The organism is Embleya hyalina (genome assembly GCF_003967355.1).
In the GTDB taxonomy this organism is placed as follows: Bacteria; Actinomycetota; Actinomycetes; order Streptomycetales; family Streptomycetaceae; genus Embleya; species Embleya hyalina.
This window is the reverse complement of record NZ_BIFH01000034.1, coordinates 115,344-171,903: the sequence shown is the minus strand read 5'-3', so window position 1 is coordinate 171,903 and position 56,560 is coordinate 115,344. Positions and strand designations below refer to the sequence as shown.

The 56,560-nt window shown below is 71.0% G+C and carries 54 protein-coding genes and 5 CRISPR repeat arrays (1 of these 59 running past the window's edge); of the genes, 13 read left to right on the top strand and 41 right to left on the bottom strand.

Features of this window, described 5'->3' with window-relative positions:
* Positions 1-580: the 3' portion of a hypothetical protein gene (locus EMA17_RS36815; RefSeq protein ID WP_126641540.1), read on the top strand. 362 nt of this gene lie to the left of the window's left edge; the window shows 580 of its 942 coding nt (coding positions 363-942); the start codon falls outside the window, past its left edge; the stop codon is at positions 578-580.
* A gap of 21 nt (positions 581-601) precedes the next feature.
* Here EMA17_RS36815 and EMA17_RS36810 read toward each other — a convergent pair whose 3' ends face one another.
* Positions 602-886 (bottom strand): hypothetical protein, encoded by a 285-nt coding sequence (locus tag EMA17_RS36810; protein ID WP_126641539.1) that lies wholly within the window; start codon positions 884-886, stop codon positions 602-604.
* Positions 887-1,364: 478 nt separating this feature from the next.
* On the opposite strand from EMA17_RS36810, the gene EMA17_RS36805 reads away from it, so the two are divergent.
* The 3 genes from EMA17_RS36805 (at position 1,365) to EMA17_RS36795 (ending at position 4,493) form a co-directional block, all read left to right on the top strand.
* Entirely contained in the window at positions 1,365-2,117 is a 753-nt protein-coding gene (locus EMA17_RS36805; protein ID WP_281290575.1) for a ParA family protein, read from the top strand.
* 1 nt (position 2,118) lies between these two features.
* On the top strand, positions 2,119-3,165 hold the full coding sequence (locus tag EMA17_RS36800; RefSeq protein WP_126641537.1) for a ParB/RepB/Spo0J family partition protein: 1,047 nt from the start codon (positions 2,119-2,121) through the stop codon (positions 3,163-3,165).
* 575 nt (positions 3,166-3,740) lie between these two features.
* The gene (locus EMA17_RS36795) at positions 3,741-4,493 is read left to right on the top strand and encodes a hypothetical protein (RefSeq protein ID WP_126641536.1); all 753 of its coding nucleotides are present in this window, start codon (positions 3,741-3,743) and stop codon (positions 4,491-4,493) included.
* A gap of 736 nt (positions 4,494-5,229) precedes the next feature.
* Here the strand turns inward: EMA17_RS36795 and EMA17_RS36790 are convergent.
* The 34 genes from EMA17_RS36790 to EMA17_RS36630 all read right to left on the bottom strand — a co-directional run bounded on the left by EMA17_RS36790 (position 5,230) and on the right by EMA17_RS36630 (position 29,077).
* Positions 5,230-5,475 (bottom strand): hypothetical protein, encoded by a 246-nt coding sequence (locus tag EMA17_RS36790; RefSeq protein ID WP_246127135.1) that lies wholly within the window; start codon positions 5,473-5,475, stop codon positions 5,230-5,232.
* Positions 5,472-5,777, bottom strand: coding sequence for a hypothetical protein (locus EMA17_RS36785; protein WP_126641535.1), 306 nt, complete (start codon positions 5,775-5,777; stop codon positions 5,472-5,474). The genes EMA17_RS36790 and EMA17_RS36785 overlap by 4 nt, the downstream gene beginning before the upstream one ends.
* 467 nt (positions 5,778-6,244) lie before the next feature.
* Positions 6,245-6,721 carry a hypothetical protein gene (locus tag EMA17_RS36780; protein WP_126641534.1) on the bottom strand — a complete coding sequence of 159 codons (477 nt, stop codon included), beginning with the start codon at positions 6,719-6,721 and terminating at the stop codon, positions 6,245-6,247.
* Positions 6,718-6,909: a hypothetical protein gene (locus tag EMA17_RS36775; RefSeq protein WP_126641533.1), complete on the bottom strand. Its 192-nt coding sequence runs from the start codon at positions 6,907-6,909 to the stop codon at positions 6,718-6,720. The genes EMA17_RS36780 and EMA17_RS36775 overlap by 4 nt, the downstream gene beginning before the upstream one ends.
* Positions 6,906-7,445, bottom strand: coding sequence for a WDGH domain-containing protein (locus tag EMA17_RS36770; RefSeq protein ID WP_126641532.1), 540 nt, complete (start codon positions 7,443-7,445; stop codon positions 6,906-6,908). Before EMA17_RS36770 ends, EMA17_RS36775 begins: the two co-directional genes overlap by 4 nt.
* Positions 7,446-7,542: 97 nt before the next feature.
* On the bottom strand, positions 7,543-7,824 hold the full coding sequence (locus tag EMA17_RS36765) for a hypothetical protein (RefSeq protein ID WP_126641531.1): 282 nt from the start codon (positions 7,822-7,824) through the stop codon (positions 7,543-7,545).
* Entirely contained in the window at positions 7,821-8,873 is a 1,053-nt protein-coding gene (locus tag EMA17_RS36760; RefSeq protein WP_126641530.1) for a hypothetical protein, read from the bottom strand. The genes EMA17_RS36765 and EMA17_RS36760 overlap by 4 nt, the downstream gene beginning before the upstream one ends.
* A 103-nt stretch (positions 8,874-8,976) precedes the next feature.
* Complete coding sequence (locus tag EMA17_RS36755; RefSeq protein WP_126641529.1) at positions 8,977-9,780, bottom strand: hypothetical protein; 804 nt, start codon at positions 9,778-9,780, stop codon at positions 8,977-8,979.
* 336 nt (positions 9,781-10,116) lie between these two features.
* The gene (locus EMA17_RS36750) at positions 10,117-10,473 is read right to left on the bottom strand and encodes a hypothetical protein (protein ID WP_126641528.1); all 357 of its coding nucleotides are present in this window, start codon (positions 10,471-10,473) and stop codon (positions 10,117-10,119) included.
* Positions 10,474-10,680: 207 nt separating this feature from the next.
* The gene (locus tag EMA17_RS36745) at positions 10,681-10,908 is read right to left on the bottom strand and encodes a hypothetical protein (RefSeq protein ID WP_126641527.1); all 228 of its coding nucleotides are present in this window, start codon (positions 10,906-10,908) and stop codon (positions 10,681-10,683) included.
* Between the two features lie 99 nt (positions 10,909-11,007).
* Positions 11,008-11,481, bottom strand: a complete 474-nt coding sequence (locus EMA17_RS36740; RefSeq protein ID WP_126641526.1) for a Pycsar system effector family protein — start codon at positions 11,479-11,481, stop codon at positions 11,008-11,010.
* The gene (locus EMA17_RS36735) at positions 11,478-11,972 is read right to left on the bottom strand and encodes a hypothetical protein (protein ID WP_126641525.1); all 495 of its coding nucleotides are present in this window, start codon (positions 11,970-11,972) and stop codon (positions 11,478-11,480) included. The genes EMA17_RS36740 and EMA17_RS36735 overlap by 4 nt, the downstream gene beginning before the upstream one ends.
* Positions 11,973-12,110: 138 nt before the next feature.
* Entirely contained in the window at positions 12,111-12,575 is a 465-nt protein-coding gene (locus EMA17_RS36730; protein ID WP_126641524.1) for a hypothetical protein, read from the bottom strand.
* Complete coding sequence (locus EMA17_RS36725; protein WP_126641523.1) at positions 12,572-12,925, bottom strand: hypothetical protein; 354 nt, start codon at positions 12,923-12,925, stop codon at positions 12,572-12,574. Before EMA17_RS36725 ends, EMA17_RS36730 begins: the two co-directional genes overlap by 4 nt.
* A gap of 87 nt (positions 12,926-13,012) precedes the next feature.
* Positions 13,013-13,921: a RapZ C-terminal domain-containing protein gene (locus EMA17_RS36720; protein WP_246127134.1), complete on the bottom strand. Its 909-nt coding sequence runs from the start codon at positions 13,919-13,921 to the stop codon at positions 13,013-13,015.
* A gap of 183 nt (positions 13,922-14,104) precedes the next feature.
* Entirely contained in the window at positions 14,105-14,356 is a 252-nt protein-coding gene (locus EMA17_RS36715) for a hypothetical protein (protein WP_126641522.1), read from the bottom strand.
* Between the two features lie 32 nt (positions 14,357-14,388).
* Positions 14,389-15,081, bottom strand: a complete 693-nt coding sequence (locus EMA17_RS36710) for a GGDEF domain-containing protein (protein WP_126641521.1) — start codon at positions 15,079-15,081, stop codon at positions 14,389-14,391.
* A gap of 113 nt (positions 15,082-15,194) precedes the next feature.
* Positions 15,195-15,350, bottom strand: coding sequence for a hypothetical protein (locus tag EMA17_RS52160; protein ID WP_160161700.1), 156 nt, complete (start codon positions 15,348-15,350; stop codon positions 15,195-15,197).
* A 143-nt stretch (positions 15,351-15,493) separates the two neighbouring features.
* Positions 15,494-15,694 carry a hypothetical protein gene (locus EMA17_RS36705; protein WP_126641520.1) on the bottom strand — a complete coding sequence of 67 codons (201 nt, stop codon included), beginning with the start codon at positions 15,692-15,694 and terminating at the stop codon, positions 15,494-15,496.
* A 223-nt stretch (positions 15,695-15,917) separates the two neighbouring features.
* Positions 15,918-16,175 carry a hypothetical protein gene (locus EMA17_RS36700; RefSeq protein WP_126641519.1) on the bottom strand — a complete coding sequence of 86 codons (258 nt, stop codon included), beginning with the start codon at positions 16,173-16,175 and terminating at the stop codon, positions 15,918-15,920.
* Between the two features lie 120 nt (positions 16,176-16,295).
* Complete coding sequence (locus EMA17_RS36695; protein ID WP_126641518.1) at positions 16,296-16,640, bottom strand: hypothetical protein; 345 nt, start codon at positions 16,638-16,640, stop codon at positions 16,296-16,298.
* Between the two features lie 122 nt (positions 16,641-16,762).
* Positions 16,763-18,277, bottom strand: coding sequence for a transfer protein (locus tag EMA17_RS36690; protein ID WP_126641517.1), 1,515 nt, complete (start codon positions 18,275-18,277; stop codon positions 16,763-16,765).
* Positions 18,274-19,086, bottom strand: coding sequence for a hypothetical protein (locus EMA17_RS36685; RefSeq protein WP_126641516.1), 813 nt, complete (start codon positions 19,084-19,086; stop codon positions 18,274-18,276). Before EMA17_RS36685 ends, EMA17_RS36690 begins: the two co-directional genes overlap by 4 nt.
* 39 nt (positions 19,087-19,125) lie before the next feature.
* A complete protein-coding gene (locus EMA17_RS36680) occupies positions 19,126-19,545 on the bottom strand; it encodes a hypothetical protein (RefSeq protein WP_126641515.1) in 420 nt (139 codons plus the stop codon).
* 3 nt (positions 19,546-19,548) lie between these two features.
* Positions 19,549-22,170 (bottom strand): hypothetical protein, encoded by a 2,622-nt coding sequence (locus EMA17_RS36675; RefSeq protein ID WP_126641514.1) that lies wholly within the window; start codon positions 22,168-22,170, stop codon positions 19,549-19,551.
* 134 nt (positions 22,171-22,304) lie between these two features.
* The gene (locus EMA17_RS36670) at positions 22,305-22,514 is read right to left on the bottom strand and encodes a hypothetical protein (RefSeq protein ID WP_126641513.1); all 210 of its coding nucleotides are present in this window, start codon (positions 22,512-22,514) and stop codon (positions 22,305-22,307) included.
* Positions 22,511-22,975: a TraA-like protein gene (locus tag EMA17_RS36665; protein ID WP_126641512.1), complete on the bottom strand. Its 465-nt coding sequence runs from the start codon at positions 22,973-22,975 to the stop codon at positions 22,511-22,513. Before EMA17_RS36665 ends, EMA17_RS36670 begins: the two co-directional genes overlap by 4 nt.
* A 153-nt stretch (positions 22,976-23,128) precedes the next feature.
* Complete coding sequence (locus EMA17_RS36660) at positions 23,129-25,195, bottom strand: coiled-coil domain-containing protein (protein ID WP_126641511.1); 2,067 nt, start codon at positions 25,193-25,195, stop codon at positions 23,129-23,131.
* Between the two features lie 106 nt (positions 25,196-25,301).
* Positions 25,302-25,739 (bottom strand): NUDIX domain-containing protein, encoded by a 438-nt coding sequence (locus tag EMA17_RS36655; RefSeq protein WP_126641510.1) that lies wholly within the window; start codon positions 25,737-25,739, stop codon positions 25,302-25,304.
* 194 nt (positions 25,740-25,933) lie between these two features.
* Entirely contained in the window at positions 25,934-26,239 is a 306-nt protein-coding gene (locus tag EMA17_RS36650; RefSeq protein ID WP_126641509.1) for a hypothetical protein, read from the bottom strand.
* A 190-nt stretch (positions 26,240-26,429) separates the two neighbouring features.
* Positions 26,430-26,678: a WhiB family transcriptional regulator gene (locus tag EMA17_RS36645; RefSeq protein ID WP_126641508.1), complete on the bottom strand. Its 249-nt coding sequence runs from the start codon at positions 26,676-26,678 to the stop codon at positions 26,430-26,432.
* Between the two features lie 461 nt (positions 26,679-27,139).
* Complete coding sequence (locus EMA17_RS36640) at positions 27,140-27,367, bottom strand: hypothetical protein (RefSeq protein WP_126641507.1); 228 nt, start codon at positions 27,365-27,367, stop codon at positions 27,140-27,142.
* A 104-nt stretch (positions 27,368-27,471) separates the two neighbouring features.
* Positions 27,472-28,116, bottom strand: coding sequence for a hypothetical protein (locus EMA17_RS36635; RefSeq protein WP_126641506.1), 645 nt, complete (start codon positions 28,114-28,116; stop codon positions 27,472-27,474).
* A 229-nt stretch (positions 28,117-28,345) separates the two neighbouring features.
* Positions 28,346-29,077 (bottom strand): hypothetical protein, encoded by a 732-nt coding sequence (locus EMA17_RS36630; protein ID WP_126641505.1) that lies wholly within the window; start codon positions 29,075-29,077, stop codon positions 28,346-28,348.
* 428 nt (positions 29,078-29,505) lie between these two features.
* Between EMA17_RS36630 and EMA17_RS36625 the strand changes: the two genes are divergently transcribed.
* From EMA17_RS36625 to EMA17_RS36610, 4 genes are all read left to right on the top strand, one after another.
* Positions 29,506-30,834 carry a GNAT family N-acetyltransferase gene (locus EMA17_RS36625; protein ID WP_126641504.1) on the top strand — a complete coding sequence of 443 codons (1,329 nt, stop codon included), beginning with the start codon at positions 29,506-29,508 and terminating at the stop codon, positions 30,832-30,834.
* 1,209 nt (positions 30,835-32,043) lie between these two features.
* Positions 32,044-33,363 (top strand): helix-turn-helix domain-containing protein, encoded by a 1,320-nt coding sequence (locus EMA17_RS36620; protein ID WP_160161699.1) that lies wholly within the window; start codon positions 32,044-32,046, stop codon positions 33,361-33,363.
* A 300-nt stretch (positions 33,364-33,663) separates the two neighbouring features.
* Positions 33,664-34,057: direct repeats of the CRISPR family, unit length 28 nt.
* A gap of 1,188 nt (positions 34,058-35,245) precedes the next feature.
* Positions 35,246-35,884: direct repeats of the CRISPR family, unit length 28 nt; unit sequence ATCGGCCCCGCGAGCGCGGGGATGCTCC.
* Between the two features lie 786 nt (positions 35,885-36,670).
* Entirely contained in the window at positions 36,671-37,030 is a 360-nt protein-coding gene (locus EMA17_RS36615; RefSeq protein WP_126641502.1) for a hypothetical protein, read from the top strand.
* Positions 37,023-37,289, top strand: coding sequence for a hypothetical protein (locus EMA17_RS36610; RefSeq protein ID WP_126641501.1), 267 nt, complete (start codon positions 37,023-37,025; stop codon positions 37,287-37,289). The genes EMA17_RS36615 and EMA17_RS36610 overlap by 8 nt, the downstream gene beginning before the upstream one ends.
* 2,818 nt (positions 37,290-40,107) lie before the next feature.
* A CRISPR array of direct repeats spans positions 40,108-40,930; the repeat unit is 29 nt.
* A gap of 324 nt (positions 40,931-41,254) precedes the next feature.
* Here the strand turns inward: EMA17_RS36610 and EMA17_RS36605 are convergent.
* On the bottom strand, positions 41,255-42,622 hold the full coding sequence (locus tag EMA17_RS36605) for an NsdA family TPR-like regulatory protein (protein ID WP_126641500.1): 1,368 nt from the start codon (positions 42,620-42,622) through the stop codon (positions 41,255-41,257).
* A 207-nt stretch (positions 42,623-42,829) separates the two neighbouring features.
* Between EMA17_RS36605 and EMA17_RS36600 the strand changes: the two genes are divergently transcribed.
* The 4 genes from EMA17_RS36600 to EMA17_RS36585 all read left to right on the top strand — a co-directional run bounded on the left by EMA17_RS36600 (position 42,830) and on the right by EMA17_RS36585 (position 47,110).
* Positions 42,830-43,027 (top strand): hypothetical protein, encoded by a 198-nt coding sequence (locus EMA17_RS36600; RefSeq protein WP_126641499.1) that lies wholly within the window; start codon positions 42,830-42,832, stop codon positions 43,025-43,027.
* Positions 43,027-43,986, top strand: a complete 960-nt coding sequence (locus EMA17_RS36595) for an MvdC/MvdD family ATP grasp protein (protein WP_126641498.1) — start codon at positions 43,027-43,029, stop codon at positions 43,984-43,986. The genes EMA17_RS36600 and EMA17_RS36595 overlap by 1 nt, the downstream gene beginning before the upstream one ends.
* A gap of 3 nt (positions 43,987-43,989) precedes the next feature.
* Entirely contained in the window at positions 43,990-44,838 is an 849-nt protein-coding gene (locus tag EMA17_RS36590) for a protein kinase family protein (protein WP_126641497.1), read from the top strand.
* A 766-nt stretch (positions 44,839-45,604) separates the two neighbouring features.
* A CRISPR array of direct repeats spans positions 45,605-45,878; the repeat unit is 29 nt.
* A gap of 725 nt (positions 45,879-46,603) precedes the next feature.
* Positions 46,604-47,110 (top strand): peptidase inhibitor family I36 protein, encoded by a 507-nt coding sequence (locus EMA17_RS36585; RefSeq protein ID WP_126641496.1) that lies wholly within the window; start codon positions 46,604-46,606, stop codon positions 47,108-47,110.
* A 1,302-nt stretch (positions 47,111-48,412) separates the two neighbouring features.
* Here the strand turns inward: EMA17_RS36585 and EMA17_RS36575 are convergent.
* The 3 genes from EMA17_RS36575 to EMA17_RS36565 all read right to left on the bottom strand — a co-directional run bounded on the left by EMA17_RS36575 (position 48,413) and on the right by EMA17_RS36565 (position 50,902).
* Complete coding sequence (locus tag EMA17_RS36575; RefSeq protein WP_126641495.1) at positions 48,413-49,288, bottom strand: hypothetical protein; 876 nt, start codon at positions 49,286-49,288, stop codon at positions 48,413-48,415.
* A gap of 346 nt (positions 49,289-49,634) precedes the next feature.
* Positions 49,635-49,877 carry an NUDIX domain-containing protein gene (locus tag EMA17_RS54635; RefSeq protein WP_246127133.1) on the bottom strand — a complete coding sequence of 81 codons (243 nt, stop codon included), beginning with the start codon at positions 49,875-49,877 and terminating at the stop codon, positions 49,635-49,637.
* Positions 49,878-49,927: 50 nt separating this feature from the next.
* On the bottom strand, positions 49,928-50,902 hold the full coding sequence (locus EMA17_RS36565; RefSeq protein ID WP_126641494.1) for an FkbM family methyltransferase: 975 nt from the start codon (positions 50,900-50,902) through the stop codon (positions 49,928-49,930).
* A 102-nt stretch (positions 50,903-51,004) separates the two neighbouring features.
* On the opposite strand from EMA17_RS36565, the gene EMA17_RS36560 reads away from it, so the two are divergent.
* Positions 51,005-51,505, top strand: coding sequence for a P-loop nucleotide/nucleoside kinase family protein (locus EMA17_RS36560; protein ID WP_218043185.1), 501 nt, complete (start codon positions 51,005-51,007; stop codon positions 51,503-51,505).
* Here the strand turns inward: EMA17_RS36560 and EMA17_RS36555 are convergent.
* Together EMA17_RS36555 and EMA17_RS36550 are read right to left on the bottom strand one after the other, a co-directional pair.
* Positions 51,463-52,326, bottom strand: coding sequence for a glycosyltransferase family protein (locus EMA17_RS36555; protein WP_246127137.1), 864 nt, complete (start codon positions 52,324-52,326; stop codon positions 51,463-51,465). The two genes, EMA17_RS36560 and EMA17_RS36555, sit on opposite strands and share 43 nt — an antisense overlap.
* Before the next feature lie 469 nt (positions 52,327-52,795).
* Positions 52,796-53,860: a CRISPR direct-repeat array (repeat unit 28 nt; unit sequence GTCGGCCCCGCGCGAGCGGGGATGCTCC).
* Between the two features lie 293 nt (positions 53,861-54,153).
* Positions 54,154-55,746 carry an HNH endonuclease signature motif containing protein gene (locus EMA17_RS36550; protein ID WP_126641492.1) on the bottom strand — a complete coding sequence of 531 codons (1,593 nt, stop codon included), beginning with the start codon at positions 55,744-55,746 and terminating at the stop codon, positions 54,154-54,156.
* Between the last annotated feature and the right edge of the window lie 814 nt (positions 55,747-56,560).

Genomic DNA, 56,560 nt, shown 5'->3' with positions numbered 1-56,560 from the left:
TCACGTTCGTCTCACCCGCCCGGGAACCACCGCGTCGGTGCGTCTGACCGGTTTCAATCCACGCTGGTGGACCCGCGCGGTCGCCGCGGGTCGTCCTGGTGAGCTGTACGAGCCGCTGTTCGAGCTTCCGGACTGGAGCCGCGCCGAACGTATTGCGGCCCAGCTCCGGCTCCCGGTCACCGAAGAACAGGACCCAAGGGTCGGCTCCGCGATCCTGCGTCGTATCCGTGCCACCACCGGCCCCGGCACCGCCAACGGCACCGACGTGTGGGTCACCACGGTCGGCAACCGGGTCGATTGGTCTCTGGAGACCACGGACGGACCGTCGTGTAGGGATCTCTTGCGGTTGTTCACGCAGGCTCCCACCGGAGCGGGATGGCGGGTGGATTTCCAGGATTGCCATTGCGCGGACGTCGCTCGGAAAGGGAGTTGTCGCGCGAAGTTGCTCACCGACGATCCCAAACAGGTCGTGCACTACAGCAACTTGCGCTGGCAACGTCTGACCATGACTCCCGACAGCATCGACATGCGCGCCCGGTGCAACGCGATCGCGTTCAGGGCGTCGAAGGCCGAGGCGTGACGTCACAGGGTGGAGGGGTCGTCAACGAGTACCACGACCTGTGCTGACGACCGACAATGGACGCCCCGCCGCCACCGTTTTGAAGAGGGTGGCCACCGGCATGCGCACCACTGCGGCGATCTCTCGCCAACTGTGACCTGCCGCGCTGGCATCGAGTACGTCCTGGTGCAGAACGTCGCCAAGTTCGCGTTGCGCTGCGGCAGTCGTCGCCGCTCTCTGCAGTGGTCCCTCTGCTTCGTTCGAGGTGCTCTCGGGCTCCAGTGGGGCGTTGTTGAAGAGATGGGCGAGGGCGGCTTCGAGGTCCACGGGTCTCCCTCGCGTGCTTGCCACGCGAACCGTGGTCGCCGTCAACCTGCGAACCCCGTCGGGAGTCAGGCTCAATGTCACGGTGAATTCCGTCGTGCCGTTCGGCAGCATTCCAACGACGGGCGACCGGCCAAGGTCATCAACTGATCGTCCGAGTCGCAATCGCAACGGCAGCACACGGCGCAGAAGGGATGCGGTCTTCGAGCTCCGTTGCCGCGGTCCCACCGGTTCCCAGTCCCGCGTTTGCAGGCACTGCGACCGCCGTCGCCAAAGGCTCCCCTGAGCGCTATAGCTGGCCCCGGGCCAACGGAGTTCCGGACCACGCGCGATCTTTACCGGGTAAAGAAGGGCTGTCGTTCGTGTGACGTACGCCCGATCTGAGCGGTGATGGGTGTCAATCGACCGTCAAACGCGAGTGAAGGTGGCATAGTTCGTGCCGCTCCGCTCCTGCGGATGCACCGGGGAATTAAACCAACCGTTGGGAGTACCCGTGGCAAGGATCCACGTTGTCGCAAATCAGAAGGGCGGCGTCGGCAAGTCGACGGCCGCCGTCAATCTCGCGGCGGTCACCGCCGACGTGCACAAGCCTCGTAAGGATGGGAGCCGTTCCGTCCTGGTCGTCAGCTGTGACCCGCAGGGCTCAGCGCCCTGGTGGGCGGATCGGGTGGGCGACGAACTCCCGTTCCATTTCGCGGAAGCGTTCGACGCCGACGCCATTCTGGGCCTGCGGCACAGCACCGACTACGATGACATCTTCATCGACACCCCGGGCTGGTTTCCGCCGGCGAATCCGAAGCACCCCGAGCGCCCGTGGGGGACCACGGAGACGGCGGACATCCTCGAGGCGGTCTTCGAGGTCGCGGACCAGGTGATCGTGCCGATCGAGTGCGAACCCCTGTGCTACATCCCCACGACGAACACCGTCGAGTTCGCGATCGCCCCACGCGGTCTCCCGTACACCGTCTTCGTGAACAACTGGGAGGTCCGCGACGGCTTCGCGGACCGGGACGGCACGATCGAGTTCGTCGACGCCCAGGGTTGGAACCGGGCCGAGACCGTGGTGCGGCACTACAAGGTCCACGCCCGCGCGGCGGCCGACGGCGTCGTCGTCACCCAGTACCCGAAGAACCGGGTCTCCCTCGAAGCGGCCCAGGACTTCTACCGCCTGGCCATGGAACTCGGCCTGGGCGCCAAGCCCCGGGCCACGCACACGAAGACGAAGGCGGTCTGAGGTGGCCAGCAGGAACCGTGTCCAGTTGGGGGCCCTCGCGGGCACCGCGAAGGCGGACGCCGCCCGGGTCCGGGAGCTCGGTGCGCCCCCTGTCGACGGGGCGAGCCTCAAGGTCCCGCTGCACGAGATCGCGTACAACCCGCACAACCCGCGCGAGGAACTCGGCGACGTCACGGAACTGAAGTCGTCGCTCGACCAGATCGGTCAGGCATCGGTCGCCACGCTCGTCACGAAGGCGGCGTTCCTCGCCGTCTACCCGGACCAGGCGGCCCACCTGAGCATCCACGTCGACAGGTCGGCGACCCCGGAGGAGGCCGCCCGGATCCGGTTCGTCGTCATGGACGGCAACCGTCGCAGGCGCGCGTGTGAACTCCTCGCCCGCCCGCACCTGGCCTGCGTGGTCGACGACGAACGCGTCAAGGACGATGTCACGGCGCGCGTGAGTGTCCTCGTCACCAGCGTCCAGCACAAGGACTTCGCACCGCTGGAACAGGCACGCGCGATCGAGGATCTGATCGCGACCCTCGGGACGGCATCCGCCGTCGCCAAGGTCCTGGGCCGATCCGAGGGGTGGGTATCGCAGCGCCGTGTCCTGCTCAAGCTCGTGCCGGAGCTCCAGGAGCGGCTGGCGGCGAACGACGGCGTGTTCGGCGTGAAGCAGGCACGGTCCATCGGCGGCCTCCCGCCCAACGCACAGGTCGCGGCCGTGGAGGACCTTTACCGGGTAAAGAGCAAACCTGCGACCGCGCCCGAGAACGCCCCCGTTCCCGTGGCCGTCCCCACCGAATCCCCGCACGCGCCGTCGGTCACGACGAGAACTCCCGCGCAGCGGAGGCCTGCAACGAAGGTCGTTGACCACTCCCCCGCTCCGGAGGTCGCGGCGGCCGTGTCCACCCCAGTGTCCGCAGGCGTTGCGACGGCGCTCGAACCGGCCCCCGTGATCCGGGTGTCCAGCCCCGTCAAGATGGCGGAGCAACTGCGTCTGGTCATGGAGCGAGACGCCATAGAGGAGTTGGCCGCCCTCCTCCTCGACGGACTCACGAGCTGAGCAGCCGAAGGATCTTTACCCGGTAAAGACCGGCGTCACGATGGTCCGTCACCCACGCGGGAGGCGGGCCATCGTGACGTCCGGGCGATGCGACGTCTCGGTCGGCCCGCCGTCGGCAACAGCCGACGATCGTTCGCGTGCTCAATACCTCGGGTGAGCCAACACTCCCCTCCCCAGCGGCCTCAAAGGCGCTGGCCGGCAGCGGGCCGCAGATTTCTCCCCGGTGGAGAAGGCGCCGCCGGAGCTGGCAGTCGGGGCTCGCGCGGCCACCTCTGCGGCCGCGCTGGCTGCGGCGACGCGGGGGTCCGATCCGGCGGAGGTGGTCGAACGGCTGCGCCGGGTCCCGGGGCATTCGGCCGTGGAGGGATCCGGCCGCGCTGTCGTCGGGCTCCCCGAGCCGGCCACGGGCGATCGTCTTTACCCCGTAAAGATCGCGCGTGACCTGGGCGGCCCGTGTCCACGCGAAGGCGGGCCGTCGTCACGTTCGATCCTCGCCCGGGCACTTCGTCGGCTGCGCTCCCCCACGGGCGAAATCCGCCGGCGTCTTCACGAAGGCGAGGTCTACCGTCCGGGGCATGGCGCACGCGCACGAGATGAACGAACGGGCCCTGGCCGGCTTGGAGTCCCTGGGGATCCTGCTGGATCGGGACGTCACGAGACACGTTCCCGACAACGGGTTGCGAGTCTTCCTCGTCGGCTGGGGATTCCTGGCCGAGTCCTACCGACAGGCGACCGCCGTCGTGGTCCTGCACCGCAGGGAACTCGGCCACCACGCCTCCCCCAACGTGCGATTGCTGATCGAGGCCGTGGCGCAGCTGTGGCGCCTGGCCGAGGACGGTGACGCCGCGGTCGATTCTCTGAATAATGCATTCCGGTTCAAGCATGGGAAGCTGAGTACCGCAGTCGATCCTTCGGTGTTCGGACCCACGGCCGAGACCGTCGCCGAAATGGATGCCGCACGGGCGAAGGTCGCGTCGGCAACCGTCCCGGCGCAGCCGGGGGACGTCTACACCAACGTGGCGCAACTCCTGGATCGCATGGACCCGACGGGCGGATCGAAGGCGATCTGGCTGGCCACCACGCAGCTCGCGCATCCCACGATCACCCTGGCCAGATGCTTCTTCACCGATGGACCGGGGGAGCCGGTCCGCCTGTACACCACTCCGCACTACGAGGGGAAACTCGACATCACAGAGTTCCTGCCCTTCCAGGTCTTCAACCTCGTGTTCCTCGCCACGGGAGCGTTCGACAAGATCATGGCCGGTTCCCCGTGGGGGTCGGAGCTGGCCCGGATCGGTCACGAAGCGGGCCTGCCGCAGTCGAGCTGACAGGGAAGCGGGACGAGTGGGCGCATGGATCTTTACCGGGTAAAGACCGCAGCCGCCTCCCGTGGTGAACCCGGAGTCGTGGAGCTCTTTACCCGGTAAAGACACGACGCCGTGCACCGGCTTCCGTGACGGGCCGGCGACAACACCGCAGACGGGTTCGTCCGTGGGCGTGGCTTCGAGATGCGGTTCTCGATGATGTCGGGGCTCGGACCGTCATCGTGTCCGATGCCGCACAGGGATGTCCGGTCATCCGTAACCGGGCCCGGCTGGCATGGGCTGTGTCCGGTGGCGGATGTCCGGACACGAGACCCGTCGGCCAAGGCGACCCGGCCGGTCGATGTCCGGGTCGTGTGTCCGGACATCGACCGGCCATGATCGTTCTTGCCCGCCCGGGCAAGAACGATCATGGATATGACGGTTTCCGCCCCTAACGGGTGCGCCCCGACATCGCGTTCGACGCCGGACACACCAGCCGGGGAACGGGATCGGGGACTCCGGGAGCGTCGGCCAGCGTCCGTGTGTCCGGTCGATGTCCGGACACACGGACGCTGGCCGACACCTCGCGGGGGGGCGCGGTTCGGCGCCCTCCGGTGCCGACGCATTCGCCGCTGACACGCGTCGGCCACCTGTGTCCGGGGCCACCCACCGGCCGAAGGAAGCGGGTCCACTCGGAGTTGTGTCCGGACACGTCAACCGCCGTCCGACGCCTGCCGTGTCCGGTCGATGTCCGGACCGGTCAGGGCGGGCCCTGGAGTCGGACAACGGTGACCACCAGGACGCCGTCGGACACCAGGTACAGCGTCACGCATCCGCCGACCAGTGCCTCGCGGGTGTCCTTGTCGCGTACGGCGTAGGAGCCGCAGCCGTAGGGGTCGTCGGCGAGTCGGTCGATGTCGCGGTCGAACAGGGATCTGCGGGTGGCGGGCAGGGCTTCGCGGCTGGTCCGGGCGATGTCCCCGTACTGCACCCGGTAGCGACTCACCTCTCGGAGGCCTCGTAGTCGAGTTCCTCTGCGGTGAGTTCCCGCGCTGCGGTGGTGTCTCCGGCGCGGATGCGGGCGATCAGTTCGTCGTCCTCGTCGCGGGCGGCCTGGGGGAGGCCCCAGCGGGCGGCGATCAGCGCGACACGGTCGAGCGGCGCTTGGTCGATCTCGCGGTCGAAGGCGGCGCGGGCCTCGTCGTCGGCGAGGCCCGCGCGGATCTCCCCGATCGTGCCGGGCAGTTCGACGCGTTCACCGCGGACGTGGGTGACGAGGACGTGCTCGCCCTTGCCGTGCTCGGCCATCGTCGTACTCCCTCGGGTCGGAAGGCTTGTCCACCAGTGTGCGCCCGCAACCCCGGCGCCCGACAGGGCGCGCGGGGTGGCGGGCGGGCGGTTCAGTGGTGGGTGAGCCACAGCCTCTCTATCCAGGACCAGGCGGTGACGCCGGCTCGGAAGGCGACGCCGCGGGCGGCGTGCCCGGCCAGGTCGCGACTCACGCGGACGGCCGTTCGCCGATCGTGGCCGGTGCGGTCGGGAGGAGGTGCGGGTATCGGTTGCCGCTGATCGTTCACGGGAGATGCCTCACTTCGTCGGTGTGGGTGAGCGGGGGTGACGATCCAGGGATGCGCGACTTGTGTCCCTCCCTGAAGGACCAGGTCGTTTCGGATGTCGTGGCCGCGATTCGTCGTCGAGTGCCGCAAACAAAAAAGGGCCCTCGCGCGCAATACGCGTGCGAGGGCCCTGGGGCGTGGGGTGGTCTATCGGGGTCCTCACGTGGTCCCGGATCGGGGATCACCGCGTGCGGGCGGGGCGGGAGTCGTTCGTGCCGGCCGACGGGCAACCGCGGTCGGCGCTGCGGCGGTCGTGGTCGTGGGTCGGGGGATGCGGCGTTCGGCACAGAGCGGGTGGCGTGGTCGTCCGAGTCGTGGGGATCGTGTGCGGGTGTGGACTCGGCACAGGTCGCAGGGCATCTCGATCGGAGCGACCATCCAGTGTTCGGGCAGAGGGTCGCAGCGGTGGGCGTGCCATTGGGCGGCCAGCGCTGCGGCCTCGTCCGGGCGTCGGGTGGTGAGGGAGCGGCGGGCGCCGCAGTCGTTGCAGAACCAGCTCACGTGTCCGTTGTCGAGGCGGTCCTTGGGGGTGGTGATCCGCATCGATCCGCGTTCGTAGGTGGTGGGCGTGGTGAACGCGGGTTCGGCGGACGGGTCGAGGAGTGGGGTGGTTGCGGTGCTCGTCGCCGGGCTCATGACCGGTCGGGGGTCGCGGTGGCGGCCCGGATGCGGGCGGCGATGGTGTGCAGGGTGAGGTATTCGTCGCTGCCGACGGGCGCGAGGTCGGCCTCGGCGGTGAGTTCGTCGGCGAGTTCGCGGAGCCGGGCGAGGGCGGTGGCGGTCGGGTCGTCGACGGTGGACCGTGCGGTGTACGTGTTCGTCATCGGGCGGCGCCGAGGGCGGTGAGGGTGCCGGTGGCGGTCAGGAACCCGGCGGGGGTGGACCAGCGGTTCGGGGCGTACTCGGGGGTGAGGGCGTGGATGCGGTCGGGGTCGTCGGTGCTGGTGATCCACAGGTCGCCGCGTCCGTCGCGCCAGACGGTGCGGGCGCCGACGACGGGGCGGGGCGCGGTGTCGCGCGCGGCCCGCAGTTTCTGCAGGCGGGTGTACTTCTCGTCGGTTGCGCAACCGTCCCATTGCGCCAGGGGGTGGTCGGCGCGGACTCGGCGGACGTGTGGGAACAGGTCCAGGTGTGCCCGGTTCACGTGCCAGGTCATGGGGCCTGTGGCTCCGTGGACGTGGACGATCGCGTATTCGGGGAGGTCGGGGGCGTGTTCGACGAGGACGGCGGGCCAGCGGGCGGCGAGGTCGGCGACGACCTGGGCGCGTTCGCGGTAGACCGGTTCGATGATCGTCTCGATCGCCTCGGTGTCGGGGTGGGTGTGGGGGAGGGGTGGACGGCGGGTGATGGTGGCGTTCACGATGGTCGCTCCTTCTCCGCGTCGTTCGGGGCGCGGTGGATGGGCCCGGGGCGGTCGCGCTCGTTTGGTCGCGGCGTGCGGCCGCCCCGGGGCGGATTCAGGTGGCCAGGTCGATCGGTGTCGTGCCCCGCAGTTCGGCGAGGCGGGTGTGCAGGGCCCGGGCGTGCGTTCGGACCCCGTCGCGGGCTGCGGTGGCGGCGGCGAGTTCGTCGAGGGTGGCGAGCGCCTGGTCGATGTCGGCGGTGGTGAGCCGGCCGCGCCCGGAGGCGAGGGTGTACAGGACGGTGACGCCGGGTCCGCGCGAGTGCATCGCGGCCTCGTTCGCGAGCAGTGCCAGGCTGGTGCGGTCGCCCAGGTCGGTGTCGCCGGCGCGGATCATCGACCGGTTTCCGTGTCGGCGAGGGTGTGGCGCCAGGTGTCGCGGATCTCGTCCGGGTCGGGCCCGTACTCGCCCCGTAGGGGTTTGATCAGGCCGATGTGGTGGGTTCCGCGGGTAACGATCAGCGGCTGCCCGGGGGCGTGGCCCCAGATCATCAGCGGCGCGTCGTGCCCGTCGCGGGTGAACCTCGCGAGCCGGTCCGCGTACAGCACCGTCTCGTGGTCGAGGGCGGGGCCGGCTGCGAGGGCTTGGGCCACCAGCGGGCGCCAGTTCGGGTAGTCGCCGATGTAGCGATGCCGCACGGTGTATTGCTGCGCGCCGAGGTGGACGACGAGGGCGGACACGCCGTCGTCGTCGGCCGGGACGTGTTCCAGGTACGCGTCGTCGGTGTGGGCGAGGGTGGTCAGGGCGTGGACGGCTCGGCGGGGAACGTGTACGTCCCAGGTGCCGATGCCGGGGGCGTCGATCAGGGTCACGGCCAGGGTGTACAGGCCCGAGGCGACGACGTGGAGGCGGTCCCTGCGGGCCTGCAAGCGGATGCCGCGCGTGACTTCCAGGGTCTGGTCGTCGCCGCAGTGCGGGCGGACCTCGCGCAGGGCACCGACGAAGTTCTCGGCGAACACGGGCTTCGTCGCCGCCTCCCGCCCGGCCTGTTCGGCCGTGCCGCCGGCCACGCGCGCGTCGCGGTAGGTGATCGGCTTGCCCAACTCGGCGGCGAGGTCGATCTCTCGGCGGGTGGATTCGCCGATGTATCCGCCGGGGCAGATCACGACGACCCACCCGGCCATGCGGATCTTGGCGCGGTGGAGTTCGTCCAGGCGCTGTTTCATGCGGGCCGCGCTGGCGGGGTCGGTGGACAAGGGTGTGGGTTTGCGCATGTCGACGGCGGGGGCGAGGACGATGTGGCCGAGCGCGGTGAGCCGTGCGTTCTCGCGGGCCATCTCCCGCGTGAAGCGCATGGATCCGCACAGCACGACGATCGACGGTTCGGCCGGCGGCTCGGCTTTGACGGTTGGGAGCGGTGGCGGGGGAGCCAGGGTGGTGGTCACGTGGTGATTCCCGTCTGAGAGGGATGCGTCGGCCGGGCCCGGCCGCGCTCGAAACCCCCGGTACCGGGCGGTGGTCGGTTCCGGGGGCAAGGGGTGCGGCCGGTCAGCGGGCGGCGGGTGTGTGGTTCGCGGTGGGGTCGAGTGTCGGGTCGGGGTTTTCGGCGTGGGCGGTGCACGGGTTGTCGGTGCGGGCGCCGTAGCAGCCGGGGGTGCAGGAGCGGCTGCAGGAGCCGGTGCGCATGTCCCGGGCCCAGGTGCCGTATCGGGTGTTCTCGTGGCGCAACTGGATGACGGCGAGGCGGAGTTGCGGTGTCGTCATCGCGTCGACCGGGGTGGGCAGGCTGGCCCCGTATTCCTGCCAGATTCCCCAGACGGTGTTCACGGACAGGGTGATCTCGTCGCCGGAGGGGTCGTAGCGGCCGGTGGCGCGGTTCGGGGTCTCCAGAACGTACGCGCCGCGGTCGGGGTCGAGGCGGGCCCGGGTGCCGACGCCGTCGCGGACGCTGCTGCGGAACGCGGTCAGCGCGGCATCGGGCGTGTGGTGGGTGACGGGTTCGCAGCCTGTCCAGGTGTCCGGGTCCGGGTCCGGCTCCGACGCCCAGTCGATCGTGAGGTGTTCGGGCCGGGTCGTTGCCGCCTGGAGGGAACGCAGGACCCAGGTGGCGGTCGGTGTCGGATACAGGTCGGAGATCTCGTCGGGGTCGAGGTGGGCCCGGATGCGCGGGTCCCAACGGCCGGTGCAGCCGCGGGCGCAGATCCACGCGGTGCGGGCGCCGTCGCAGGTGGGGGTGCAGCCGAGTTCCGGATCGAACGAGGTGCCGCCGAGGAGGTCGCGGATGCGGTTGAACCAGAGCGTGTGCTCTTCGCGGAGGCACCCGACCGCCAGGCGCAGTTCGTGCGTGGTCATCGCCGACACGAGCATGGGCCGGGTCCGTCCGTGGGGGGGTCGTGCGGCCGTGGACGGTGTCGACGGAGAGCGTGACGCCGTATCCGGTGTCGCACTCCTCCCCGGTGCGGGTCCGGGTCCGCAGGACGTAGACCCCCCGCGCGGGGTCCAGGACCATGCCGGCGCGGCGGTCGTCTCCGGCGGCGGCGCGGTACGCCGCGTGTCGGGTGGGGTGGGTCTCGGGTGTGGGGCCGTGGGGGCCGATCACGCTCCAGGTGGGTTCCTGGGTGCGTGTGCGGCTGCTCGATGTCGTCATGGGATTCCCTGGGGATGTGGAAGGGGTTCGGGCGGCCCGGGTCACCGGGCGGGGGCGTGCTCGCGTGACCGGGACGGCCGGTGGGTGCGGGTTTCGGGGCCGGCGCCGATGTCGTGCGCGGACACCCACGCGCCCGAGCAGCTGATGGCGGCGAGGTTGTTCGCGGCGGTGTGGGCGAGGCGGGTCAGGCCCGACCGCACGGTGGGGTGGACCCGTACGGCGGCCAGGGTGGTGATGACCTCGGTGCTCGCGGCGCGGGTGAGCCGGCTGCGGCCGGGCAGCGCGCGCAGGATCGCGCATCCCGGGGTGTGGGCGGCGACGTCGACGGCTGCGGCGGTGAGGTGTTCGAGTTCGCGCAGGGTGATCCACTGGTGTCCTGCGACGGTGACGATCTGCATGAGCGTGTCCTGTCGGTGGGGGGCGAGCGGGTGAGATCCCTGGCCCGGGGTGTGTTTCGTGCGGTCCGACCGGCCCGCCTTGCGGGGCCGGGCCGGTCGGGTCGGTCGGGTGCGCTGGGCGGATGCCGTGGACGTCTCGGGATCCCGGGTGCCGTCCGTCGATGCGGTGATCGCGTGATCGACGTGGTGGGGCCGCCCGAGGCGAGGTCACTGCCAGACGTTGCCGACGAGCGTCTTGTTGCCGCGGTGCAGCGCCCACAGGCGGCCCGTCCGGCGCTCGGTGGAGGCGCGCGGTGCGCCCCAGGCCTTGACGAGGCGGGTGGCTTCGCGCATGGCCGACGCATCGTTGCGGTCGTCGAACTCCCGGCTGTCGGCGACGAGTTCGATGCCCGCCGCGGTGTCGGCGGCGATGTAGTCGAGGCGGTAGCTGTTCACGTGGTGGGGTCCCGTCTGCGGGGGAGGCCCGGCCGGGTTCGGCCGTGCTCGAAACCCCCGGACCGCCCAGGCGGTTCCGGGGGCAACGGGCCCGGCCGGCTACGGGATCGACGCCGCGATCAGCGCGATCACCGGCGTGGCCGCGAGCACGAGCAGCGCGGCGCGGATCAGCGCGTGTTTGCGCGCGGTGATCCGGCCGAGGCGTTCGTACTCGACGGCGAGTTCGCGCAGCGACTCGCGGTCGGCAACCCGCCGCAGCGTGGTGTCCACGTCGACGGCCGGACGCAACCACCCACCCGTACGCGGCACCAGGACCAGGACCAGGAGCACGCCGGCCAGGGCCAGGCCGGCTCCCACTCCTCGGGCTGGGCCGATCGGCATCCTCGACAGGGACGGCGCGAACACGCCGACCACGGCCAACAGGAGGCCGGCCTTGGTGTCGCTGGCACGATGACCCGCCACGAGATCGGCGTTCCGTCGGTGCAGCGCGCCCACCAGGCCCGCGTCGTCGAGACCCGACCCGGGACCATCGCCCGAGCCTGCCCGGGGCGTGACGTCGTCGACGGCGGTCACCGCACAACCCCAACGATCTCGCCCTCGTTCGCCCGGCGATACCCCACCAGGACACCCTTGGGAACGACGCCACGATCCGGACAGGCGACCTTGTTCGCCGCCGCCCACACCCGAGCCCGGCGACCCTCCTCCCGCCGCTGCGCCGGATCGGGGTCGGGCACGGCCGGGCAGGCGTTGGTCGACGCGGTGGGCACGGTGGGGGTGCCGGCCTTGGCGGCGCGCAGGTCGCGCTGCGCCTGGGCGAGGAGGAGTTCGGCGTCGATCACGCGGCGTTGTGCGGCGTGGACGGCGTCCTGGCGTTCGCGCCGTTCGGCGAGGCCGGTCAGGGCTTTGCTCGCGCGTTCGGCCAGGGTTCGGACAGCGGGGGTGCGGTGGGCCGCGCCCCATGCGAGGAGGGCGTCCACGTCGAGGGTGTGGTGGGTGTCGGTGGTGGGTGTGTGCGTGTCGGGGGTGGTAGGGCCGGTGGTGGGTTCGGGCACGGTCTCGATCACGACGGTCCTCTCGTCGGGTTGGTGGTGTCGGGGGCTCGTGCGCCCACGACCCGGACCGCGCCGACACCGCGAGGGTGGTGGGCGCGGTCGGGATCGTGGTGGCAGGAACGCGCGGGTGCGGCCGTGGTGGTCGGCGGGTCAGGTATGGAGGGTGCGGCAGGTCCGGTCGGTGTGGTCGCGGGCGTCGTAGGCGAGCGCGAGGGCGTGGTCGACGTCCTCGTGGCCGTGGATCGCGGTGGATCGGTAGGTGCTGCCGCAGGTGCAACGGACCATGAGGGTGGCCAGGGGGCCGCGGTCGTCGTCGGTGGACCAGGCCCAGATGTCGTCACCCAGGTGGGTTGCCGCGCCCGCCGGTCGCGGGGTGCCGTCGTCGCGGATGGTCTCGGGGTAGCCGGTCCAGGAGTCGGGGTCGGCGAGGGCGGCGATGCCGGGCGCCCAGTACGTAGCGTCCGAGGCGGCGCATTCGGCGGCGGCGCGGGCCTGTTCGGCGCGCTGGTGGGTGATCCGGGCGTCGACTTCGGCGGCGCGTTCGCGGCCGGCGCGGTACAGCAGCCGGGCCGGGCAGTCCTCCGGCGGCGTGATGGTGGTGTCGGTGGCGGTCATGATTCGCTCCTCGGGTCGGCGGTGCTGGTGGCCAGGTCGTGGTGGTGGGGCCAGGCCGCGAGGGCGTAGCAGATCTCCAGGTCCTCCAGGTCCAGGCGGCCCGGCACCGGGCGCCAGGGGTGGATGTCGAGGTCGGCGAACCGGAACCAGCCGGCCCTGTCGGCGGGGCGGCAGACGGTGGTCAGCCGGATGCGGGCGGGCGTGAAGTCGGCCGTTGGGACGAACTCTTCGGATTCGCGCAGGTGCCAGATCTGTCCGGGTGCGGCCAGGTCGCCGAACCCTGGGATCTCTTCGCCGTGTTCGGGTGTGGGCTCGTCGTCGTTCGCCGGTGGGCGGGGGTTGTCGGGCACGTCGCCTCCTGGGGTCGAGGGGTTCGGGGTGCTCGTGCGCCCCGCGACCCCGGCCGGGTTCGCCGGTCGGGATCGCGATCGCACGAACTACGCGTCCTCCTCGTCCTCCTCGTCGCACTCCTCGCACGGCGCGATCAGGTGTGAGCCGTGGCAGCCGGGTGTGCAGGCGATCTCGTCGCCGAAGGTGTCCTCGACCTCGCCCCACTTGATCGTGTGGGCGGCGATCTCCTCGCGGGCGAGTGTCAGCGCCCAACGCAGCTCATGCGGGCTCAGTTCCTCGACGGGGACCGGATCGACGCCGGCACCGAGCAGCGCCCGAAGGTCGAACGTCCTGCCTGTGGTGTGCGGTTGTGCGGAGCCGACCGCGGTGCCCGGCTCGGGGAGGGGGTCGGCCAGGCCGTCCGCGTGGTGGGTGCCGGACAGGACGTCGAGGTGCACGTCGCGGTGGACCAGCTCGACGGTGATCCCCGCGGCGGTGATGTGGTCCGCGATTTTTCGGGCCGCACCGACCGCACGGTGCCTGCCTCCGACACATCCCGCCGCGACGGTGATCGGGCCGCCGATCGCCGCGTGCAGGTTCACGGCGGCGGTGGCGACGGCGGCGGTGAGTTCCTCGACGCCGGGGGTGGCCAGGACGTGCCGGTAGACGTCCTCGTCCAGGCCGGTACGTTCGCGCATCTCGGGGTCGTGGTGGGGGTTGCGGAACGCCCTTCGAAGGTCGCAGACGATCTCGGCGGCGGGCGGCGGCGCGGGGTGGCCGTAGCCGAACGACACGATCCGGATCCCCGGGCTCGGCGCGGGTTCGCCTTCGAGGTGGGCGAACATCGCGTCCAGGTCCTCGAAGAACGTGCCCTCGCCCCGTGCGATCTGCTCGGTGGCCTCGCGTTCGCCGGCCATCCACTCGGGGGAGCGGGTGAGGTCGTCGTACCGGGCGGCGGTGTCGGATGCGGGTTCGGCGACGGTGTGTGCCGGTCGGTGGTGGACGGGTTCCGGCATGCGAGATCACTCCCGTGGCGGGGTCGGATGGTGGTGGGGTCGGGTGGTCGTGCGCCCGCCGCCCGGGCCGGACCCGGTACGGGGCCGGCCGGGACGGTGAACACGCGCGTGCCGTTGGGTGGGGCCGGGCCGCTGCCGGACCACGCCGACAGGCGCGCGGCGGGCGGCGGGCGGCGGGGAATGTCAGGCCGTGTATCCGAGTTCGGCCGGATCGGCGCCCTGTTCGAGCGCGTCAGCCTGGGCGCGGTAGTGGGCCGCGTTGGCCCGGTGGGTGGTGATCGCACGGCGGGCGAAGTCCCGTTCGGCGGGGCGGGCGGCCGGGTCGGCGGCGGTGGTTCGGGCGTCGTCGCGGGCGTCGTCGCAGCGGTCGGCCTCGACACGCAGGAAGGTGATCTCGGCGGTACGCTGCGCGGCGGTCCAGGTGATGTCGGGCACGGAACGTCTCTCCTGTGGGTGAGTCGGGGTGGTCATGCCGCGTGGGCGGCGGCCAGGTGCGTGCCCGGGCGGCCGGGGCGGCGGCCGTTGACGGTGGCCGTCGCGGCGTCGTCCCGGGTGCCCAGGTACGGGAACGCGGCCTCGCCGGATTTGACGCGGTACATCGCCACGTCCGCGGCGCGCAGCAGCGCGGTCCACGGCCGGCCGGGCAGGTCGGCGGTGTGGGCGGCGCCGACGGACACCGAACACGGCACCCCCGGGCCCAGGCCCTCGTACGCGACGGGTTCGTTCAATCGGCTGCGCAGGTCGACGAGTTCGCGGTCGACGTCGGCACGCGGGAGGCGGACGAACGCGCCGAACTCGTCCCCGCCCAGACGCGCCGCGAGGCCTCGCCGCGCCGAGCACCAGCGGTGCAGGCGCCTGGCGACGACGACCAGGACCCGGTCGCCCGCGGCGTGCCCGAACACGTCGTTGACCTGCTTGAAAGCATCGACGTCCAGGAGCAGGACCAGGACGTCGTCGGCACGATGTCCGGCGGGGAGGAGCTTCTCGCCGTGGTCGGTGAGGGCCTGGCGGCGTCGCAGGCCGGTGAGTTCGTCGCGTCCGGCAACCTCGAGGCGGCGCCGCAGGCGGACGTCGTCGGCGACCGCGAGGGCGAGCGGCACGACGGCGGCGGTGAGCAACAGGGTACGAGAGAGCTGTCGTTGCGGGGTGGGGGTGGGCATGATGGTGGCGATCCCGTCTCGTCGTGGGGCGGATCACGGAGGCGCACCCGGCTGTCGAGGCATGGGGTGCGCCTCCTCGGCGTTCGATGGATGGATCCGGTCACGGGGTGGCGTCAGGGGTAGACGACGCCGGTGTTGTCGCAGGCATCACAGCCCTCGCCGGCGCAGCGGCACGGGGTGATGCCGATCTCCTCGTCCTCGTCGTCGAGGGGTCCGAGGGGTTCGGGCGGCGGCGGGATGCGGTCGTCGGCCCAGGGCTCGTGGGACACAGGGATCTTCTTCCTTGTCGTCGTCGTGGGTTGGGGTCGTTCGTGTGCTCGCCGTCCCGGGCCTGCGGCACCGGCCGCTGCTCCTCGGTGGAGTGCGGCGCCCGAGGCAGGTTCGATCCCGGTCGCTATGCGGCCGGGACGGGTCAGTGGATGTCGAAGACCAGCTCGGTGCTGCGCGTCACCCTGACGGTGGTCTCGCAGATGCCGCACTTGTACGTGAGGTAGTCGGCGCCGTCGTCGATCCTGGTCATGTCGCCGTCGCAGCAGAGGGGGACGTCGGCCAGGTCGAACTCGTCGCCGATGGTGAATTCGAAGCCGTAGCTCGTCGTGGGAGTGGCGTACATGTTTCTCCGTTTCGGGTTCGGTCGGGCGAGCGGCGGGGGTGCCGGCCGTCCTCCACGGCCCCGGGGGTGCGGGTTCCGGGGCCGTGGGCGGCGGTCGAACGTGCCGGGGCCACCGCCTCCCGGGGGTGGTGGCCGCGTCGGTGGGATCGGGTGAGGTCGGCCCCGAGGGCGGGCTCGCGGTCCGGGCCTGGTGGCTCGGTGCCGGGAACCGCCGACGGTGCGGTCAGTCGATGTAGCCGAGCGTTCGGGGGCTGTCGCCGCGTCGGAGGCCGGCGGTCAGACGCTCGTATTCGGCGAGGTTCGCCTCGTAGTGGGGCACGGCTTCGCGGCCCTGTGCGCGGATGTCTTCGGTCCTGCCGTCGGCGGCCTGCCGTCGGGCGGCGTCGAGGTGGCGTCGGCTCGCGGCGGCCGAGGCCTGCAGGCCGTCGATCTCGGCGGCGATCCGGTCGGGAGTCCAGACGCGGTTGACGCTTCGAGGCATGAGGTATCCCCGTTCGGGTTCGGTGGTGGGGGGCGGGTGAACCGGCACGGTCCGCGACAGGGACTGTGGTGGCGGTCGTTCTCCACGCCCCCGGGGTCCGGGGGCATGGGGATCGGCCGGTCAGGAGAGGGCGGCCGTCACGGCGTCGACGACGGCGTGGGCGAGGTGGTCGGTCAGGTCGGACAGCGTCGCGGCGAACGAGGTGCCGGAGAGCATCGCTCCGGCGGCGATCGCGAGCAGGACCAGCAGGACCGTGCCGCGTCGGTAGGCGAGGTAGAGCGCGGTGGCGACGGCGAGGACACCGGTGGTGATCGACACGGCGCTGCCGCCGGTTCCGGCGACTGACGACTTCGTGGTGTCGGCTGCGTACGCGGCGGCGGGTGTGAGGGCCAGGACGAGGGCGCCGGTGGCGACGACGGCCCCGCGTGCCAGGCGGGTTCGGCGGGTTCGGTTGTTTGCGGGCATGCCGGATCACTCCCGTTGTGGGGATGGGTTGGTCGGGGTCTGTTCGGGTGGGTCGTGCGCCCGCGGCGCCGGTCGCCGCGCCCGGTGTGGGGCGGCGGCCGGACCGTGGGGGCAGGGCCGGGTCAGTCGGCGAGGGTGTAGATGCCGCGTTCGGGGTTGGTGGCGTGGCCTTTGCGGGTGAGCGTGGTGAGGTTGGTGGCGATGCTGCCGGGGGTGACTTCGTCGCCTCCGTCGGTGTTGACGGCGGCGACGATGTCCGCGCGGCTGAGTGGCCCGTTCTCCAGGGCGCGCAGGATGCGCGCGGCGATGGTGGGTTTGACGGTGGGTGGCGGCGCGGTGGTGGGTGCGGCTTTGGGGATGCGCAGGCCGTTCGTCTTCTGCTTCTTCTTGCGGGTCGTGCCGCGCTCGTCGACCTCACCGTCGTCGCCGTCGTCGCCGGTGTCCTCGCCGGTGAGTTGGGCGATGAGGTGGGCGGGAATCTCCTCTTCGTGGCGGGTGGTGTAGGCCTCCCCGGCCGCTTCCCACGACGTTTCCTCGAGGCGGCGGGGTTCGCCGGGTCCGTACAGCTCGAGGATCAACGGGTCGAGGCCGTCGACGGGTGTGAGGCTGCCGACGCGGAAGTGGCGCATGACGGCGGTGGGTCGTTCGCTGTTGAGGAGGTAGGCGGTGCCCGCGGTGGAGGTGGGTGCGGTGGTGTCGTCGTCGGGGTCGAACCGGCTGCGCAGGCGCGGGGGTCCGGTGAGTTTGGGGATGACGGCGAGTTGTGCTCCGGCGGGGAGGAGGCCGTCGGAGACGAGGGAGGCCATCATGCTGCTGGACCAGCGCAGCAGGGTGACTTCGCCTTCCTTGAGCATGGCGCGGAGGGTGTCGGAGCCGCCGAGTTCGTCGACGTGTCCGGCCTGGGCGGCCGCGTCCTCGCCGACGCCGACGGAGCGGCCCGTCCTGCCGATTTCTTTGAAGAGGAAGGCGGCCAGGTCGCGGTAGGGGGCGCCCTTCTCGAGCAGCCTGTTCGCCTCGTCGATGTGGACGACGAGCAGGGGGTCGGGGTCGTCGATGGCGAAGTAGGAGCGGCCCATGGCCGCGTAGCGGCGGGTGCGTTCCTCGATGACGGCGACCGCCGCCAGGAGCATGAGGATGGCGCCTTCCTGGCTGGTGGTGTGCCAGTCGACGTTGTCCTTCGCCTCGGGGACGGATTGGCCGCCCTTGAGATCGGCGAGCCAGGACACGATCCCGGAGCGTTTCTCGGCGGCCAGGCGCAGTTGCAGGGAACGTGACTTGCCGGCGCCGGTGGTGCCGAACATGACGGATCGTTGGGCGCCGGACCCGGGTTCGTACAGGCGGATGCGGGCGGGTCGGCCGTCGTGGTGGCGGCCGACGGTGATGTAGCCGCGGTCGTCCATGACGAGGTCCTCGCCGACGGCGTGCGGCATGTCGGCCAATGGCGGGTTCTTGTAGACGGTGATCAGGGCGCGGTTGAGGCCGTCGGTCTCGACGGCCAGGCAGGCGGGGTCGAGGACGCCCAGGGCGGTGCACAGGCGCCGCAGGTCGTAGCTGATGACCCCGCCTGCGGGGACCTCGACGTGGACTTCGACGACGTCGACGTCGGTGTCGACGCCGGGGATGGGGGTGAGGGTCACGACGCGATCTCTCCCGTGTGTTTGGTGGAGCCGTAGCGGATGTGGGTGATGACCGAGCCGGGCATGGCCTTGGACGCGACCTGGCGTTCCCACCGGGCCTGGATGTCGTCGTCCTGCTCGCGGCGGCGGGTGCCGACGGTGAGATGTTTGCGGCCGGCGCCGCAGCCGGGGACCGGGCCGACGGTGATCAGGTCGAGCGGGATGTCGGTGAGCGCGGAGAGCTTCGCGAGCGGGATGTCGGGGACGGGCACGCCGCGCACGTCCGCGACGATCTCGGCCGCGAAGTCGCAGGGTCCGTCGACCTCGGGGTATTCGAGGTGGGTGCCCGGCGCCGCGCCGCCGTCGCAGGCGACGGCCGCGGCCCACCAGGCGACGAGACGCTCGGCGGGGGTGGCGGCGAGTTCGAGGGCGACGCAGGCCTGTTCGGCCTTGGTGGATGCGGTGGTGGGCGGGTCGATGTCGGCCAGGGCGTGGGCGACCAGGGACGGGCGGACCCACCAGGTCGCGCTGGCCCAGATCGCGGCGAACAGGGCCTCGCCCCAGTGGGTTCCGGGGATCAGCCGGAACGTCCCGGCCTCGATCAGCAGGAGCGTGGCGGGCGTCATGTACAGGACGGTGATCTCGGCGGGGACGCTCTCGCGCCAGGGGCGCAGGGTCAGCGCCCCCAGCGCCGCGACGCCGAGGGCTGCGGGCGCCCCGTAGAGGGCGGCCTGGGCGTCGAGGGTGGAGGCGGTGAGGATGGCGGCGCCGGCCAGGGTGCCGGCCCGGCCCGCCGTGTCGCGGGCCCGGGCGAACGCGTGCTTGAACACGGCGGGGGCTCTCTTCCTTGCTGTCGTCGGTCGGTCGGGTCAGCGGTTGGCGTAGAAGGACCGGTCGGCCATGGGCACGGGCATGGCCTTGACGGCCTCGTCGACGGGGCCGTAGTCGGCGCTGTGCTCGTCGGCGGTCCGGGCGAACAGGACCGCCATGTCCTGGGCTTTGGAGGCGAGGTGGTCGGCCTGGCCGTGGGCGGCGCGCATGACGGCGGCGGCGTCGCGGTGGTCGGCCAGGGTGGAGGTGTCCACGTTGAGGGCGGCGGCGGTCTCGGCGAGTTGGTACACGCTCGACGCCGCGTCGTCGATGCCGGCGAAGGTGGTCGTGATCGCCTCGGACAGCAGGCGCATTCCGGCGGCGGCGTCTTCGAGTTGGCGCACGACGTCGTCGTGGTGGGCGCCGTCGCCGGTGGGGGCGACGACCGCGGCGGTGACGGGAACGAGTTCGGACGACATGGGCTATCCCTTGTGGTAGACGGCTTCGGCGGGGGCGCGGTGTCCGAGGTCGCGGGCGCGGTCGGCCGGATTGCGGTGACGGGCGGAGGCGTTGGCGGCCGCGGTGGCGATCGCCTCGGACGCGCGGGGCAGCGCGGCGACCAGGTCGTCGGCGGCGGACTTCAGCGACTCGGCCTGCTCCAGCAGGCGAACGACGTTGCCGCTCAGGGATCCGGGGATCTTCAACTGGGCGACGTTGGCCTTGAGCTGGTCCAGGCGGTCCTGCAGCGCGGCCGCCCACGCGGCGACCTTGCGGGCTTCGTCGACGCGGTCGAGGATCTCGCTCGCGGTGTCGCGGTCGGCGTCGATCAGGTCGTAGATGGTCAGGTCCGTGTCGGCGCCCGCAGGGGCGAGGGCGGCACGGCGGTGTGCGGGTGCGGGCATGCGGGTTCCCTTCGTGACCGGCCCGGCGGTGATCGCCGCCCGGACGGGCCGTGGAGGCGGGGGAGGGGTGGGGTCCGGCTCGCGTTCCAGCCGGTAGTCGTAGTAGTGCCGCAGGCGCAGCAGCGGCGGCACCACCGGCCGAACCCGCCGCGCACGGACGGGAAACCCACCGGCCACGGCGGACTCGGGAGCGGTGGGGTCGATCGAGGTCGAGCCGGTGGGAGCCGACTGTGTCGGGCTCTTCGACTGTTCCGCTCCGTTGCGCAGGGTGTCGCGCTGGAGGTTCTCGCGCCGCTCGTACGAATACTCGGGCACCGGTGTGCCGGGTGGCTGTTCGACCCGTGAGGGCTTGGGGGGTTCGGTGGTCTTCGCCTTCACGGGCTGCCGCCTCGGCGGACGCTGCGTCCTCGGCGGCACCAGCCCCGGATCCACACGCGGCGGCGGTGGCGGCGTGGTTCGGGGCGACGTGTTCCCGGAGATTGTGTACTTCGGGGTGTGTGCCTGGGCCGCCTCGTACTTGGTCGACCGGTCGAAGACCCGATTCCTCGCCGTGTTCGGCGTACTCTTCCGGGCGTTTCCCGTCGTCGTGTCCTCGGCATCGCCGGCGACGACCACGATCACGACCGGCGGACGGGCGCGCAGGGCCCGTCCGCGGGCCTTGATCCGCGCCCACCGGGACAACCCGCGCGGCGCGCCGTCGCGGTCCGCCATCCGGGCTGTGCGGGCGGCTTTCCACACGGTCGGAATCGGCCGCGTGCGCAACCAGGTTCGGCCCCGCGCACAACGCCACCTGCGCGACCCCTTCGGGGGATTGGAGGCTCCTTCGCCTTCGGGGACGCCCAGCCGCCTGCGGTACCTGCTCTCCGGTGCCAGGCCGCCGGTCCGACCCCTGTGTCGCCTGGCCGCGCGTTCCCGGCGCGCGTCCGCCGCCTTCCTCGCGCGGGGCGATCCCTTGGGGGCGTTGCGCCCGCGCTCGTCGGACCCGTCGCGGGAGCGGGCACCGGACCCGGGGGCGGACGACCGAGGCGAGACCCTCCTCTTCGAACCCTCGGCCCCCTTGCGTCCTTCGGTGCCCGCCCGGTCCGCATCGGAGCGATCCCGGCGCCGCGTGGCGGCGCCGGCGACCCGGGTCTTCCGCGACGGGGGCTTCGGTCGGGCACGGCCCCGGCGGCGTCCGCCGCCCCGATTCCCGGGGCCGGCCGAATCCGACTTGCCAGCCCCGCCGTTCGCGGCGTCCTTGCCCGACGCGGCCTTGCCGGAGGAGGACTTGAGGGCCTTGGCCCCACGGGCCAGGCCGCCGAGGGCGGCACGCGGACCGGATCCGCGGCCACCCGACGAGCCGCCGGTACCACCCGACTTCCCCGGTCCCGGGCCGGACCTGCCACCGCCGCCACCGGCGGCCTTGGGAGCAGAGGCTTGACCACCACCACCGGACCGGGAGTTGGGGGTACGCCCCGACCCGGACCGGGACGAGCCGGCCGACTTCGACCCCGCGCCGGACGATCCGCCGCGCTTCCTCGGGCTCTTGCCCCCGGCCCCCGACGCGCCCGCGGTACCCCGCCCCGCAAACCCGCTTCCCGAACCCGGGACACCCGATCGCGGGGACGACGCACCACTGCCCGCGCCCGACGACCGCCGCACCGAACCACCACCACCGACGCCGGTACCGGTGCCGCGTTCGAACTTGGACGCCAACGACGCCAGCGCCTTCCGCTTCGACTTGGCGCCCTGCTCGCCGTTCTTCGCGTTGGTCTTGTCGGTCTTGGCCTCGCGGCGTTCGCTGTGCTTGGCCTGGAGCCAGCCGGCGAGGTGGTGGGTGCCGCGCAGCGCGGCGACCGAGACCCCGGCCACCGAGACCATCGACATCGCCGCCAGATCGCGTCCCGGCGCGTCCGCCGTCTCCGGATGGCCGGCAGGTTCGGTGGCCTCGCCGACCGGGGCATCGGCCGGCCTTGCGGGGGTGGACAAGGGCGTGGGCAACACGGCGGGCGGGCGCATCAACCGGCCCCGGCCACGCGGCGTCGGCCACACCCGACCCGCCGGTTCGGAGCCTTCGGCGGCCGGGGGATCGGCGGGTTCGGACGGCGCGTTCGGGGGTGCGTCGATCGACGGGCGAAACCCGACCCTCGGGAACTCGACGACATTGTTGGGAACACCGCCGGGCGTGCCGGAAGGGCCGTTGCCGCCGTCGGAGTCGCTCATTTCACCCTCCTCTCGGAGTTGACGGACAGTGACCGAACGTGGGAGCCTCGCGCGCGCACGACGCACGCGCAGGTTGGACCCCGGGAAAGCAGAGCCGGGGCGTGGGGATTGACGTTGTCGTTGACGTTCGCCCGTCACGCCTCGTGTTCGCGACACCAGGCGTCGAGGGTCTGCGCGAGCGAGTACCAGGCCTGTTTGTCGCCGCGTCTCTCGGCCTTCACGGCGGCGGATTTCGCACGGTCGACCATCACGTCCGCGAGCTCGCGATCACTCGTCGCAGCCTTCTGCCGACCGTTCCAATGCCTGGCCCTGCGCAGCCGCATCTCCTCGTCCGACCGGCTCACCTCGACCCCCGGAACAGATCGAACGCGGGCACCTCGGCATCCGGGGAAACGAGTTCCTCCCGCCCCGGACGCGCCTGCGGAACCGCCTGCCGCGCCCGCCGTTCGGCGTGCAACTCCTTCGCCGCCGCCCGCTGCGCCGCCTTCGCCTGGCGCTTGCGCGGCAGTTCGACGTACACCCGCTGATAGGTGGCGTCCAGCTGCCTCGCGAGCGCCACGACCGCCTGGGTGTGGCGCTCCATTCGGCGCAGGATCCGGGCCACCTGCCAGGCATGGAGCCGGGCCTGCGCCGGGTTGTCCTCGGGCATCGGGTCGGCGACCAAGTCGCCGAAGACCTCGTCGCCGAGGTTGCGGAACTCGGCTTTGTGGTCGCGGAAAATCGCGCGGATCTGCTCGGTGTAGACCCGCATCGCCTCCGGGTTCAGCAGCTGATCGGAGGTCCAGTAGGGCTGTTCGTCAGCCATGTCGAGGGTCCTTTTCTCGATGCACGCGGGCAAACCGGCACACGGCAGGCGCGGGTGCGGTGTGGGAACGGGTGTCGTCGGCGTCCATGCCGGTCGTCTCGGGCGCGGGGGCGTCCGGAACGACCGGCAAAGCAGTCGACCACCGGTGGTGGTTCAGGCGGCCGGGTCGATACCCGCCTCGGCCAGTCGGGTTCGTGCGTCCTCGACGGCGGCCTTGGCCCGGTCGTAGCGGACGCCGAGGAGGGCGGGCGCTTCCCGCAGCGGCAGGCGGCCCTTCTCCCGGACCAGGAGATCGACGGCCGCGCTCACGAGTTCCTCGTGGGTGCGCTCCCCGGTCTCCGCCGTGCGCTTCCCGGTTCCGTTCACGGGAGTCGTGGAAGCGCGCTTCCCGACCGCTTCCCGACGACCCGCCGGTGTCGCTTCCCGGCCTGCTCCCCGCCGCCGCGCCGGGCCCGCTTCCGCGCCGCTTCTCGTGGCGGTTCCACGGCCGCTTCCCGAGGTGCTTTCGGCGGCGCTTCCCGGGCGCTTCCCGCGCGGGTCGAACGGCGTTTCGCCGCCCGTGGTGAGCGGAGCGCCGCCGCGTGCGGGAAGCGGGTCGGCGGCGGGTGTGGGAAGCGGCTTCGACACGTGCCCGGGAAGCGGTGTCGCGGCACCTTCGGGAAGCGCGCCGGGAAGCGCGCTCGCGACGGCGGTGTGCACGCCGTCGGCGACCTCCCGAGTCGCCTGCGCAAGCAGGTCCGCAATCCGCCTGCGGTAGACGGTGGCCGCTTCCGCCAACCCGATCAGCAGCAGCGGCGGCACCGAGTGCAGCACGATGCCCGCCGGGTCCGGATGCGTCGGCACCCCGAACCCGCCGTCCGGCCACACGCTCTGCCACACGTTCATCACCCACGTCGCCAACCCGGCGAACAACCGCAGGAACGTCGCCGCCCCGGAAGCGCGGTCGGTGGCACCGTGTCGGATCAGCGTGCCGTCGGTGACCAGGATCGCGACCAGCGCGATCGACGCCACCGGGTCCAACAGCCACGCGATCACCGACGGGGTGCCGTGATCGATGGCGAACAACGTCACGTTCGTGCACGTGAACGCCAGCGCCCCGAGCCCCACCGCGACCAGCGCGACGGACAGCGTCGTGTCCAGGCGCCGCAGCGCCTTGACCCGGTCCATCCGGGCGCCGATGCCCTCCAACACCCGATCACGGGCGGTCTCGGCGTCGGCGCGGGCCCGCCGCGCCGCCTCACGATCGGCAGCTGCGGCGCGTTCGGCGTCGGTCGACCTGCCGACGGATTCGGCGCGTTCGCGTTCGGCCTGCGCGTTCGCGGACCGCAGTGCCTGCTCGACCCGGCGGGCCGCCTCACGCTCGGCGTGCTCGCGCACCTTCGCCAACGCCTCGGCCTGGCGCTCGGCGCGTTCCGCGTGCTCGCGCCGCGACTCCTCGGCCCGCGCCCACGCCTCCCGCGCGTCCTCCAGGGTCCGGGCTGCGGCCGTCTCCGCCTCGTCCCGTACCCGCGCCGCGTACGCCGCGGCATCGTCACGCATGCTCCGCGCCGCCGCCGTACCGTCCTCCAGCGTGCGATCCACCACCAGTCGCGCGTCCGCCAACTGCCGGTCGACGAGCACACGGGCCCGCGTCGCCGCATCCCGCATCTCCCGCACCTCGCGCTCGGCTTCGTCGCCGATGCGTTGCGCGGCGCGCAGGGCCCGCTCGTGGCGGTTCTCGGCATCGGCAGCGCGGATGCGGGCGTCGGCGATCAGGCGTTCGGCCTCGGCTCCGGCGGCGGTCAGCACTTGGCGGGCCTGGGCCTGGGCGCTCTCGCGGACACGGGTCGCCTCGGCGGTCGCGGCGGCCAGGATCTCGCCAGCCTGCTCTCGCGCTGCGCCGACCTCGGCCGCCGTCTCGCGCGTGGTCCGATCCGCCTCGGCCAGCGCCACGTCGGCCAGGTGGCGTGCCTCGGTCATGGTGGTCTCGGCGTTCTGCTCGGCCTCGGCGAGCAGCCGATCGGCGCGGTAGCCAGCCAGGTCGACCAGGTCGGCCGCGCGGTCGCGGGCGTTCGCCAACAGGGCGAGCGGATCCGGGCCAGCCGCCACCTCGGCCGGACGGCCCGCCGGTGCCCCGGCCGTGCCGGCCGTGGCGGGTCGATCCGGCGGCCGGGCGTCGGCGGGGTGCATGCGCGAACGAGGCACGGCGGTGGGCTTCTTCGTGTCGCGACGGGCAACCATGCGCCGTCCTCCCTCTTTAAAAGGGGAGAGTGGCCACCCGCTTCGGGTGGCCACTCTCCTGGTTGTTCACATCGGCTGGCTGCGGCCGTCTGCGGGAAGCCGATCGTCAGGCGTGGGCGGCCGAACGCGGCCCGCTCAAGGCGTCGTCCAGAATGTGGCGGTGGTCGAACGCCAACTCCTGCGGCAGGCGGTCGAACCGGACCCACTGCACTGCTGCCGCGTCGTCCCCGGCCCGGGCGGTGGTGTCGGCGGGGACGGTGACGGTGTAGGCGGCCGAGACGTACCGGCCGCGCGGGTCGCGCTCGGGGTCGTCGTAGACACCGACCAGGACCAGGTCCTCCACGTCGACGCGAACGCCGGTCTCCTCCCACAACTCCCGCGCGGCCGCCGACAGGCTCGTCTCGCCGGGATCCACCCACCCACCCGGCAACGCGAGCCGTCCCTCATGGGGCGGCCAGCCCCGCGTGATCAGCAGGACGTGGCCGTCGCGGATGCACACCACGTCGGCGGTGTAGGTGATGCGCTCGGTCGTGTCGTCGGTCATCGCGTTCCTCCCTGGTCGGAACCGCGCGGCGGCCCCGGGACGAGATCGAAATCGGTTGGAGGAGCCGGTCGTTCCGCAGGCGGCCCGGCGGGCTTGCGTGTTCCGACTCTCCATACCGCTGCGACCCCGGCATGGTGGGGTCGCAGCGGTATGGGCAGCCGTCGGCCGGGGGCCGATGGGGGTGCGTGGTGTGTTCAGGCGACGCGGTCCATGTGCTCGGTTGTCAGTTCGGGGGAGGCGACGACGAGCAGGATCGTGTCCGTGTCGCGGGTGCGGCCGTGCATGACGGTGTTCATCAGGGCACGGGCGCGGATGGCGATGTAGGGGTCGATGTCGAGCAAGTCGCGGGCCCGGGCGGTGGTTGTGCCGGGCATGCCGTCGAACAGCTCGATCGGGATGTCGAGGAGCGCGTCGAGGCGGGCGGCCATCGCAGCTCGGCTGGTGACGGTGGATCGGGGGTTGATGTGCCGGGCGTCCGGCCCGGGCATGCTGGTGTCCACGGTGATCTCCTCAGGTCTGTCCTGCAGGGGGTGCCGAGCCGTGGGCCGTTGCTTGGGGCATCGGCCCGCGGCGTTCGTCGGCGGAGTGCCCTTCTCGGGCGGTTGTCGGTGGGGCGCGACGGTGTCGGCCGGGTCAGCCCGCCCGGCCGAGGCGGTTTTGCCCCGGGCCGGTTCACCGCCGCGCGAACGATCAGGCCGAGGCGCGGTTGCGGGCGGCGCGACGCTTGAGAGCGCGACGCTCGTCCTCGCTCGACCCGCCCCACACACCCGCGTCCTGACCGAACGCGAGGGCCCAGCCCAGGCAGTGCTCCATCACGGGGCAGCGGCGGCAGACCGCCTTGGCCTCCTCGATCTGGACCAGGGCGGGGCCGGTGTTGCCGACGGGGAAGAACAGGTCGGGATCCTCGTCGCGGCAGGCGGCGACGTGACGCCAGTCCATACGGTCTCCTCTCCGGCCACGGAGGGCGTGGCCGGGTTGTGTGTCCTGTGGGCTGGGGCAATGTCACGAGTCGGCGTCGGGGCGACCCAGCTCCTGTGCCAGACGTGCGGCCTCCTCGGACCGCCGGTTCGCGTCCCGCAGGCGGCGCATCAGTTCGGCGCGCTCAGCGGCGGTCACGACTGCTTCTCCGCCCGGAGGCGAGCGGCGGTCGCCTTGACCCGGCGCAGCGCCTCGTTCATGTCGATCTGGCCGCCGTCGGGGCGGTCATCCGGCCGGGGGTCGGGCTGGGGCTTTCGCGTGGATGAGATGATGGGGTGCACAGGCGCGATTCCCTTCAGGTTTGGGCCTGTTCGCGGTCGTCGGGCCTCTATCCCGGCGACCGCTTCTGTGTGTTGGCCGTGGTGTCCAGCGGCCATGAGGGTCGACACCGCGTTCGGTGTCGGCCCTCATAGGTGCTGGGGTTACGGGCGGCGCGGGCCGGAGCCGCGGCGGCGGCGGCGGTCGATCATCCGGTCCAGCAGCGCGCGGTCGACGCGGCCGGGACCGGGCGTTCCGCGCGAGGGCGTGGGGTTGGGCCTGGTGGTGTCGACGATCGCGTAGACGGGTCGGCCGGTGGTGGCGAGCATGCCGAGCAGGAGCGGGCAGCCCGGCTCGGGCTCGTCCGGGGCGGCGGTGGCGAGCTTGCTCATGTGCGGGTCCTTTCGGTGGGTGGGATGCGCGGCGCCCGGGCGGGTGACGGTCACCGCCCGGGCGCGCGATCGGGATGCCGGACGACCCGGCGGGTGCCTGCGGATCAGACCAGGGCCTCCCAGTACGAGATGCCGGTCCCACTGCTCGTGCCGGCACCGATCTCGCCGTGTCGAGCCAGTTGTTCCAGCAGCGTCCGCAGTTGTTCGGCGTTGGCGACCGGCGCCACGATCGAGCCGCCGGTCGCCACGGTGAAGGCCTCCGGGTACTCCGCATCGGCGGCGGAATGCCAGACCAGGCGGACACCCGGGGCCAGATGCAGGCTGGCACCACCCTCGCGATGTCCCTGCCAGCGGCACGCTTCGCCCAGCCACGCATTGCCGGCGTCGAGGTGGATCCGAGCGAAGAACGCGGCCTCGCGCTCGGCCGCGCGCAGACGCTCGTCGGAGGCGATCCGGGTCACCCGGGCAAGAGCCTCGTCCAGGTCCGCCGGCGGCCATGTCTGCGGATCGGCGTCGGGTCCGCTGCGTCGTCGCAGCGCGGCCGAGGCCCGCATCGCGGCTTCGTCCAGGGTGATCGCCATCCAGATGCCGGCCAGGCCGGCGAGCGCGATCCGCAGCAGTTCGGGTGCGTGCAGGCTGCCGACGGCGGAATAGCCGATCAGCGCGCCGCCGGCCCCGCCGACAACGACGGCCCCGTGCCGGGCGACGGCAGCGGTGATCGCTGTCAACTTGGTGATGTGCTGGTGCATGTGTGCCGCTCCTATACAGGGGAGGGCGTCGGCGGTCCGGCGCTCCCGGCCGCGCCCCGCCGCGTGGTGCAATGCGGGCGGGACGCGGACGGCAACTCCGGCGGCGAGGATGTGGGACGGCGCGCAACGCCCCGCCCGCGTGGTGCCATGCGGACGGGGCGAGGGTCGATGATCGGACGTCGGGTCCCGACAGTGGAGGACCCGGAGATCCGCCAGCCGGTGCGCGTGGTCAGGCCCGGTGGTAGGAGGGCGCGCCACCGGAGGACAGTTGCTGCCGCCGCGCCTCGTCGACGCGGTCGACGGACCGGGACACGCGGACCCACTCGGCCGACCGCCGCCGCGGTTCCTGCCGGGCCCGCCGCGCCGCAACCTCCCGGGCGAACTCCTCGATGAGGTCGGCACCTCGACGGCGCTCCGGCTCCTGGCGGAGGAGCCGCAGGAGGGTGGTGGCGAGGGTCGCGCCGAGTGTGCAGTGCGCGGTGTCGGTACAGGCCGGGCACGCGTCGCGATGGGCGAGGTAGGCCCGGCGGGCGGGGACGGGAGACAGTCGGGCGGGTCGCATCTCGCTCACTGGCGGAGCGACGGGCGCGACCGGCTTGGGCAGCACCTTCGTGCTGCGGCGAGCCGCAGCTTCCACGCCGCCCTCGGTGAACCGCCGCTGCCACCGGGCCACCGTGATGTCGAGGATGAGGCGCCGGTTGGTGCCGATGCAGCGTCGCGGCGGGCCGGGCGTTCCGGCGGGCTCGATGTGATGCGGCACCAGGTGGGGGGTGCTGCGGACCCCGGTGATCGGAGTCCAGGTCGCGCAGTCCGGGCAGACCAGGTGCTCTTTGCCGGGGCTGAGGTCGAGGGCGGTGGGATGCAGGGTCGACACGGCCAACGCCGGTCGCGTGCTCGGTTGTCGCTTGCTGCGGGTCTTCGTCGGACGCTGCTTGGCCACGGCCACGGAAGAAAGGGTCACCAAAGGCTCCTTGCGAGGAGGAGATGGGGATGCGTCTCAGTGCTCTCTCCGCCCACCAGGCCGCACGGACGTACCGGCGTCCTGGTGGACAGACAGCGCAACGGCGCTGCGACGTCGTACACGCGGGGAGTCGCGAGCGCCGGGGGATTTGGTGGTGCCATCGACCCACAACGACCGCACAAGGCGGGCGACTACCTGCTACATGCTGTGCATCCGTGCTGGTGCTGGGACCGAAGTCCCACTCCCGGCGCCATCCCGACGGGGATGGTTCCGGTGGCAGGACGCCAGACCGCGAAGACATGGATCACCTAGGTGAAGTAGATTGACTACTCAATACCCGATGCACAGATGCTGACACCGAGAGCGAGCGGCGGTCAAGGGGTTCACCTATATTGACTACTCATTGATCTCGGAGGTAGTTATTCACCATGGCAATCAGCGGCAGGCCCCGAGCCCTCTATCAGCGGATCGCCGACAGGATCCGCGACGAGATCGTCGAGGGGACGCTCGGGCCGGGCGCTCGCCTGCCCACGGAGGCCGAGATTGCGATGGAGTGGGACACCACGCGCAGCACGGCGGTGCAGGGGCTGCGGGTCCTAATCAACGAGGGCCTGATCTTCAGCGATCGCCCGCGCGGGCACTTCGTCCGCGCCCGGAAGCCAATGGTGTATCGGCCACAGTCGGAATTCCGAAAGCGTCCGCTTTCTCCCGAAATGGATAACTTTCTCGCTCAAATGGCGCAAGAAGGTCGGGAAGCCCGACAGGACATCGAGGTCGCTGTCGTCAGTCCGTCGCGCGAGGTGCGGGAGCGGCTGCGCTTGACCGAGGATGAGCCGGTCGTCGTGCGGCGCCGGGTTCGGGTGATCGACAACGTGCCGTTCAATACGAACGACAGCCACTTTCCCCTGCGGCTGGTACAGGACAGCGAGATCATGCGCCCGGCGGACATCCCACGCGGGGCAAACGTGGTGCTTGCCGAGTTGGGCTACGAGCAGGTGCGGGCGCTCGACGAGATCCAGGTGCGGATGCCGACACCGGCCGAGGCGGACCGCCTGCAACTCGCGCCGGGCACCCCCGTGGCCGTACATCTGTGCACCGGCTACACCCAGGACGGGACGCCGGTCCGGGTAGTCACGAACATCCTGCCCGGGGACCGCCACGTCATCACGTTCGAGCGACACAAGCCACCCCTCGACTTCCCCGAGCCCACGATCCGGCCCGCCACAGCGCAGGACTTGGACACCGTCGTGGAACTCTGGGAACACGCGGCCAGTTGGCTGCGCACCCGCGGCATCGACCAGTGGCAGTACCCACCTCGCCTCGAACGCATCAAGGCGAACATCGCACAGGGAGAGTGCTGGATCGTCGAAGACGGCGACGTTCCCATCGCGACCATCACTGTCGATGAGCACGCAGATGGAGACTTCTGGCGACCGGACGAGGCAGCCGAACCGGCACTGTACGTCCACCGCATGGTCGTTCGACGAGACGCTGGTGGCTCGGAACTAGGATCCAGCATGCTCGACTGGGCAAGTCAGCGTGCGAGCAGCCAGGACAAACGATGGCTGCGTCTCGACGCTTGGAGAGACAACCGCGACCTCTACGCCTACTACAGCGAAAGAGGGTTCGACCACATCCGCACCGTGGACCTCGATAAACGCCGCAGCGGTGTTCTGTTCCAACGCGCAGCCGGGCTCGTCCGCAACGTCGGCCCCAAGCTGGCTCTGAAGACCGCCACCCCTGTAGAGCCGATGTAGGCGATCGCGCTGTGATACCTGCTCAACCGATCGTGGTGGGTTTGCCGAAGCTCATTCACGGGTTTCCAACATCCCCGTGTGCACATGGGTTTTCGGAGCCCGCTCGTAGGCTTACGACCGTGGCGACAACAGGGTGCTTGGCAGTGGACGGGGATCATCCGGGTTGGCAATCCGAGCGGTTATGCGAGCGGTGGGAGGCACCGAGGACCGATCCGCTAACTCGCGTAGTGTGGCCACCGGTTCCAGCCCACACCTCGGCCCCAGGCGGCCGTCGCCTCGCTGCGTCCCACCGAATAACACGGCGCGCCAACGCACGTTCAGTGATCCTCTGTAGCGGTAAGGTGGGTTCGCTTTCCCGCACGGGACAGCAAAGAGCCCCCAGGACCTTGGACAAGTCCACACGGGGGCTCTTGACGGGCGTAGCCCGCACACGCCGCACGATGCACCTTCACTACAAGGGGCACCGCACTACGTCGCAACACCTTCACTACAAGGTGGCAATGCACGATGAGAGTACCCGTACACATCCGTGTACACACAGCACCCCGCCGCGTCGACCATCCACACGTCGCCCAGGCAGCTCCACCGTGTTGCCCTGCAACGCCTTCGACCATCGATGGTCCTGTGTCATTTCCGGGCTCCAACGACAAAGCCCCCGCCTTGACGGTGACTTGGTCACGTCGGCGAGGGCTCATGAGCTTCCGATCGCGTATCCGGCGATCGGGTCCCGTCTGCACCCGTCTCGGGCGCACCTCTGCAGTGATGGGAGCGGATGACATAGACGCGCTGGGCGGCTAGGTCTGCCCGGGACGCGGGCCCCGCAGCGCGCCAACGCTGCGGGCCTACGTCCCCACATACAGCTCTCGCTCCTGAGCGAGGTCTGACCCGCCGGTTGCAGCCGGCCGATCAGGCAATACCGGTTCTTCCCAGGGACCAAAACCGCCCATCAGGGGGCTTTGATCTGCCCTCTGTAGAGAGGACGCTGTCATTTTGCATGACAGGGGCGCGTCTTGTCGCGTCAGCATGCCCACAGAGACCCAACTCACCGCTTCGAACGCCCGCACATCGTCGGCTGCAAATCCCGACACAGGCGGCCCGGTAATCCCAGACACCGTGCCGAGTGCGCAACGCTCCCGAACACGCGGCCCCTACAAGCCGCGCTGCAAAGTCACGGACTTCCGCCCCGTTCCGGGCGGCCCAGCCCAAACGGTGTACGACACCACGAGCCGCATCGCTGACCCGACGACCTGGCTCCAAGCCGTGCGATGGGCCATCGACATGCACATCCCGGGCCTAACCAACGACACCATGCGGATCGGCCACGTCTTGGCGGCGTTCCCGGAGTGCCGCCCCGGCATCCAGTACCTGGTGAACAAGACCGGTATGTCCAAAAGCGCGGTATGCCGGCACCTGGCGGCGTTGCGCGCGGCCGGGCTTCTCGTCTACGTCGTCGAGGGCGGCCGCTCCGCCGGGGGCGAGTGCCGGGCGACGGTGTGGGAGCGCGTGATCCCCACCATGTTCGACAGGGCCCTGTCGATTCGCGTCCTTGGTGGGGGTGTTCGTCGGCGGATGGTCGGGATCGGGACGGCGGCCGGGCGCCGCGCGATCAAGCGTCTCGCCCGCCGCGTCGCTCCACGCGGCACACGCCGTGCCAGGCTGCGTCGTCGACCGGGCACCGCGCGAAATGGCGGGACCCCATGGGGTTCTGGTTCTCAAAGGCTTTCTGCTGCCGAACATGTATCTCCCCCTGAACGGCTCGACGGCGGGAAACACGGCGTCTCGGTCGAAGGTGACAGGAACGAACGGCGACCGAAGCTGGCCGCGAAATGCGGCCCCAACCGCTACCGGGCGCGGTTTCGCCTCGCGACCGAACTCGTGGCGTGTGTGCCGTGGTTGCAGCGCACGGCCGTGCCCCGGATTGCCTGGGTCACCCGCGCCCTCGCCGACGCCGGCTGGACCGCCGACCTGGTGATGGCCTGGCTCGACCTGGTCGGCGGCGAAGTTCCCTCCCGCGTCCGGCGCCCGTCGGGTCTGCTCGCCGGCCGGATCAAGGGCGCCGCCACGATGTGGGTGACTCTCGAGCAACGCGACCATGCCCTCGAACTGTGGCGGGACTCGCGCGCCGCAGCCGCGGCGCGGCACCGCGAGTGGGACCACTTCGTCGACAAGGCCCCGGTCGGACCGCCGCCCGAGGTCGCGGACGCGTTTGCCCGAGCGGTCGAGATCCCCCGCCAAACCGAGCCAACCGAGCCGGCGGACGCGGATCACCGACTCCCGGAGCCCGCTGCAGAGCCGGTCGACCCCGGGCGCAACGGCGACGGCCTGCCCGACCCCGACCTGATTCCCGCCCCGCTCCTGGCCGAGATGCGCCGGGCCGCGGTCGAGGACCCGAGCGTGGTCGCGGTTACGAACGAGTTCGCTGGCAGCGACTACGCTCGCCGCGTTTACGGACCGGGCCTGTACGCCCGCGCAATGCACCTGGCTACGTCCAGGACCGTTAGTCTCCACGGGATTGGCGCCAGCCGATAAGCACCCGACCGAAATCACCCGCCCTCTGACCTACGTCACCCATGTCGACGACCGCGATCCGCAATCCCTCGGTGGGGTCCTCAAGCAGCGGCTGACTGGAGGGGGATGGATCACCCGGTCGCTGGTGGCACTATCGCTAGCCACGGGCCGCGAACCCTCAAGCACGCCGACAGGGGCACCATCGGGTGAACTACCGTGGTGTCACCGGAGGTTCAGCTCACCATGGACGACAACATGGGTGGCATGATGCAACCGAACGAAAACGCTGTTACCGACTGGTAGACCCGCAGGTCATCCAGCGTCGGCCCCGCGAACGCGGGGATGGTCCTCGCAGCACTATCTGGGGGCCGACCTGCGGATCGTCGGCCCCGCGAACGCGGGGATGGTCCGATGATCTGGCCGATGTCGTCGGGCGACGGCAAGTCGGCCCCGCGAACGCGGGGATGGTCCCAGACCCCTCCCGCCCCCCGACTCGTACCGGCCGTCGGCCCCGCGAACGCGGGGATGGTCCCTTCCTGCGTTTCCCCAGGTCAGAGGACCCGCAGTCGGCCCCGCGAACGCGGGGATGGTCCCGATGGCCGGCGACACCAAACCGCGCGTGACCGGTCGGCCCCGCGAACGCGGGGATGGTCCCGGGCTCGCGCTGTATGCGGCCCGCAGCCACTAGTCGGCCCCGCGAACGCGGGGATGGTCCCGCGCGGCGCTGGTCGAGGCGGAGCGCCACGACGTCGGCCCCGCGAACGCGGGGATTCGGTTCTTCGACGTTCTCGGCGCCCGCGTACGGAACGCGCCACCAACGCTCGTCGACGTCCGCGTCGAGGGCCGAGTCGGCGTCGATGGCTGCGATGCCCGGTCGGCCCGGATCAGTCGCCGCTCGACGAGCGCCGAGGATCGTTGGGTGAACTACGGTGGTGTCGCCGGAGGTTCATCTCGCCGTGGACAACGCATGGGTGGCAAGATGCAACCGAACGAAAACGCTGTTACCGACTGGTAGAACCCCAGGTCATCCAGCGTCGGCCCCGCGCAAGCGGGGAGCGGGGCGCCCGCACCGTCACCATCTGCGCACCCGAGTAGTCGGCCCCGCGCAAGCGGGGAGCGGGGCGACCGTGCGCGGCACGTACCTGATCGTCGCGGGTCGGCCCCGCGCAAGCGGGGAGCGGGGGCCGATTCCGTTCGGACAGGACGCCCGTGCGAAGTCGGCCCCGCGCAAGCGGGGAGCGGGGAGCATCGCGGAGTCGGCCCCACCACCTACATGAGTCGGCCCCGCGCAAGCGGGGAGCGGGGATGTTCCCGGCGGAACGGGGCCAGTCGACGTGTACGACGCGTCGGCCCCGCGAAGGCGGGGGGAATTCTCCTCGGTCGTCCAAGCGAACGCAGGGCATGTACCGGTCGGCTCCGCGAGCGCGGAGTTGGTCCGTGGAGGAACGGGCGTCCTCGAGGTCCGGTCGTCGGCCGCGCACCGGCGGGCTTGTTCCGGCGTCGGCGTCGAGGGTGGAGTCGCCCTCGGATGTTCCTCTGCGGGCCGCGCACGGGTGTAACTCGGCGTCGACCTCGCGCGGCTGGGGTGATCCTGCTCGGTGGCAGGTACGGCCGTCGGCCCCGCAGGCGCGGGGATTCGGTTCCTCGACGTTCTCCGCGCCCGCGTACGCAACGCGCCGCCGGGTACTCGCCAACGTCCGCGTCGAGGACGGAGCCGACGCCGACGGCCGCGACCCTCGGCCGACCCGGATCGACCGCCGCTCGACACGCACCTCGCGCGAGCCGTCGGGTGAACTACCTTGGAGTCGCCGGAGGTTCGCCTCCGCTGCGGACGACACACGGGTGGCAAGATGCAACCGAACAAAAACGGCGTTACCCATTGGTAGACACCCAGGTCATCCAGTATCGGCCCCGCGAGCGCGGGGATGCTCCCACGATCGCGTGGATGTGCGGATGCCACCCGGCATCGGCCCCGCGAGCGCGGGGATGCTCCGCCGGAGGTCCTGCGACGGGCTGGCCGGCGGGTATCGGCCCCGCGAGCGCGGGGATGCTCCCCACTGGCTGAACTTGGTGCGGACCCGGTACGGATCGGCCCCGCGAGCGCGGGGATGCTCCGACCTCGAGGGACACCGTTCGCATCACCCTCGGATCGGCCCCGCGAGCGCGGGGATGCTCCTTCGGCGCGCTCCCCGTGGTGTTCCAGCGCAAGATCGGCCCCGCGAGCGCGGGGATGCTCCTGGCCGGGATCCTCGTCACGGACGACCCGAACGATCGGCCCCGCGAGCGCGGGGATGCTCCCGCCATGGCCTGGAGATGAGCGTAGGCGAGCGTATCGGCCCCGCGAGCGCGGGGATGCTCCCGGTGCCCGGCGACTGCGCGAGGCCATCTTCAGATCGGCCCCGCGAGCGCGGGGATGCTCCTCCGGGTGGTCGAGGATCTCGCCCGCCGGATGGATCGGCCCCGCGAGCGCGGGGATGCTCCCCCGGTGGGTGCATCGCGGCGCGTGGCGCCACGATCGGCCCCGTGAGCGCGGGGATTCGGCTCTTCGACGTTCGCGGTGCCCGCGTACGCAACGCGCCGCCGGTACTCGCCGACTTCCGCGTGGGTGGAGCCGACGCCGACGGCCGCGACCCTCGGCCGACCCGGATCGACCGCCGCTCGACACGCACCTCGCGCGGTCCGTCGGGTGAACTACGGTGGAATCGCCGGAGGTTCACCGCACCGTGGACGACACATAGGTGGCAAAATGCAACCGAACGAAAAAGCCGTTATCCGCTGGTAGACATCCAGGTCATCCAGTGTCGGCCCCGCGAACGCGGGGTTTGCCCCGACATGACGCTCGATTCCGCCGCGTACGTGATGTCGGCCCCGCGAGCGCGGGGATTGCTCGCCGTTCGAGACGCACCGCAAATCGCCGAACCGGTCGGCCCCGCAGGCGCGGGGATGCTTCCGAACGTGAGATGTACCCACCAGCCGGCGGTTGCGCGCAGAACTCGGCGTTGGCTTCGTATGGGCGTCCCGTTCGTTCGACAGCGGTCACGTCGTGCTCGTCGTCCTCTCACCACGCTCCTCGGCGTTCGAATCGGCGCCCGGTTGGGGTGGTGTCCGACGTGCCGAACGGCTGCCGTCCGAATGTCGTGGACGAGGTCACCACCCTCGTTCCGAGGTCGTGAGGGAGTTCGGCCCGGTGACGCGGGTGTGCCGGGTGTGGAACGTGGTCTCGCGCTTCGGGTGCGGTCGGTTCGTCGGGCGTACCGGCTCCGGTCCTGTGGTGGTCGAGGGTGTGTGCGGGTCGGTTCTGGTTGACTGGGTGGTGGAGGAGGAGGACATGACCGCTGAGCATGCCGAGTGGGGCGACGAGCCGCTGCTTGCGATGCCGCCCTTGAAGATTCGGGCGCTTCGTGAGGCGGTGGCGGTGTTGAGTCCGACGTATCTGCCGGAGTTCCAGCAGGAGGAGGACGAGGCGCTGGACTGGGTCGCCGAGAACCTTCAACCGAACGCGGTGCGGCTGTTCCTGCGGAAATGGGCGGTGTTCGTGGCGATCGAGCGCCGTCCCGCCCTCGCCCGGCGGCTGCGGGAGTTGGAGCGCGTCGTGGCCCGGTCGCACGACCCCGAGGAGATCCGGGAGGCGGGTACGGAGATCGGCCGCCTGCGTGCCGAGGCGCACCGCGAGATCGCCGGTGAGTGACTGGTCCTGGGAATGGCTGCCCAGTCTCGACGAGGTCGCCGCGGGCCTACCGCCCGAGGTCCTGGCCGCCGTCGAGAAGGCGGCCGCCGATCTGGCCACGGTCAATTCCATGGTCTACCTCGACGGGGTCGACTTCCGGGGTACCGGCCCGGGCGTCCGCACCCACAGCGACCCGGCTCGCAACCTCCTCTTCGAGTACCTCACCGTTCCCCGCCGGGAGTGCATCTACATCACCCAGGTCACCTGGCTCGGAACCTGACTCCCGAACCCACATCGCCACCACCTCACAGCGCGGCACGCGAAATCCCCGGCCGACAGCGTTCTTACCACCGCGTGTCGAGTCGGGAGACCGGCCACGCCCACTCGTGCGTCGGTGACCAGCGTCCGATGCGGGTGACACGGAGGCCGGCGCCCGGATGAACCACCTTGATGTCTGCGGAGATTCGCCCGCCGAAGACGACGCATGGGTGGCAAAATGCAACCGATCAAAAACGCTGTTACCTGCCGGTAGGACCCCAGGTCATCCAGTGTCGGCCCCGCAGGCGCGGGGATGGTCCCGGGAGGTCGACGAGCAGACCGCCGACGAGGTCGTCGGCCCCGCAGGCGCGGGGATGGTCCCGGTCTCCCGGTGATCACGGCGCTGTCGGAAATGTCGGCCCCGCAGGCGCGGGGATGGTCCCCCCCCGATCGAGTGCATGTGGGCCCTAGCGACGTCGGCCCCGCAGGCGCGGGGATGGTCCCACGGAAACCCTCGACCGCGAACTCCGCGACCTGTCGGCCCCGCAGGCGCGGGGATGGTCCCGCGCGATGGACCGCACCGGCCGCCTCGTCGAAGTCGGCCCCGCAGGCGCGGGGATGGTCCCCGCGCCCCGGCCAGGGCCTCGAGGTGGCCGTGGTCGGCCCCGCAGGCGCGGGGATGGTCCGGCGACCGCACTCCTCCGTGCGGATGGACTCGTGTCGGCCCCGCAGGCGCGGGGATGGTCCTCATCCGCCTGTCGAAAAGCGCCGGACACCGGAGTCGGCCCCGCAGGCGCGGGGATGGTCCTCGCGTCGGCGATGCCCTCTGCGGTCAGTCGGTGTCGGCCCCGCAGGCGCGGGGATGGTCCCGTCGTCGCCGTCCTCGCCCTCTCCGCCCTCACGTCGGCCCCGCAGGCGCGGGGATGGTCCCCGTCGGCGACAAGGCTCCCTTGTCACCGTGTTGTCGGCCCCGCAGGCGCGGGGATGGTCCCCGGGGATCGCCACCCTGCGCCGGCGAAGGGCCGTCGGCCCCGCGAACGCGGGGATGGTCCGGCGGCCAGTGTGTCGAGGTCGCCGAACTGACCGTCGGCCCCGCGAACGCGGGGATGGTCCTCTCCGCACGAGTGCCAGGAAGGCGGTCCCGTAGTCGGCCCCGCGAACGCGGGGATGGTCCCCGGACGTAGTACCGGTAGCCGCGTCGCATCCCGTCGGCCCCGCGAACGCGGGGATGGTCCCATCGACCACACCCCCGCCGCCGACATCGCCGCGTCGGCCCCGCGAACGCGGGGATGGTCCCCCCACCGCGGCGAGCACTACGTGACCCACGCGTCGGCCCCGCGAACGCGGGGATGGTCCCTGGTCTCGGCCACCGTCGCCGACGTCCAGGACGTCGGCCCCGCGAACGCGGGGATGGTCCGTTGGGCTACTCCGGTTCCGATGCGGATGGCCTGTCGGCCCCGCGAACGCGGGGATGGTCCTCGGTGTCTCAGGGGGTTTTCACGGGGTGGACCGTCGGCCCCGCGAACGCGGGGATGGTCCGCAGGAGGCCGTGCGTCTCGGCGTCCGCGACGAGTCGGCCCCGCGAACGCGGGGATGCTTCCCACCAGTGATCCTGGCGTGGAGGAGTGTTCTCGTCGGCCCCGCGCGAGCGGGGATGCTCCCAGGGTGTTGTAGCGCTCGAGCAGGTGCGAGGCGTCGGCCCCCTCGCGCAGCGCAGGGGCGGGCCGGTCGGTCGATCCGGCTGGTGTCGAGGGCGGGTTCACCCTCCCGATCGTGCGGGGCACGGCCGGTCCGGCGCGGGCGTCGCTTCCACGCGCGCAGTCCGGGTGCCGGGGCGCAGCGGGAAGCCGGTGGTTCGCTCCGGACGCTGTCGAGGACGGAATGTGCTCCGACCGTGCCCGCCTCGGCCGCTCCGGGTCGAACGACGCTTCGCCGCACGGAGGGCAGCGCTTGGGTGAACTACCGTGGTCTCGACGGAGATTCGGGTCATCGAAGACGACACATGGGTGGCGAGATGCAACCGAATGAAAACGCTGCTACCGAATGGTAGATGCCCAGGTCATCCAGTGTCGGCCCCGCGCGAGCGGGGATGGTCCCGGCTCACGCGGCTCGCCAAGGACCACGGCGGAGTCGGCCCCGCGCGAGCGGGGATGGTCCCGAGATGGCGGCGGCGTTCGCCCAGGGCGGGCCGTCGGCCCCGCGCGAGCGGGGATGGTCCCTGGGCGTGTCCGTTCAGCAACTACGCCCCGGCGTCGGCCCCGCGCGAGCGGGGATGGTCCCGGGCGTCGCCTGCGGGCGGTGGGGGTGGACTCGTCGGCCCCGCGCGAGCGGGGATGGTCCATGACGCCGGAACGATCCGTTTTGCAGGTAGTCGTCGGCCCCGCGAACGCGGGGATGCTCCGCAACGTGGACACGCTGTCTCGCACACGGGGATGTCGGCCCCGCGAACGCGGGGGTGCTCCCAGCGCCCGGAGCGACGTGCCACCGAAATCGGTGTCGGCCCCGCGAACGCGGGACTGCTCGGCTCGGCCGTAAGGATCCGTTCGTGTTGCCTGCGGACACGGCGGGCCCTCTCCACCCGGGGGTGCGCTCCTCGAGGGTGCGATCGGTTCGGCGCATGGCGGCCCGGCTTTCGATCCGTCCGGCGTCGGGAGCGGGGTGGGCCTCGGGGCGTGCGGGGTTCGGCACGGATCGATCGCCGTTTCGTCGGCGCCGAGGGGTGGGTGGTGAACTACCTTGGTGGCGGGAGAGATTTGCCCGGGCCGGAGACAATTCACAGGTGGCAAGATGCAACCGAATGAAAACGCTGTTACCCGCTGGTAGATGCCCAGGTCATCCAGTGTCGGCCCCGCGAGCGCGGGGATGTTCCCAGTGCGCTGACGCTGGAGGCGCTACAGAGCCGGTCGGCCCCGCGAGCGCGGGGATGTTCCCTCCTGCGGGACGGTCGTCGCCTCGTCCACGTAGTCGGCCCCGCGAGCGCGGGGATGTTCCCCACCGGTCGCGCCGGTGTGGGGCGCCGACTTCGTCGGCCCCGCGAGCGCGGGGATGTTCCCTACTCGGTCTGGTGGTTTGCGGGGGATATCGCGTCGGCCCCGCGAGCGCGGGGATGTTCCTGGGCGGCGGCGTCTGCTTCGGCTGTGCGGCGAGTCGGCCCCGCGAGCGCGGGGATGTTCCCGGCACCACGGGACTGTTCGCGGCGGGCGGCGCGTCGGCCCCGCGAGCGCGGGGATGTTCCGACAGCGGGTCTACGCTCCCGGGCTCTCAGAGAGTCGGCCCCGCGAGCGCGGGGATGTTCCGTCATCCGCGCTGGCACCGATTTCGACGGAACAGTCGGCCCCGCGAGCGCGGGGATGTTCCCCCAAAAACCCACCTAAAGCGGACAGGAGTCCGGTCGGCCCCGCGAGCGCGGGGATGTTCCCCGCACGGTGCCCATCACCGACCACCCGCCCGCGTCGGCCCCGCGAGCGCGGGGATGTTCCCACGACCCGAGCTGAGGCCGTTCCGCGTGAAACGTCGGCCCCGCGAGCGCGGGGATGTTCCCCTCCAGGGCTTCGGCAGGCGCAGGACCGCTTCGTCGGCCCCGCGAGCGCGGGGATGTTCCGGCGTGGCTCGACCTCTGCCGTCGCGGACTCGAGTCGGCCCCGCGAGCGCGGGGATGTTCCCGTCGCCAGCGCGGGCACCCTCACGCGCATGTAGTCGGCCCCGCGCGAGCGGGGGTGCTTCCTGCGGGCCGGGTGCTGTCGATTCGCTTCATCGGATCCGGTCCCCTGTTCCCGTTGTTTTGTCGGCCCCGCGAGCGCGGGGATGGTTCGACGAACTTGCGAACGCCGGAGGGCAACGAGGGGTTGTTCGGACTCACGCACAAGTGCCGCTCGGTAGCTTTATCCCCGGGGCTCCGGACCTGCTCCATCCTGGAGCCTTCGATTCGGCGGTCGGGCGGGACGGACGTTCGCGTCGGCTCGTTTGGCGGGGTCGGTGGTTCGTGTGTCACGGCCCATTTGCTGTCCGGCCCTGGCTCCCGGTGCCCGATCTTTGGAGGAGAGCGGCGGTGGCGGGCATGCGGGCGTGGGGGCGGAGTCGGGCGCGCATGAGGGCGACCGCGCTGTCGGCCCGTCCGCAGCGCACGTTCGCGTGTTCGTCCAGGAGCGTGGTCCAGGCCTGGCACGCCTCGTCGAGGCGGCCGAGGTCGAGGAGCATCTCGGCGAGGATCCCGGAGGAGACGGCGCGGTGGGTGCGTTCGTGGGTGGGGCGGGCCCGGTTGCTTCGGTCCATGGCGGCGGTCGCGGTCTTGAGGTCGCCGAGGGCGCGGTGGGTCAGCGCGGCGGTGTGTTCGAGGGAGGCGGCGTGGAAGCCCCCGCTGGGGCCGGGGGCTTGGTCGGCTCGTTCCAGGGCGTGTTCGGTCTCGGCGAGGTGCCGCAGGGCCGCGCGGCGGTTGCGGACGCCGCCGGTGGCGGTGGCCAGCGAGGCGAGGACGAATGCGCGGTGCAGGGGCGAAGCGGTGATGCCGCCGGCGGCGGTGACGGCCTGTTCGGCGAGGTGGACGGCGGTGTTGTGGTGATGGAGGCTCCCGGCCTGGACGGACATGCCGCGCAGGACGGTGGCATAGGCGGGGCCGTCGTCGGCGGAGGCGGCCAGTCGCAGGGCGAGGGTGTACAGGCGTTGCGCGGCGGGGTGTTGCTCGGAGTCCCAGTGGTACCAGCCCACCAGGTAGGCGAGTGTGGAGGCGGCGCGGTGCAGGTCGCGGCGTACGGCGTCGGTGGCGTCGGCCTTGAGGTCGGCGGCGACCTCGTTGGTCAGGTAGGCCAGGGCGGTGTCGCGGACCGCTCCGGAGCCGTGCATGTCGTCGACTTGGGTGAACATGCGGGTCATCGCTTGGACGGCGGCGACGTCGCCGGCGCCGATGCGCGGTCCGGCCGCGCGGGCGGTGAGGGTTCCGCGTTCGGCGATTTCCTGCCAGTCGGGCAGTGCCCAGGCGGCGGCGAGGGAGTAGGCGCCGGTGGTGATCAGGGTGCGTCGTCGCATGGTGCTCCCGAGGTCGGCGAGGGCGGCGGCGGGATCGAGATCCCCGGCGAGGCCGATGCCGGTGCCGTCCCCGGGGGGTGCCATGCCGATATCGGACACCATCACGGGTCTACCCAAGCGGCGGGACAACGCCTCCGCCAAAAATGCGGGTACCGGGTCGCGTGGCCGTGCGCCGTTCATCCACTGTGCCACCGACGGGCGCGTGTAGTGCAGGTACAGGCCCGCCTCGGCGCCGACGGCGTTGACGGTGCGGGCGATCGCCTCGTACGCGCAGCCGGTCTCGGCGACCAGCGCTTGCAGTGATCGGTTGGGCGGGCGGCTCGTGTTCGTCATGACGGTCACCCCCGTGGGCACGACGTGTGAGGTCGATTAACGCGCTTAACGCCCCTGGGGCGCCAGAGGCATGGTCGCCTCGGGCGCACGCGACTTCACTGGGAGGTGACGGTCCGGTCGGCAGGCCCCGGCCCCCGACCGGACCGCCATCAGGAGTCCCGCCCACGTGGGCGGGGTTCGGAACTCGGGGAAGGAAGGCACGAAGTCATGAGCAAGCCATTGATCCTCGGCCGCAGAGTTGCCCACACCGGCAGCGTCAGGCCGCTGCCCGAGCACCGCTACGACCCGATCCTTTGCGCGAACGTCGTCGTCGACGGGAATCTGCTGATCCGTTCCGTCGACCCGGCGCTTGTCGCCGACTACACCCAGACCCAGGAGCCGTCCGGGCTCAAGACGGACGACTGATGACCGATCCCCGTCCCGGGGTCGTGGTCGTGGCCGCCGAGAACGATTTCACCGCCGACATGGTGGTGGATCGGCTCGGCAGCCACGCCGCCGTGGTGCTGCGGCTGGACCCCGGGCGTATGCGCGAGGACCCGCGCGTCGACGGCCGATTCGACCCCCGAGGCCGATGGCACACACGTCTGTATCACGGGGATCGATCGGTGATCCTGGACGAAGGGTGCGCGGTGTACTGGCGCAAGCCCACCCGGCCCGAGGCACACCCCGAGGCGGACGAGCGGTGGCGGGCGCACGAGAACACGACCGCGCTGCTGGGACTGCTCAAGACGGCGCCGTTGAGGGTGTGGGTGGGCGACCCCACGGTGGGGGCCGCCGCGCGGTTGAAACCGGCGCAGCTCGCGGCCGCAGCCCGGGCCGGTTTCACCGTCCCGGACACGCTGCTCACGTCGGACCCGGACACGGTGCGCGCGTTCGTTGCCGAACAGCGGGACCGGGTCGTGGTCAAGGCCCAGACCCAACGGCACACCACGTTCATCCCCACCACCCGCCTGCGCGCGAGCGACGACGCGACCACCGTCGCTGGCACCGTGCACTACCTCCAAGCCCTCGTCGAGGACCGCGCGTTCGACGCCCGGGTGACCGTGGTCGACAACCGGGTCTTCGCCGCGGCGATCACCCACGACGAACTCGACTGCCGCAACGCCCCCGTGGACCACCACGAGGCGATCACCGCTCCCGAGCACATCGCGCGGGCCTGCGTGGAACACGTGCGCGATCTCGGCCTCGCGTACAGCGCGCTCGACTTCGTGGTGGACCAGCGCAGGACGTGGCACTACCTGGAGACCAACGTCGTGGGCGAGTTCGGCGCGATCGAGACCTGCACCGGCCTGCCGATCTCCACCGCGATCGCCCGCCTTCTCGTCCACGGCCCCACCACACCACCCGAACCCGCAAGGATGTAAGGCATGGACCCGCTCCTCGCCACCGCGCTCACCGCCCTCAACGTTACCGAGGCCCCGCAGCTTCTGAGCCCCCACCACACCAACGCATGGCGCACCACCGACTGGAAGATCAAGACCGCCGCGCAACCCGCCGCCGCGGCATCCCTGGTGCACGAGGCCCGCGCCGTCGCGCTCCTGCGCGAGGAGGGCCTGACCACCATGGCCTCCGCCCACGGCGAAAACGACGCCGGTACCTGGGCCGCGTTCGGCTGGCTGCCCGGCACCACCCTGTGGCAATGGTGTCGGGCCGCCCGCGACAACGCGGCAACGCAAGACTTCGCGGAACGCCTGCGCGCCATCACGTCGGCCGCGTACACCACGCTCGAGAGCCGACACGCGGCCGGATGGCGCCACGGCGACATCCACCCGGACAACCTCCTCATCTCCCCCGACGAAAGCCGGGTCGACCTCATCGACCACGACCTCGCGCACCACCCACGCCTGTCGCCGCTGCCCGGCCCCTACCGCGGCGGCGGGGACCAAGCCACCGCACCCGAGATCGCCCACCGGCTCCTGGACACCCCCGCCGACGTCGACCTGGAGGTGACCGAGGCCGCCGAGATCTACAGCCTCGGCGCGGCCATCCGGTGGGCCTGGACCGGCACCACCCCAGCCACCGACCGCGTGGCCGGCCCCGACGCCACCCCCGGCGAGGTCCTGGAGGACATCGCCACCGGCCGACGGCGCGTCCCCCTTGCCGACGTCCGCCCCTGGGCCGACCCGGAGTTGGAGGTGTTCATCGACACCGCCATGGCCCTCGACCCCGCCGAACGCACCACGTCCGCGCACGGGGATGCCTTGTCGCGTCGGTGACGCCGAGGCTCCCCGAACCTTCGACGCTCGGGAGCGAGGTCTCGGCGCAGCGCAACGGCGTGCTGGTCGGTCGATCCGGCCAGCGTCGAGGACGGGGTCACCCCGATCGTGCCGACTTCGATCGGCCCGGATCGATCACTCCTTCGACGCACGGAGGTGGTGGTCGGGTGAACTACCGTGTGGTCAGAGGAGATTCACCTCGCCGACGACGACGCATGGGTGGCATGATGCAACCGAGCAAAAACACTGTTACCGGCTGGTAGATGCCCAGGTCATCCAGTATCGGCCCCGCGAACGCGGGATGTTCCTCGCGCGGTCCTCGACGAGGGCTTGGAGGTAGTGATCGGCCCCGCGAACGCGGGATGTTCCTGGGCGCGAGTCGATTTACGAGTACGACGTGAGATCGGCCCCGCGAACGCGGGGATGTTCCCCTCCCCAGGAAGGGGACCGTTCCCCCGCCCCCATCGGCCCCGCGAACGCGGGGATGTTCCCAGCGCGCGCAGGTCGAAGGTCTCGGTGTCCGTATCGGCCCCGCGAACGCGGGGATGTTCCCTCCGATGCCGGGTACGCCGACGCCCCGCCCGCATCGGCCCCGCGAACGCGGGGATGTTCCCTCCTGGACGTCGTGGGTCGCCTTCGACGTCGCATCGGCCCCGCGAACGCGGGGATGTTCCCCTCGTTGCTGACCCGTACCGGTGGGAGGAGACATCGGCCCCGCGAACGCGGGATGTTCCCTCGTCCGGCGGACCCTGCCGCGGGCCGCCCTCGTCGGCCCCGCGCGAGCGGGGATGTTCCCGGAGGTCGACAGCAAGGAACGGCTGACCGGCCGTCGGCCCCGCGCGAGCGGGGATGTTCCCTGCACAGTGCGCAACCTGTAGCCCGGCGAGTAGTCGGCCCCGCGCGAGCGGGGATGTTCCCTACACCGAGGACATGTTCAAGCAGCGCGCCGGGTCGGCCCCGCGAACGCGGGGATGTTCCCGCGTCCATCAGGTCGGCGAGTCGGTGGTGGGCGTCGGCCCCGCGAACGCGGGGATGTTCCGGTGTGGGACCCGGACGACTTCACCAAGGGCGAGTCGGCCCCGCGCAGGCGGGGGATTCGGTTCCTCGACGATTTCGGCGCCCGCATACGGGACGCGCCGCCGGTGCCTGCCGACGTCCGCGTCGAAGGCGGAGTCGACACCGATGGCTGCGATCCTTGGTCGACCCGAGGGTCGACCGCCACGTGTGGACGCGGACCCTGTACGACACCCGAAGGTGATCATCCCCGGGCTCCCGGCTGTGTTGCTCCGGCGCCGCGAGTACCCGGCACGGATGATCTCGGAGGGGGTGAATTCCCCGGCGGCCCCGGCTACGCCCGGCGAGAGCGCACCGGCGACCGGGCTGCGATGACACCCGGTCGACGAACGGCACATGCCCGGGCGCAGCGTCTCCTTCACCGGCCGCCGGCGGCACGGAAGAGCACTCCCGGCCGGGCCGGCGCGGTGCCCGCGGGGCGGGGTGTGGGTGCCGGGTGATGAGATGCCTGGGTTGGCAATTGCCTTGTCTGGGGCGGGAGTTCATATCGTGTTTGCTTGCCCGGGGGCGCCGGGTTCGACTTAATGGGTACGGGAGCGGCGCGGAGCGGAAACCGTTCCGGTGAGCACGTTCTGCCCTGCGCGAGAGGGTCCGCGAGGGTCCACCGGAACCCCGCCTCCCCGTTCCTGGATCCGTCGAACCGCGCGAACGTACCGAACGTATCCATGCGAACGGACAGCGAGGGTATCGAATGAAGATCAAGTCAGCCGCACTGGCCACCGCGGTCGTCGTCGGCCTGGGCTTACCCGTCGGCACCGGCGTTGCCGACGCCGCCCCCACGGCGGCATCGTTACGGACGCAGATGGCCCAGGTGCTCGCCGAGCACCCCGGCGGCGTGCAGACCGGCGCGGACACCGTCTCCTGGCAGAACGGCGCCGTCACCTTGAAGCTCGCAAGCCTGCGTGGCGTGGCCGACTGCGGCTACAACCAGTTCTGTCTGTGGGAGCACAGCGGTTTCGGCGGGCGCATGCTCGCCTGGAACGCGATCCCGGCGATCTGCTCGGGCCTGATCATCAACCTGACCGACTACGGCTTCAACGACCAGGCGTCGGCCTGGGCGGACAACTCCCCGTCGAGGTTCGTCGACGTCTGGAACGACTACGGCGCCGGCGGCGGCCGCATCTGGAGGATGCTGCCGGGCGCGAGCTCGTCCAACGTGCAGTCGAACGACGCGGCCTCCAGCCTGGACTGCTACTGACGAATCCACCCGTCGGTTGCGATGCGACGGACAGCATCGATTCCGTGAGCACATGGGCCCACCGGCCCGCCCCGAGCAGCGGGCGGGCCGGTGGGCCCACCCGGATCAGCAGGCGTCGAGGATCGACGCGAGGGCGTTCGGACCCACGCGAACGAGTCTGTCCGCGTCGTATCTCGACCCTCGGTCGGGCCGGATCGATCACCGCTCGACAGGCACCGAGGGGGTCGTCCGGGGAACTACCCTGGTATCGACGGAGGTTCATTACGCTGCGGACAACGCATGGATGGCAAGATGCAACCGAACGAAAAGGCTGTTACCCGCTGGTAGACGCCCAGGTCATCCAGTGTCGGCCCCGCGAGCGCGGGGATGGTCCCTCCATGAACTCCACCGAGACGTTGCTGGTCTTGTCGGCCCCGCGAGCGCGGGGATGGTCCCATGGTTCCCGGCGATGTCCAGCACTGGCTGCTGTCGGCCCCGCGAGCGCGGGGATGGTCCCTGGTCGAGGCGGCGCTGGTGTCGCTGGCCGAGGTCGGCCCCGCGAGCGCGGGGATGGTCCCACCCGGGTCACCGAGCGGCTGTCGACGACGTGGTCGGCCCCGCGAACGCGGGGATGGTCCGGATGCGGAACAGGGCCTCGTCACCGCAGTGTTGTCGGCCCCGCGAGCGTGGGGATGCCTGGGCGAGCTACTGCGTCAACTGCGTGGGCACCGACGTCGTCGCATCGTTCCGGTCTGCCAAAGTCGGGAGCGGTACCCGGTGCGTCGTGTTGCCGGGTGTGCCGGCTACCGATCAACCCGGGTGACGGTGCCGCCCTGGACACATGCCCACCACGAGCGTCCGTGGCGAGACCGTCGCCCTGCTCGACACCCTCGACGAGATCCGCGCCAACCTCCCCGAGGAACGCCGCACCGAGTTCGACCGCGTAGTCGGCTCCACCCCGCTGCGGCAGATCGTCCAGCTCGCGATCATGCGGTTTGCGCTTCCGGACAAGGGCCCAGGAGGACGCCGCTCCGGGCGACCGGATCAGGGCAGTCGACTGGACCGGCGTTCACAATCCCGACGGCACCCCCTTCGTGCCGTGACCCACCGGGTGGTGTGGACTGGCGTGGCCGAACACGGCCTGGTGACACCGGACCCGACGGCCGACAGCACGGATCCACGACACCGGGTAGGGGTATGGTCGAACGCCGGGGCCGGGGGTGATCGAATTGGTTGAAGCCTTGACTGGAGGCACTTCTCTGCCCGACTGACGTACCTCAGGGACCTCGGCCTTCCTGGCTGCACCGGACGGCGTACGTCTGGTCAACGATCGCGAGCCGCTGTCCGCGGTTTGAGGCTGAACCTACGGTGGACGCCTCTATTTTGCGACCACAGCGGCATGCCGGAACGCAGCAGCGTCCAGCCGTAGTATCGGCTCGGCATAAGCTCCCCTACGTTGAGCTGACCCAGAAGACGCATAAGTTCCAGCGCTGTGAATCGACGTTCCTCCTGTCGCCTATGCACATCGTCCTCGAAGCCGAGACTGCGGGCTGTGGCGTCCTCGGTATCGAGTCTGGCCTGCTCATCCCTCCTCTTCTTGTCGGCTCGCGCCCGAACTATTTCGGGTACATCCCCCGGGGCCGGCAGTCGGGCCGAAATGCTCAGCTCACTCTGCTCTGTGAATGCCGGCAGGTTCGCACGCCGTTGCCGCAGTTCAGTCATGTGGCGCTCGCTGGCCAGATAGCCGACCATGGGCGAGGGGCAGAGGAATACCTGAAGGCGCCCATGATGCCCGAACTCGCAGTGCGCATAGTCGACAGCCTGCCCAGCCCACGCATGGTAAGACCCTAGATTCATGTCCTCCACGGGGCGCTTGAACTCCACCCCGAACGCTGGCTCTTCGTCGAACCAGGGCTCGGGATCACGTGGAACTAGAATCGCATCGATTCTCACGGGCTCGCGGCCCCGGTAGAATCCCGGCACTTGCTCCTCGATGTGGAACCACTTTTCGAGCACACTCAAGACATGTGTGCTGAGCTCCCGCTCGGTCTTGAAAGCTTCGGCCCTCGGGAATATCCAGTCCCCTGCGTAGTTCAGCATCGCGCCTCCCGGCAGCCGACCTACCCTCGATGCTGCCCTGTCTGACTTCTTCTCAAGAGACTGATACGAGCCAAGATCAGGCGGGGTGCTGCCCAGCACCGGCGCTCATCGAGGTCGGAATCACCTCCACCGAGACCCTCTCCCTCGCCGTCGTGAGCGCCCGTCCTCCCTACTACTCATCGGCACTACTCATCGGCATCTCGGTACCTTTCGGGACACGTTCGCAGGATGTTCAGTACAGGACCGACCATCCGTGGCGGGAGAAGGAGGGACGTCCGCCGTGGTAGGCGGCCAGTGCCTGCGCGGAGGTCGGGAACGCGGGCTCGGGTAGCCGACCTGCAGTGACCCACCGGGCGGCCAGGTGCTTGTCCGGCTCGGTGTTGGTCAGTTCGCCGGTCCACGTGTCGGTGGCGAAGACGAAGAGGACGAACTGCCCGGCCTGGTCTCAGCCCTGTTCGACGTGGATCACGTGGACGAGTACGAGATCTGCCGGATCGACGAGCAGACCGGTTTCCTCTTCGAGTTCGCGAGCGGCGGCCTCGTCGAGGGCTTCTCCGGGCTCGGCCTTGCCGCCCGGGACCGTCCAGGCGGGCTGCGGCAACCAGTTTCGGGCGGCGTAGTGCACGGCGGCAATCGTGTCGGTGTCCTTGTCGTGAACGATCACGCAGACCGAATTGCGACTGTTCATCACACTGTTGTTCGTCAAAGTACCCAGTCCTTGTCATAGCGCCACGGGTGTCATCGGCGAGGCAGGCGACTCGGGCCGACCCCGCGGCCGGGATGTGTGGGTCCTGCTCGGCAATCGAGGGGGAGGAGGTCGGCGTCGATACGAGAGAAGACCAAGTCGGTCATTTGCTCCGGGGTCCCGATGCACCTGACGGGCGCCTGAGGGCGGCGTATGGCCCGGGGATAGGTGGCCGGGTCGTAGTCGTTGGTGAGCGTGTAGGCGTGGAAGCCGTACTCGCGCAGCTTGTCGATGATGCCGGTGGTGCTCTCGCCCTGCTTGGCCAGGAGCCTGGGGGTGACTTCCACGACCAGTTCCGCGTCCTCGCGCAGGCGCGGAAGCGCGGGCAGCAGTCCCCTGACCGCCGCCGCCTCGGCGCCCTCGACGTCGATCTTGATGACCCGGGCGGTGGAGAGCTCGGCCTGACTGAGCAGCTCCGCAAGTGGCGCGGTCGGCACGTGAAATGTGGTGTGGACGTTGCGGGGTCGAACCACAGTGGTGTGGCCGAGGTTGGCCGGGTCCTCCAGGTAGAGGATCAGCGTGCCGGTGGTGTCGGAGGCGGCCGAGCGGATGGTGCGAATGTTCGTGCGGTGGTTGGTAGAGGCTGCGCCGACGAGGTCCTTGTGGAACTGCGGGGTGGGCTCGATGGCGACGACGTGGCCGGTCGGTCCGACTGCGTGGGAGGCCAGGAGGCTGAACGCGCCACGGTGGGCCCCGACGTCGATGAAGGTATCTCCCGGCCGCAGGCGGTCGCGCAGGAAGGCGCTCAGGTTCGGCTCCCACTCACCGAAGAGGTACTGGTATCGCTGAATGACGTCGCTAGTGGTGACGGTGACCAGGTCACCCGAGCGCAACCGAGCGGTGGTGTGGAGGGGATGGGTTCGAAGGTGATCGTCGAGGAAACGGTCGACGAGCGGGCGCTTGCCGACTGTTCCGGGCGCGTGGCGAACGTAGGCCCGCAGCAGGCGGGCGAGGGCGGATGCGGGCACGCGTGTCTCCTTCGGTGGTGGCGGGTTCGGAACGCGGTTCCCGGAACCGACCGTGGTGGCAGACTTGCCGGTGAACGCCGGTAGCGGTGAGGGGAGTCGTCAGTGGCCGAGAGTTCTCCAGTGGTGTTCCTGCTGGTGGGGCTCACCGGCTCGGGAAAGACGACCTACGCTCGGCGGAAGCTGGAGCCACCGGGCGCGGTGCGGCTTTCGGTGGACGAGGTCGTCCACGAGCGGCACGGTCGGTACGGCGTCGACTACCCGGAGCACACCTACTTCGAGAAGGAGGCCCCGGTCGTCGCCGAGCTGCACTCACGGCTGGTCGAGCTGGTCTCCGAGGGCCGGGATGTGGTGTGGGATCACGGGCTGTGGCCGCGCAAGGACCGCGATGCGATGAAGAAGCTGGTGGAGTCGGCCGGCGGGCGCTGGCGGCTGCTCTACTTCCCCGTCGATCGGGACGAGCTGCTGCGCAGGCTGGCCGAGCGCAACCGGAGAGGTGACGCGAACTCGCTGATCGTGACCCCTGAGGCTCTGGACGACTTCTTCGCGCGGTTCGAGGCACCTCAGAATGAGGGCGAGGAGATCGTGGAGCCGGGCCAGCTCTGACGGGGCGGGCGCCAAGCGGTGTGGATCCGGGCGGCTTCGGTGGCCCAGTCATCGGGCATGCGGTCGAGGGTGACGTGGCGGAACCCGAGGCGGGGGTCGGAGACGTCGATGCGGTTGTTGTTGTGGCGGTCGATGTGCTGAAGCAGGCGGGTAGCCTCGCTGCGGACGGCCGGGGTGTGCTCGGTCCAAGCGCCGTTTGTGAAGTGGTCGACGCGGCGACGCAGGTCGTCCACGACGCCGGAGCGCCATTTGAAGTGGTGGACGCACGCGAGTGTGTGGGGGTCGGGCTTGCGGCCGGGGGCGTGGTGGTTACCGGAAGCGACGGCGGCGTCCGAGAGGGCAAGGACGATCTTGCGGGGGTCTCCGTGCAGGAGGCAGTGGGTGAGGTGGCCGCCGAGAGGGAAGGTGCGGTCGAGTCCGTCCTCGGGGCGCCAGAGGGCGAGGCGGCCGTCGGCGCTGACGCGGTCGAGCATCAGCCCGCCCACCACGGCTCGGCCGTTCTCCTCGGCCGCCTCGGTGACCTCGGCGAGCGGGGCAGGGTGGGTGTGGAACTCGTCGGAATCGGCGAGCAGGTGCCAACCGGGGCCGGCCTGTTCACGCAGCGCGTCGCGCAGTTCGGAGTTGGTGTGCTCGTGCCATGGACCCATGCTGACCTGGCCGGTGGGCAGGCCGAGTTCCCGGGCGGTGGTCAGCAGTTGCCGGCGCCCGGCATCGGGGACGTGCTGGGGGAAGTGGAAGGCGAGGTGGAAGCGCTCGACGCCGAGCCGGCGGTAGTGGGCGGTCCACGCGGTCAGCAGGGCCGGTTCGACCGGGCCGACCACAGCAACCAAGGCGAGGGCGCCTGTGGGACGAGGTGATCGCGGCCTGGTCCCGGTGGACGGACAACGGCCGACCGGCCTTCGACACGTTCGGCCTCGACGTCGCCGCCGACGGCACACAGACCGTGTGGTGCGGCGGGCCCGACGGCCGGTCATGGCCGGTCCCCACGGACGGTTGATCCCGAATTGGTCCCGCGTGTAAGGGCATTGGGTTCATCGACGTTCCCGATGCCCGTAGAGGAATGCGCCGCCGGTCTCGCCGACGGCACGTCGAGGACGGGAGCGGCGATGCCGATGGCTGCGATCCCCGGCTGGCCCGGATCGATTACCACTCGAGAGGCACCGAGGGGGTCGTCGGGTGAACTACCGTGATGTTGCCAGAGATTCACCCCGCCGCAAACGACACGGTGGTGGCAAAATGCAACCGGGCGAAAATGCTGTTACCCACTGGTAGAATCCCAGGTCATCCAGTGTCGGCCCCGCGCGAGCGGGGATGCTCCCGCGCACGTCGAGGCCGCGGTGGCCGCCGACGAGTCGGCCCCGCGCGAGCGGGGATGCTCCGGCTGTACCAGGTCTCGCCGAGAGGGCCGGTCTGTCGGCCCCGCGCGAGCGGGGATGCTCCTGGCCCCACTTGGTCGTCGACAACCGTCTCGGCGTCGGCCCCGCGCGAGCGGGGATGCTCCCGGGCGGCTATTTCGCAACCGGCCCCGGCTCGGGTCGGCCCCGCGCGAGCGGGGATGCTCCTGCGTTCACCGCGTGGGCGAAGGCGCGCGGCCAGTCGGCCCCGCGCGAGCGGGGATGCTCCCTTCTCGAACGGCGCCCACACCGAGCTGGTGACGTCGGCCCCGCGCGAGCGGGGATGCTCCCCGTGGACACGACCGGCACCGCGTTCACGGAACGTCGGCCCCGCGCGAGCGGGGATGCTCCTTCGATGACGTCGTAGTACTCGGGGGGCCTTTGGTCGGCCCCGCGCGAGCGGGGATGCTCCCGGCATCGCCTCGTTGGCCCTCACCCTCATGGCGTCGGCCCCGCGCGAGCGGGGATGCTCCCCCGCCGCCCGCAACGCCACCCCCGCCGTGGACGTCGGCCCCGCGCGAGCGGGGATGCTCCTGGTGTCGTCGGGCTGCTCGGTGCGGGTCATCGGTCGGCCCCGCGCGAGCGGGGATGCTCCCCGTGCCGCTGTGTGGCTTCGATGGGGTCGCCCGTCGGCCCCGCGCGAGCGGGGATGCTCCGCCGGCCCCTGACCCAGCGTCAGCCACGACGCGGTCGGCCCCGCGCGAGCGGGGATGCTCCTGTCGAGGACGCCCGAGTCGGCGGGGAGGTCGTGTCGGCCCCGCGCGAGCGGGGATGCTCCCGCGAACCGCAGCGTGATGCACGCATCCACGCAGTCGGCCCCGCGCGAGCGGGGATGCTCCCCTGCGCGTCCGTCCACGGATCCGTGTGCTGCAGTCGGCCCCGCGCGAGCGGGGATGCTCCCCTGAAAGACCAGCGCACGACGCAGACCCGCATGTCGGCCCCGCGAGCGCGGGGATGTTCCGGGACTCGCAGGCGTCGGGCGCGGCATGACGGCGTCGGCCCCGCGCAGGCGGGAACTGCTCCCTGGGTGACGGCGCGGCCGTGCTGGACCTGGCGATCAGCCCCGTGCAAGAGGGGATGCTCCCGACCAGGAGCAGGCGGACGGGAGGAAACGCCTGTCGGCCCGGCGAGTTCCCGACGCCCGACCAGCCCGGAGGTCGGGCGCATCCGGCCTCCTTCCCCAGACAACACCGGAACCGGTCCGGCGTGGACGAGTGTGGTCGATTCTTCTCGGGGGCTTTCTCGGCTGCGGTGTCATTTCGGCTCGTTCCACGTGTCTTGAGGGGAGGGTGTCTTCGCCAGGTGGTTGGCGTGGCGTTGTCGAGCGACGTGGAGCAGTTCCTTGGTGAGGTTGTCGCGGTTGACGCCTCGGGTTTTCAGGGCGTGGCAGTTGGGGCAGAGCGCGATCATCACTTCGGGGATGTCTCTGCCGCCGCGGGCGAGGTCGTGGATGTGGTCGACTTCGAGGATGGGTCGGCCGGCGTCGGTGAGTTCGGTGGGATGGCCGAGGCAGCGTGGGTTCTCGCAGGATCCGGCGCTGCGTTCGAGTACGGCCTGACGGGCACTGCGGCTGCGCGCTCGTTTGACGACCGCTCGCTCGACGGTGTTGCCGATTCGGTCGTCGGCGCCCTGGGTGGCTCTTTCGTTGAGGAGTGCGTAGGGGTTCGTCGTATTGCTCGGGGTGGCTTGTAGGTGTTCGTTGATGGTGTCCTGGAGGGACGAGGTCACGAGTTCGTGTACGGGGGGCGGCCAGGTTTCCGGGTCATCGGAGGGAACGGGCTGGAGCAGCCAGGTGTCCCCGCTGGAGGGTGAGGGTCCCGTGCAGCGTCCGACGGCCAGTGCCCGAGTCTCGAAGTACCGCCCTCCTGCTCCGTCGGGGCGGCTGACGCGGACGGTGCGGGTCGCGGCGCGGGCATGTTCGAGCGCCAGGTCGGTTCGGGTGTCGGGGGCGGTGTATTCGATGAGGTCGGTCTCGGGGATCGGTCCGTCGCCGTTCGGGTCGCCGAGCGCAAGGCGCAGTTCCAGGTCCTCGCTCCGGGCATCCTCGGTGACACCGGGCCGCCCGTGCGGAACCACAGCCGAGGTTGGCGCGTGGGGACGTACCCATTCGGACAGTCTGGGCGGGGCTGGATCGAAGAACTTTGTGAGCACGAGATCGATTGCGGCTTCGAGGACTTGGGGTTCGTCCCTCAGCAACTTGTGGTCTGCGGCGGGGAATCCGGTGAGTGGGTTGTCCCGGTTCAGGTCCCCCAGCGTCGGGCGTTGCGAGGGCGCCAGGTGTTCGGTGCCGTCCACCTCCCACAACCCGTCGTTGCGCAGCGCCCAGAGCGGGTACAGCGCCTGGGCGTTCAGGTCGCGGGCGTTGCCGAACCTCTCGCCCAAGTCGGTGAGAGCCTCGCGGAGGACAATCCACCGTAGCCGGCGGGGTGCGTTCTCGCGGACCTGTTTCAGGGCCCAGAGCAGCATCAACGGGCGATGCAGCGCCGTTCGATCCCTGAATCGTTGGGGAGCCACCGCCTCCACGCGGGCGAGGAACTCCGTCCCGGTCGTCGAGACCGCGGCATGTCGGTCGACCACCGTGAAACCCAGGCGCTCCACGGCCGCGTTCGCCGCCGCCTGCCCGCCGCTGAACTGTTTCCTCGTCAACGGCCCTCGGTCCGGATACTGATACCCGTACGCTGCTCCGACGAGTGCCTTGACGTCGTAGACAGCGCCCCGATACTCGACGAAGTATCGGGTCGACCGACCGTATTCGTAATGCTTCAGAAACGCGGCCTGCCCGACCTCGTCGAACTCGTCGATCGCACGGAGAACCGCACCCCGTTCCGTCAGATCCTTGAGTACCACAGCCACTCCTCGACCCCCGGGTTCCGCCGGACGATCGTCAGGTTAATGCCGGGAAGGGACACACCGCCTGGCTGTGAGTGACCCGAGGATCGGCCCGCATCCGGGGCCTCACTGGGTACGACTGCGGGGACGATCGGGCTCCTCGGTCGGGCCGGAACGATCACCGCTCCACGGGCACCGAGGGGATCGTCGGGTGAACTACCTTGGTATCGACGGAGGTTCACCTCGCTGCGTACAACGCATGGGTGGCAAGATGCAACCGAATGAAAATATGGTTACCGACTGGTAAATGCCCAGGTCATCGAGGGGTCGGCCCCGCGCAGGCGGGGATGCTCCAAGCTCTGGGCGGAGTACGAGTCCGCGACCCGGGTCGGCCCCGCGCACGCGGCCGCGTGCCTGAGTTCGGAACGATATCCGCAGGCCGTATTTCATGATTGGTTGCCCAACTCCGCGAAGTTGAGGGCCGACAGCCGGACATCATCGGCCACGCGGGCGCGGGGATGCTCCCTCCGGATAGGGGCAGCGGTGGTGAACGCGAAGTCGGCTCCGCGAGCGGGATTGCTTTGCGTCGGCGTTGAGAATCTGCGAGAGGCGCCGCTCCCTGGGAGAGCGTGGTTCTGACGCAGTATGGCGGCGGGCCGGTCGGTCGGTTGATCCTGCCGGTGCCGGGGGCCGGGTTGTCCTCGGTCGTGCCGGCCGCAGTCGGGTGGGCGCGAGCGTTGCTTCCGTGCGTGGAGGGTGGTGGTGGGGTGAACCACCGTGGTGCCGGCGGAGATTCACCTCGCGGAAACGAGGCATGGGTGGCATGATGCAA

What these genes read in the sequence shown, in the direction of transcription:
- EMA17_RS36795 (WP_126641536.1), top strand. Translation starts at nt 3,741, where the DNA reads ATGGCGCACGCGCACGAGATGAACGAACGGGCCCTGGCCGGCTTGGAG.
- EMA17_RS36785 (WP_126641535.1), bottom strand. Translation starts at nt 5,777, where the DNA reads ATGGCCGAGCACGGCAAGGGCGAGCACGTCCTCGTCACCCACGTCCGC.
- EMA17_RS36780 (WP_126641534.1), bottom strand. Translation starts at nt 6,721, where the DNA reads ATGAGCCCGGCGACGAGCACCGCAACCACCCCACTCCTCGACCCGTCC.
- EMA17_RS36775 (WP_126641533.1), bottom strand. Translation starts at nt 6,909, where the DNA reads ATGACGAACACGTACACCGCACGGTCCACCGTCGACGACCCGACCGCC.
- EMA17_RS36765 (WP_126641531.1), bottom strand. Translation starts at nt 7,824, where the DNA reads ATGATCCGCGCCGGCGACACCGACCTGGGCGACCGCACCAGCCTGGCA.
- EMA17_RS36755 (WP_126641529.1), bottom strand. Translation starts at nt 9,780, where the DNA reads ATGACCACGCACGAACTGCGCCTGGCGGTCGGGTGCCTCCGCGAAGAG.
- EMA17_RS36750 (WP_126641528.1), bottom strand. Translation starts at nt 10,473, where the DNA reads ATGCAGATCGTCACCGTCGCAGGACACCAGTGGATCACCCTGCGCGAA.
- EMA17_RS36730 (WP_126641524.1), bottom strand. Translation starts at nt 12,575, where the DNA reads ATGACCGCCACCGACACCACCATCACGCCGCCGGAGGACTGCCCGGCC.
- EMA17_RS36720 (WP_246127134.1), bottom strand. Translation starts at nt 13,921, where the DNA reads ATGCCGGAACCCGTCCACCACCGACCGGCACACACCGTCGCCGAACCC.
- EMA17_RS36710 (WP_126641521.1), bottom strand. Translation starts at nt 15,081, where the DNA reads ATGCCCACCCCCACCCCGCAACGACAGCTCTCTCGTACCCTGTTGCTC.
- EMA17_RS36705 (WP_126641520.1), bottom strand. Translation starts at nt 15,694, where the DNA reads ATGTACGCCACTCCCACGACGAGCTACGGCTTCGAATTCACCATCGGC.
- EMA17_RS36700 (WP_126641519.1), bottom strand. Translation starts at nt 16,175, where the DNA reads ATGCCTCGAAGCGTCAACCGCGTCTGGACTCCCGACCGGATCGCCGCC.
- EMA17_RS36695 (WP_126641518.1), bottom strand. Translation starts at nt 16,640, where the DNA reads ATGCCCGCAAACAACCGAACCCGCCGAACCCGCCTGGCACGCGGGGCC.
- EMA17_RS36680 (WP_126641515.1), bottom strand. Translation starts at nt 19,545, where the DNA reads ATGTCGTCCGAACTCGTTCCCGTCACCGCCGCGGTCGTCGCCCCCACC.
- EMA17_RS36675 (WP_126641514.1), bottom strand. Translation starts at nt 22,170, where the DNA reads ATGAGCGACTCCGACGGCGGCAACGGCCCTTCCGGCACGCCCGGCGGT.
- EMA17_RS36665 (WP_126641512.1), bottom strand. Translation starts at nt 22,975, where the DNA reads ATGGCTGACGAACAGCCCTACTGGACCTCCGATCAGCTGCTGAACCCG.
- EMA17_RS36660 (WP_126641511.1), bottom strand. Translation starts at nt 25,195, where the DNA reads ATGGTTGCCCGTCGCGACACGAAGAAGCCCACCGCCGTGCCTCGTTCG.
- EMA17_RS36655 (WP_126641510.1), bottom strand. Translation starts at nt 25,739, where the DNA reads ATGACCGACGACACGACCGAGCGCATCACCTACACCGCCGACGTGGTG.
- EMA17_RS36645 (WP_126641508.1), bottom strand. Translation starts at nt 26,678, where the DNA reads ATGGACTGGCGTCACGTCGCCGCCTGCCGCGACGAGGATCCCGACCTG.
- EMA17_RS36640 (WP_126641507.1), bottom strand. Translation starts at nt 27,367, where the DNA reads ATGAGCAAGCTCGCCACCGCCGCCCCGGACGAGCCCGAGCCGGGCTGC.
- EMA17_RS36635 (WP_126641506.1), bottom strand. Translation starts at nt 28,116, where the DNA reads ATGCACCAGCACATCACCAAGTTGACAGCGATCACCGCTGCCGTCGCC.
- EMA17_RS36625 (WP_126641504.1), top strand. Translation starts at nt 29,506, where the DNA reads ATGGCAATCAGCGGCAGGCCCCGAGCCCTCTATCAGCGGATCGCCGAC.
- EMA17_RS36615 (WP_126641502.1), top strand. Translation starts at nt 36,671, where the DNA reads ATGACCGCTGAGCATGCCGAGTGGGGCGACGAGCCGCTGCTTGCGATG.
- EMA17_RS36605 (WP_126641500.1), bottom strand. Translation starts at nt 42,622, where the DNA reads ATGACGAACACGAGCCGCCCGCCCAACCGATCACTGCAAGCGCTGGTC.
- EMA17_RS36600 (WP_126641499.1), top strand. Translation starts at nt 42,830, where the DNA reads ATGAGCAAGCCATTGATCCTCGGCCGCAGAGTTGCCCACACCGGCAGC.
- EMA17_RS36595 (WP_126641498.1), top strand. Translation starts at nt 43,027, where the DNA reads ATGACCGATCCCCGTCCCGGGGTCGTGGTCGTGGCCGCCGAGAACGAT.
- EMA17_RS36590 (WP_126641497.1), top strand. Translation starts at nt 43,990, where the DNA reads ATGGACCCGCTCCTCGCCACCGCGCTCACCGCCCTCAACGTTACCGAG.
- EMA17_RS36585 (WP_126641496.1), top strand. Translation starts at nt 46,604, where the DNA reads ATGAAGATCAAGTCAGCCGCACTGGCCACCGCGGTCGTCGTCGGCCTG.
- EMA17_RS54635 (WP_246127133.1), bottom strand. Translation starts at nt 49,877, where the DNA reads ATGAACAGTCGCAATTCGGTCTGCGTGATCGTTCACGACAAGGACACC.